We start from the raw sequence: 56,265 nt of genomic DNA, 5'->3' as shown, positions 1-56,265 counted from the left end.
TTAATGAATAAGTTTCAAAAGAATTTACATTATTTAACTAATGTGGTTATTCTACTCTTTGTTTACGCTGTCAATTTCAATATTTTCAATGAACTTTTAGAATCTCAATCTCTTGTATTTAAACAAGTAATGTGAACCCTAATTTGTAGAAATGTTAGAATCGAACTAACTGACCTTTTAATAGCCATTCCCAAAATCTCTCTGATCGTTTTTTGCTGTTTCCCTTAGCGGCTGCAAATATAAAACTTATTCTAAACCTGACAAGAAAAAAATAAACTATTTTTTTTTCTTAAACTAAAAGAAGTCTTTAACACTTTTTTGACGGGCAATTAAAGGCTCTTTAAACAACTTATCAATGAACGAAACTAACAAACCACTGTTGCTGTTAGCGGCTGCAAACTTACAACACATTTTTAATATCTCAACTATTTTTTAACCTTTATTTTAAGTTTATTTTACAATCAAACCTAAGTGCATTATTTTAAGCAGCTTAAAAGCTGTTTTTAATTTTGTTGCTTTTATCGTTGTAATTAATTCCCTTAATATTTGACTGAATAAATACTTTTTAAATAGATAAATGGAGTATTGAACGTGTACTACAATCTATTTACACTACTAGTCTCTAACTTTAATCTAATATAACCAATAGAGTACTAACGTGTCTTTCAGGTGGTAAAAAGACGTGTTAGGGATTGAAACGGCATCCTTTTATGAAGTTATGAATAAAAGATATAGTGTAAAGCCCGACTTTTTTTTGGCTAAGGCTTTTAAAAACTAGTTAAAACCCATTTAAAAAAAGGAACACCATGAAAAAAACACTCACTTATAATAAGTACACATATATATTGTGTGAAATATTGTTTTCTAATATCTTTGCACCCTCAAATAGGATACATTAAATGATTAAAATTACTTTACCAGACGGAACTATTAAGGAGTTTGCTATAAACAGTACTCCGATGGATGTTGCAAAAAGCATTAGTGAAGGATTTGCTAGAAACGTAATATCTGCAAATTTTAACGACGTGACTGTTGAAACCACGACTCCATTAACCAGAGATGGATCGTTAATTTTATACACATTTAACGATGCTGCTGGCAAGAAAGCTTTCTGGCATTCTTCTGCGCACGTTTTAGCAGAAGCTATTTTAAGTTTTCATCCGAACGCTAAATTAACGATTGGTCCTGCAATTGATACTGGGTTTTATTATGATGTAGATTTAGGTGAAGACGTTATTTCTGACAAGGATTTTCCGGCAATTGAAAAGAAATTTTTAGAAATTGCCCGTGGAAAACATGAGTTTTCGATACGTTCTGTCTCTAAAGCGGATGCTTTGTCTTTATATAAAAAAGAAAATAACGAGTATAAAGTTGAGTTGATTGAAAACTTAACGGATGGAGAGATTACTTTTTGTGATCATAGCGACTTTACTGATTTATGTAGAGGAGGTCACATTCCTAACACAGGAGTCATAAAAGCGATTAAAATAATGAGTGTTGCTGGTGCTTATTGGCGTGGTGACGAAAAGAAGAATCAGTTAACACGTGTTTACGGAATTAGTTTTCCGAAGCAAAAGTTGCTAACTGAATATTTAGAATTATTAGAAGAAGCAAAGAAGCGTGATCACAGAAAACTTGGAAAAGAGTTAGAGTTGTTTACTTTTTCTCAGAAAGTTGGTGCTGGTTTGCCTTTATGGTTGCCAAAAGGTGCTGCTCTAAGAGGCCGTTTAGAAGATTTCTTAAAGAAAGCTCAGAAAAAAGCGGGTTATGAAATGGTGATGACACCACATATTGGTCAGAAAGAACTGTATGTTACTTCTGGACATTATGAGAAATATGGTGCAGATAGTTTTCAGTCAATAAAAACACCTAAAATGGATGAGGAGTTTTTATTGAAACCGATGAACTGCCCACATCACTGTGAAGTTTATAATTTCAAACCTTATTCTTACAAAGATTTACCTAAACGTTTTGCAGAATTTGGCACTGTTTATAGATATGAACAAAGTGGAGAATTGCATGGTTTAACGCGTGTTAGAGGTTTTACACAAGATGATGCGCATATTTTCTGTACACCAGAACAATTAGACCAAGAATTTAAAGACGTAATCGATTTAGTTTTATATGTTTTTAGTTCTTTAGGTTTTGATGATTTTACAGCACAGGTTTCTGTTAGAGACAAAAATACACCGGAAAAGTATATTGGTGATACTGAGACTTGGGAAATTGCTGAAAATGCAATTATAAATGCTGCGACCGATAAAGGTTTAGATTTTGTGATTGAAGAAGGTGAAGCTGCCTTTTATGGCCCTAAATTAGATTTTATGGTAAAAGACGCTTTAGGCAGAAGTTGGCAACTTGGAACGATACAAGTGGACTATAATTTACCAAAACGATTCGATTTAACCTATAAAGGGGCAGATAATCAACTACACAGACCGGTAATGATTCATAGAGCGCCATTTGGTTCTATGGAGCGCTTTATTGCGGTATTGCTAGAGCACACGGGAGGAAACTTCCCTCTTTGGCTAACACCAGATCAGGTTATCTTATTGCCAATCAGTGATAAATATCAAAAATATTCAGAAAAAGTTTTAGAATCGTTAGAAAATTCCGAAATTCGCGCACTCGTAGACAACCGAAGTGAGAAAACTGGTCGTAAGATTAGAGATGCAGAAGTTAGCAAAACACCATTTATGGTTATTATTGGTGAAAAAGAAGAGCAAGATGGCACGGTTTCTGTAAGAAGACATGGTGAAGGAGATATCGGTACATTTACAATTGAAGAATTTATTTCTTTAATTAAAACAGAAGAAAGCAAAACATTGAAGAAATTTTAATTAATTTTGAATTTCAATAAAATAATAAAAGGTTGAAAAACAACCATAAGTTAAACTTAAAATATATAGGTCATAGCAATACGTAGAAGCAGGTCGAGAAGACCGTTAAGAGTAATCAAAGAAGATCAGCATAGGATTAATGAAAAAATAAAATATGTTGACGAAGTTCGTCTTGTGGGCGAGAATGTAGAAGTTGGAGTTTATTCTTTAGATAAAGCTAAAGAATTGTCCGTTGAACTGGAGTTAGATTTGGTAGAAATTTCACCAAAGGCAAAGCCACCAGTTTGTAAAATTATTGACTACAAGAAATTCTTGTATGAGCAGAAGAAGCGTGAAAAATCTTTAAAATCAAAAGCAACGAAAGTTACTGTTAAAGAGATACGTTTTGGACCTCAAACAGATGAGCATGATTATGAATTTAAAAAGAAGCATGCTCTTAAGTTCTTACAAGAAGGAGCTAAATTAAAAGCATTTGTATTCTTTAAAGGTCGTTCTATCATATTTAAAGAACAAGGACAAATTTTATTATTAAAATTGGCCCAAGAACTAGAAGAATATGGTAAAGTAGAACAACTACCAAAATTAGAGGGTAAACGTATGATTATGTTTATTGCTCCTAAAAAAGTGAAATAACAATCTTATAAGCAAGATAAAAACGAAGGAGAGATGCCTAAAATGAAAACCAAATCTAGTGCCAAAAAACGATTTAAAGTTACTGGTACCGGAAAAATCAAAAGAAAGCACGCGTTTAAAAGTCACATCTTAACAAAGAAGTCTAAAAAACGTAAATTAAGGTTAACTCACGATGGTTTAGTACATAAATCGGACAAGTCTAACATTATGCAACAGTTAAACTTGAAATAAGTTTAACAAGGGAATTTAATTATTAACCATGTATTAGGCAATAAAAGAGTTTTGAGTTTTTAGTGTGTACTAACCCAATAAGAACTAAGCAAACCGCCTACTACAAAACACATTAAAATTATGCCAAGATCAGTAAATTCAGTAGCCTCAAGAAAAAGAAGAAAAAAAATCTTGAAGGCAGCAAAAGGTTACTTTGGACGTAGAAAAAACGTTTACACAGTAGCAAAAAATGCGGTTGAAAAAGGAATGCTTTATGCATACCGTGACCGTAAAAACAATAAGAGAAACTTCCGTTCTTTATGGATTGTGCGTATTAACGCTGCAGCTCGTTTACACGGAATGTCTTACTCTCAGTTCATGGGGAAAGTGAAAGCTAACCAAATCGAATTAAACCGTAAGGTTTTAGCTGATTTAGCCGTAAACAACCCAGGTGCTTTTAAGGCAGTTGTAGAGAAAATTAAATAAATATAAATTACTTGCTTATAATAAAAACCCAAACGAAACGTTTGGGTTTTTTTATTACTTTTATTCTTTTAAAAACTTCTATTAAAAATTTATAAAAATGAGATTACATATATTTACTTTTGCAGCATTATTACTAGTATCAATTTCTTCTGCACAAGAGGCTGTTAACGAGGACAACTCTCTTAGTAGTCAATTTGATAAAATTTATAGAACATCTACTAGCTATCAAAAATACAAAGTAATAAGCAAAGAAAAATTCTTACAATTAAAACAAGGTGTTTTAGATTCCTTGAAGATTTCTAAAAATCTAATCATAGAAAAAAACAACCTTCTTACAACTGAAAGAGAAGGAATTAATAAAACTCAAAATTTACTTGATAAAACTAAATTAGAGCTAGAGACGGCTATTCAAAAAGAAGATTCAATTTCTTTATTTGGCTTACAGATAAGTAAAACAATATATAACTTTATTCTATGGGGTTTGATACTATTCTTATTATTGGCCTTACTTTATTTTGTTTTTAAATTTTCTAAAAATAATATACTTACAAAAAAAGCTCAAAATAATTTACAGGATGTTGAATACGAATATGAGCAACACAGGAAAAAGACAATAGAAAGAGAACAGAAATTAAGAAGAGAATTACAAGATGAAATTAACAAACAAAGAAATTCATAAATACTAGCCGTATTTTCTATGAAAAAATAAATTTAATTCAGCATTTTCACTGTTCTATTAAACTTATATCAATAATCTTTAGTATCACCTAAAATAAAAAAATATTTTGTAGATTTATGAGCTAACCATCAAATTACAAAGATTGAATATACTACATATAAGTGCAGAATGTTTTCCGGTAGCTAAAGTTGGTGGACTAGCAGATGTTGTTGGAGCACTTCCTAAATACCAAAAAGAGTTAGATACTACGAGTAATGTAGTAATGCCTTATTATAATAATAAGTTTACAGAAAATAATAGTTTTGAAGAAGTCTATGAAAACTACATAGCTCTCGGCAATGAATATTATAATTTTAAGGTACTTAAACTTAAAGATGAGCAACTAGGTTTTGATCTTTTTTGTGTTGATATACCAGATTTACTTTATAAAAACTATGTCTATTCTAATGATGATACTGCGCGCTTTTTAGCTTTTCAAATAGCAACATTAGATTGGTTTTTAACTTTTGAAAAAAAGCCTGATATTATTCATACCCATGATCATCATACAGGGTTAATTCCCTTTATGATGTCTCATAGTTATAAATATGAAGCGCTAAAAAATATCCCTACAGTTTTAACCATTCATAATGCGCAATACCAAGGATGGTTTCCGCATGAAAAGGTAAATCTAATTCCGCCTTTTAATTTTGACAAGGTAGGTTTATTAGATTGGAAAGGCACCATAAACCCTCTTGCAGCGGCTATAAAATGTGCTTGGAAAGTAACTACCGTTTCTCCTTCTTATATGGAGGAATTAAAATTAAGTGCTAATGGATTAGAGAACTTACTAAACCATGAAAATGCAAAATGTGTGGGTATTTTAAATGGAATAGATTGGAATGTTTGGAACCCAAAAACAGATGAAAGATTAATAAAAAATTATACAACATCTAATGTGGTTTCTGGTAAAAGCACCAATAAAGAATGGTTATGTAAAGAGTTTAGCCTAGACATAAAGAAGCCTCTTTTTGCTTTTATTGGAAGATTAGTTGGTGAAAAAGGAGCCGATTTATTCCCCCAAATATTTAAAGTAGCGCTTGCCGAAAAGAAAATTTCTATTCTTTTATTAGGATCTGGGCACAAAGAAACAGAAAGTGCACTTACTGCAATGCCTAAAGAAAACTTTAATACATTTATAGGTTATGATGAAAAACTAGCACACATTATATATGCTGGTGCAGATTTTTTATTAATGCCCTCTCGAGTAGAACCCTGTGGTTTAAACCAAATGTATTCTTTACGTTATGGTACGGTACCAGTTGTGAATGCCATTGGTGGTTTAAAAGACACCATTATAGATATAGATAATGAGAATGGTTTTGGTATTATACATCATGGTGTTAGCGTAGAAAAAGTGACCAAAGCAATCAAAAAAGCTACAACATTTTATAATGAAAAAGGATTTCATGAAAATCTAAAAAAAATGATGTCAATAGACAATTCTTGGGGAAATTCTGCCCAAGAATATGTAAACTTATATAAATCTCTAAAAAATTAATTATGATAAATGATAAAGTACTGGGTATTATTTTAGGTGGCGGACAGGGGTCTAGATTGTATCCATTAACAAAAGATAGATCTAAACCAGCAGTACCTATAGCAGGGAAATATAGATTGGTAGATATCCCCATTTCTAATTGTATAAATTCAGACATTAAGAGAATGTACGTATTAACGCAATTTAATTCTGCCTCACTAAATGCTCATATCAAAAACACTTATCATTTTAGTTTTTTTAGTTCTGCTTTTGTAGATGTGCTCGCTGCAGAACAAACAATGCAGAGCGATAAATGGTTTCAAGGAACCGCAGATGCTGTAAGACAAAGTATGCATCACTTCTTACAAAACGATTTTGAGTATGCTTTGATATTATCTGGAGACCAGTTATACAACATGGATTTTAAAGACATGATTGAAAAACACAAACAAAGTGGTGCAGAAATATCTATAGCAACTTATCCTGTGAACGCTAAAGATGCCACATCTTTTGGTTTATTAAAAACAGATAATACAAATACCGTTACTTCTTTTATAGAAAAACCTGCAGCCGAATTACTACCAGATTGGACTTCTGAAGTAAGTGCTGAGATGAAAAGTGAAAATAGAAACTATTTAGCTTCTATGGGAATCTATATTTTTAACAGAGATTTATTGGTAGCGTTAATGGCGAATCCTGATACCATCGATTTTGGAAAGGAAATTATTCCGCAAGCCATTGGAAAACATAAAACAGTAAGTTATCCTTATGAAGGATATTGGACAGATATTGGAAATATTGATTCTTTCTTTGAAGCGAATTTAGGCCTAACAGATGATTTACCCAAGTTTAATTTATATGATGAGAATAGGGTTTACACGAGAGCTCGTATTTTACCTACATCAAAAATTTCAAACACCATTTTAAATAAAACTATTATTGCAGACGGTTGTATTATAAATGCAGAAAAGATAGAAAGATCTGTTATTGGTATTCGTTCTAGAATTGGTAAAGAAACCATAATTACCAATACTTATATGATGGGTAACGACTCTTATGAGTCTTTAGAAAACATTAAGAAAAATAAAATAGAAAACCAAATTGGTATTGGAGACAGATGCTTTATCAATAATTGTATTATAGATAAAAACTGTAGAATTGGAGATGATACTAGAATTAATGGGGGTTTACACTTAGAAAATATTGAAACAGACACATACCTGGTAAAAGATGGTATTGTAGTTATTAAAAAAGGGGCAGTAATTCCTAAAGGAACTATAATTTAAAACTATTTAATTTTTAATTAAAAACTAACATATGTCTAAAGTTATAGTACATAGTTTATTTTCAGATTTTGATATTAGCCTATTTAAAGCTGGTAAACATTATAAGTTATATGAGAAATTTGGATCTCATATTATAAAAAAAGAGGGTATAGAAGGCACTTACTTCGCGGTTTGGGCTCCTAATGCTAAAAAAGTTTCTGTAATTGGAGACTTCAATTATTGGAATGCTCAAGAACATCAATTGAATGTAAGATGGGATTCTAGTGGAATTTGGGAAGGTTTTGTTCCTTTTGCAGGAAAAGGGAATACTTATAAGTATAAAATAGAAAGCAATAGTAATAATGCGATCACAGAAAAAGCAGACCCTTATGCACGTAGGTGTGAACACCCACCAAAAACGGCTTCTATAATTTGGGAAGATAATTACTCTTGGAAGGATAAAAAATGGATGAAAGGGCGTAAAAAGCACAATGCTTTAAATGCACCATACGCTGTTTATGAAGTTCACTTAGGCTCTTGGAAACAAAAAGTAGAAGAAAATAGGTTTATGAGTTATACAGAATTAGCTGATGAACTTGTAAACTATGTTGCCGAAATGAATTTTACACACGTAGAACTTATGCCAGTAATGGAGTTTCCGTATGACCCAAGTTGGGGCTATCAATTAACCGGTTACTTCGCTCCTACTTCTCGCTTTGGTTATCCTGATGAATTTAAGTTTTTGGTTGATAAATTTCACGAGAAAGGAATTGGTGTTATTTTAGACTGGGTTCCTTCACACTTTCCTTCGGATGCTCATGGTTTAGGTAATTTTGATGGTTCTAGTTTGTATGAACATCCAGATCCTAGAAAAGGATATCATCAAGATTGGAAAAGTCTTATTTTTAATTATGGTAGAAATGAAGTAAAATCGTTTTTAATAAGTAATGCAATTTTTTGGTTAGAACAATACCATGCAGATGGTTTACGTGTAGACGCTGTAGCATCTATGTTATTTTTAGACTACTCTAGAGAAGAAGGCGAATGGGAACCAAATGAATTTGGGGGAAGAGAAAATTTAGAAGCAATTTCATTTATAAAAGAAATGAATGAAGCCGTTTATAAAAATTTTCCAGATGTACAAACCATTGCAGAAGAATCTACTTCTTTCCCACAAGTTTCTAGTCCGGTTTTTTCTGGAGGATTAGGTTTTGGAATGAAATGGATGATGGGTTGGATGCATGACACTCTAGATTATTTCTCTAAAGAAACTATTTATAGAAAACACCATCAAAACGATTTAACATTTAGTTTAAATTACGCATTTACAGAAAATTTTATGCTGCCATTATCACATGATGAAGTAGTATATGGTAAAAAGTCAATTGTAAATAAGATGCCTGGAGATGAATGGCAGAAATTTGCTAATCTACGCTTACTTTACAGTTTTATGTACACACACCCTGGAGCAAAGTTATTGTTTCAAGGAAGCGAATTTGGGCAAACAAGCGAATGGAATTTTAATGGAAGTTTAGATTGGCACTTATTAGCGTACGACGTTCATAAAGGAGCACAAATGCTTGTAAGAGATTTAAACAAACTTTACAAAGAAGAAACAGCATTGCACCAAAAACAATTTTCAGCAGAAGGTTTCGAGTGGATCGACCATGGAGATCATGAAAACTCTGTAATGACCTACATTAGAAAAGGAGATCATGAGAAAAACAATTTAATAATTATCTTAAACTTAACCCCAGTACCTAGAGAGAACTATAGAATTGGGTTGCCTAAAAAAGGTACTTTAAGAGAAGTTATTAATAGTGATGCGTCTAAATATTATGGCAGCGGAAATTTTAAAAACAAGAAATTAACCTCAGAAGTTAAAGAATGGAACAATAGAGAAAATTCTATAGAATTAAATCTACCACCATTAGGCATGCTTGCTTATAAATACAAATAAATTAACAAGTCCTCTTTTTTACATTACTACAATTATCATAAAAAAGAGGACTATTTTTTGAAACTTCATAAAAAAGAAACATTTTTCTAAGACCATAGAAAACCTTTTAAAATAAATCATATTTATCTAATTTATAAACAAATAAGTAATATTTTAGATCCAATAAGAGACGAATACGTTCTCGTAAATAAAAAGAGTCTTAATTATAATTACAAAACAAACTTTAGCGATTTTTGCAAGTTAAAATAAACAACCAAAATTATGATTGTTAATACAGAGTTAGAACAAAAAGGAAATTTATTTCCATCAGAAATTATAAATTATAAGAAAGATGTAGATACTTTACATTTTTCTACAAAGAATGGAGTTGTATTACAAGTAACCGTAGTAAGAGATAGTGTTATTCGTTTTAGATACAGCACGACAGGTAAATTTGAAAATGATTTTTCTTATGGAGTTACCGTACACGCTAGTAGAGGCTATAGTTTTTTAGATGTAACAGAGGATGAAACTCATTATATAATTACTACTTCAAAATTAATTTGTAAAGTTGAAAAACTAAGTTTACAAGTAAGTTTATTTGATGCGATCGATTTAAAATTAATTAATGAAGATGAAATTGGTTTTCATTGGGAGGAAAGTTATGAGCATGGTGGAGACATTGTAAAGATGAGCAAAGCCTGCCAAAAATCTGAAAGCTTTTATGGTTTAGGAGATAAACCAGTAGACGTAAACTTAAAAGGAAAACGTTTCGAAAACTGGGCAACAGATTCTTACGCATTTGGTAAAAATACAGATCCTATTTATAAAGCAATACCGTTTTACACAGCCATACAAGACAATAAATCTTACGGAATTTTCTTTGACAATACTTTTAAATCACATTTCGATTTTGCACACGAAAGAAGAAATGTAACTAGTTTTTGGGCACAAGGTGGTGAAATGAATTATTATTTCATCTACGGACCACAAATGGAAGATGTGGTTAAAAACTACACAGATTTAACAGGTAAACCTCATACGCTGCCTCCATTATGGGCATTAGGATTTCACCAATGTAAATGGAGTTATTACCCAGAAAGTAACGTAAAAGAAATTACCAAAACATTTAGAGACTTAAAAATTCCTTGTGATGCGATTTATTTGGATATCGATTATATGGATGGATTTCGTTGTTTCACTTGGGACAAGAAACACTTTCCCGACCCGAAAAGAATGGTAAAAGAACTAGAAGACGATGGTTTTAAAACTGTAGTAATTATAGATCCGGGAATTAAAATTGATGTAGAGTACGATGTTTTTAAAGAAGCATTAGAAAAAGATTACTTTTGTAAACGTGCAGATGGCCCTTATATGAAAGGTAAAGTATGGCCTGGAGAATGTTATTTTCCAGATTACACCAAACCAGAAGTTAGAGAATGGTGGTCTGGTTTATTTAAGGAATTAATTGAAGATATTGGTGTAAAAGGGGTGTGGAATGATATGAATGAGCCAGCTGTAATGGACGTTCCTAACAAAACTTTTCCAAATGATGTTCGTCATGATTATGATGGAAACCCTTGTTCACATAGAAAAGCACATAATATTTACGGGACACAAATGGCACGTGCAACCTACCACGGTTTAAAGAAATACGCGTATCCGAAAAGACCTTTTGTTATTACACGATCTGCCTATTCTGGTGCACAACGTTATACATCTACTTGGATGGGAGACAATGTTGCAACTTGGGAACATTTAGCGATTGCAAATAACCAAGCGCAAAGAATGTCTATGTCTGGTTTTTCTTTTGCAGGAAGTGACATTGGTGGTTTTGCAGAACAACCACAAGGAGAATTATTTGCACGTTGGATTCAATTAGGAATCTTTCATGCATTTTGTAGAGTGCATTCTTCTGGAGATCATGGAGCCCAAGAACCTTGGGTTTTTGGTGATGAAATAACCGATATTGTAAGAAAGTTTGTTGAACTTAGATACCAACTTTTACCTTATCTATATACTGCTTTCTGGAAATATATAAATGAAGGAACTCCTATTTTAAAGTCTTTAGTTTTATACGATCAAGCAGATACAGCTACTCATTATAGAAGTGACGAGTTTGTTTACGGAGAACAAATATTAGTTTGCCCAATAATAGAGCCTAATGCTAAAGGGAGAAGAATGTATATTCCTAGAGGTAAATGGTATAATTTCTGGACAGATCAATTGGTAGAAGGAGGAAAAGAAATATGGGTAGATGCAGACTTAGACAGTTTACCAATCTTTATTAAAGAAGGTGCTGTGATTCCTAAATACCCAGTACAACAATATGTAGGTGAAAAGAAGTTTGATGAAATTACCTTAGATGTATATTACAAAGAAGGCAAAGAATCGTCTAAATTATATGATGACGCTCATGATGGTTACGATTATAAAAAGGGAAGGTTCAGTTTGCGTACCTTTAAAGTTACTGGTAAAAAGGAGGAATTAATTTTACAACAACACAAACGTGGAGACTTTAATGCAGACTACAGTAAGTTTCATATTGTCTTTCATAATTTACCGTTCGAAATCACCTCGATTCAGATTGATAATGTAGCTATTGAATTAAAAAACTCAAACACTTCTAAAACTCAAGCTATCACTATAGATAAAGAGTTTACAGAACTGCATTTATTTGGAAAATAAGTAGGGCAGTATCCCTGAATTCAGGGATAAGTGACCCTGAATTCAGGGATACTAAATTTATACTGTTTTCAGGGATTGTGAGATACTTTTATCTACTATATATTTGTAGTGTTATTAAAGCTTACTTCCCCCACATTGTATAATTACTGTGAGATTTATTAACAAAAAATTATTCAACAAAAAAAAGCGATTCAAAGTTCTCCCCTAAAACTTTAATCGCTTTTCTTTTTTTAAAAACCGTAAACACTTCAATTTCTCAATTTTAAATTCTCTTTTTCAAGGCTAGTTTTATTTTTCTTCTAATTTTTTAATTTGCTTTTCTTTACTATTGCTTTTATAAGCAATTGCTATCACAACAACTTCTAGAAGAAGCAATGCTATTTTGGCTTTTTTACTTTTAGTTAAAACAGAAGTTAGTCCAATTAATTTTGTAGCTATCATAAGTATCATTTTTCTTCCCCCAAAGATACTTTCATACCACAGTTTGCATTAATTCATTTCAATTAAAAAATAACTCAAATAAAAAAGCCTCAGAAGAAATTCTGAGGCTTTATATTTACTAAAAAATGACAACTTTTAAATTCCGTCATTTAAACTTTTTAACTTTTCTGTATTTTCTGCCAACATCAATTCATCAATAATTTTCTGAATATCTCCATTCATAATATTAGGTAAATCATATAAAGACAACCCAATTCTATGATCTGTAACTCTACCTTGCGCATAATTGTAAGTTCTAATCTTTGCACTTCTATCACCAGAAGAAACCATAGAACCACGTTTTAAAGCGTCTTCTGCATTTTTCTTTGCCAACTCCATGTCGTACAAACGAGAACGTAATACTTTAAACGCTTTCTCCTTATTTTTATGTTGTGACTTTTGATCTTGACATTGTGCAACCAAACCTGTAGGAATGTGTGTTAAACGAACAGCAGAATACGTTGTGTTTACAGATTGACCTCCAGGACCAGAAGAACAGAAAAAATCGATTCTTACTTCTTTTGGATTGATTTCTACATCAAATTCTTCGGCTTCCGGAAAAACCATACATGTTGCAGCAGAAGTATGCACACGACCTTGAGTTTCTGTTTGTGGAACTCTTTGTACACGATGCACACCAGCTTCAAACTTTAAAATTCCATACACATCATTTCCTGTAACTTCAAACTGAATTTCTTTAAAACCACCATTTGTACCTTCAGAATAATCTACGGTAGAAACTTTCCATCCTCTAGCTTCACAATATTTTGTATACATTCTAAACAAGTCTCCAGCAAAAATACTTGCTTCATCTCCACCTGTTCCTGCACGTAATTCTACCACTGCATTTTTGGTGTCTTCTGGATCTTTAGGTATTAATAAGAATCTTATTTCATCTTCTAATTGCGGAATTCTAACATTGGCTTCATCAATCTCCATCTTTGCCATTTCGTTCATCTCTGCATCAGAACCATCAGCAAGAATTTCTTTAGCTTCTTCTATATTGTTCGTTATAGCTTGGTATTCATCACCTTTTACGACAACATCTCCTAAATCTTTATATTCTTTCATCAATTGCGCATAACGCTTTTGATCCATGATAATTTCTGGCTGAATAATTAAATCAGAAACTTCATCATAACGTTGTTTAACAATTCTTAATTTATCTAACATCTTCTACTCTTTTCTTGGATTGCGAATTTACAATTTTTATCGGAAAGTTAACTATTTCGTTTTTAGTATCTTTGAAGTAATCGAACTAAAAAAAGTAAAACTTTTACTGTAGATTTACTGTTATTATTGATTGTCTCCTATAATACTTCAGCTAAAAACTAAAATAAACTTTCTTTTAAATTGGAAAATAGCTCTGTATAAATAACAAGAATAGTGTTTTATTTTATAAAGTTTTATCTAAAACTATCTGCGGAATAGGATGAACCTTAAAATAAAAAGAAACCCTTTTTTTAAACAAATGAAGATTCTTGAAAAAACAGATCCTTTATTCTTAAAGGTTTAAGATGTAAATAAAACTACTACTCTGTTTAAAAATCATTCAACAAACACATACTTCTTTTGTTTGTAAAAACCTTAAAAATGAAATTTCTCATCGTTCCACTGTCGGAATAACATTCTTATCATTAATTTAGATGATTAGAAAAATATTCAATGATTAAAGTTAATTTTTGAGAGCTTAAATTAAGCATCTCCTTTCTACTGCAAAAAAATATTAAGAATTAAAGAGCAACATAACACCCGATAAAAACAGCAAACCTAAAACTCCGTTCTTTAAAACGACTTCGTTTAATTTAGCGTACGCCTTTTTTCCTAAATAGATTGCTAGTATAAAAAACGGCATTAAATATAATGAATACTGCACTTGTTCCATATTTAAAATACCTGTAGTATAAAGTGTCGGTATTCTAATGGCAGTAATTAAACCTAGAACACCAAACATCGTAGCTCTAAAAGTTTTCATTGTTACAGATGAATTCTTAACAACAATAACATATAAAGGACCGCCTGTTGAAAATAATCCCGAAAAAAAACCACCTGCAAGTCCTAATAAAAATTCTAGTCTCGGCTTATTAAATACTTTGTCTTTTGCGTAAATTGTATACACCACATACAGTAAGATAAAAATACCTAACGCCTTTTTTAGAAAAAAAGGTTTTCCGTGTGTCAACACCCAAACACCTAGACCAACTCCTAAAATAGTGGCAATACTAAGCTTTAGAATAATTTTTCTATCGATATTTCTCCATTCTTGAGAAATTAAATAAATACTAGAAAAAAGATAAAATATAGAAATGTAAGCGATGGCATCATGCAAACCCAAAACCAACAATAAAATAGGCAACGCAATTAAAGCTCCAGCAAAACCTGTTAATGTTTGAAAAAAGAAACCAAGGAAAATACCTAAGCCAACAACCAATAGAATTGTGATACTCATTTTTAATAAAATTTATCTTATTTAAAGGGTCAAAATTATTCATATATCTACAATATGTAAAATTGATTCAACAATAAAATCTATTCATTTTGATAATAAAATGTATTTTTACATATAAAACAATCGAATCGATGATAGATAGTATTGACAACAAAATAATCAATGAATTAAAACTAAATTCTAGAACTTCTTTTGCAGATATTGGTAGGAAAATTCACCTTTCACCGTCTTCTGTAAGAGAACGTGTTCAAAAATTAGAAGATGCTCAAGTTATTAAAGCGTATTCATTGCACGTAGATTACTCTAAACTAGGTTTCGGATTAGAAGTAATCATTATTCTCAAATTATTTAGCGGAAAAATAAAATTATTTATTGCAGATGTGAATCAGTTTTCTGAAATAAAAGAAGCTTACAGAATTACTGGCTCTCAAAACATACATATTCGTGCTGTTTTAAAAGACCAACTTCACTTACAACAATTTATAGATACGTTGATTAATTACGGAGACACAATGACACATCTTATTTTATCAGAAATAAAAAAGGATAAAAGTCTTTGATGGATTTAAAATTAATTGAAAATTGAACTTTCTAAGTTTGAAAAGGCTAACTTCGTTATTGTCTGATATAATACATTAAAACACACTATATCAACAAAGTACTCTGTAATTTAAAAACCTACGATTATGAAAACAAAAAGCTACGATACCGTCACTGAAGCAATGTCTGATCTTAAAAAACTTGGTTATACTATTGATTTTTCTATCTTAACAGATAAGGAATGTCTTGTTTGCAGTTTCACAGCAACTGAATTATCGCCAGAGGATTTTGAAATAGATCATTTTTACAGATTTGAAGGAGATAGCGATCCTGGAGATGAAATGATTGTTTATGCAATTTCTTCCATCAAAAATAATTTGAAAGGAATTGTTGTAAACGCATACGGAATTTACGCAGATAGTGCATCTTCAGCAATCGTAAAAAAATTAAAAATGCATCCTAAACAATAAGTTCGTTTCAGTATAAAATGGAATATTTTGTAGAAAATGATTCATTAAATATTGATTGTTCTAATGATGATTCTTGTATTCATTTTCTTTTGATAGCGTAAATTAGTTTGGATTGTTTCTAAACCTAAAAGTAATTAACTTCGTTTTCGACTGACATAATTAGTTAAAAATCGCCATATTGTAAAAAATGTAGCATATTAAAACTGAATACAAAATGGAAATATACTTATTGATTTTATCTTCTTTATTTCCATTTTATACTTTAAATAATAAAATTAAGTCTGAACCATATTTTGTTAATTTAAAACAAAAAAAAGATTCTTTAATAATTTACGGAAAAATTAAAGATAATGTTGGTGATTCATTTAAATATGCAAAGGTTGAAATTCAGAGTTCAAAGTAGAAAATAAAAATAAGTAAAAAAGGAAGCTATGAAATAAATGTAACTGAACTTTTCAATAAAAAAAATGAATTAATCCTTAAGTTTTCTTTTTTAGGATACAAGACTGAAAAAAGAAAGGTTAACAAAGAATTATTCAAGATGAATAATATGCTTGAAATAAACATTCGACTTAAAGAAGATAGCATCGTGATTGAGTGTCCTACTGGAAAATAAACTTGCTATGGCAATGTATATAAAAAATTATTTCTTAAATGAACACCAAACTTCCCATACAAAAACACAATAATTCAATTTAAAATTTTAAAAAAAAGCCAAAAACTTTTAAAGCTTTTGGCATTTTTAATTTCCTATCAAAAGTTTATCCACATTTAGAAGAACCACAATCTTTACATGTTAAACAGCCTTCTTGATAAATTAAATTGTTAGAATTACAGCTTTCACAGCTATGTCCTTTTACTTCTGTACCATCTTCAACATACCTTTTCAATGCACGTTGCACTCCGTTTTTCCACGTACTTATAGATTCTGAATCAAATTGTAAACTTTGTATCAACTCTACAATTTTATCAATTGGCATTCCATGACGTATGGTTCCTGAAATTAATTTGGCATAATTCCAAAATTCTGGATTGAACTTATGAGACAATCCCTCTATTGTTGTTTTATACCCTCTTTTATTTTTGTATTGAAAATCGTAACGCGAAGAACCGTCTTCATTTCTGTTTTTAATAATCAATCCTTTTTCTACCCAACGCGGAATTAAAATTCCATCTTCATCATCTAATAATCCTGTAAATATTTCATAAGGCCTGTCATCAACCAAACCTACAAAAGCAATCCATTTTTCTTTCTGATTTTGAAAACGAACCACGTCTGCGGCTATTGATTGCGGACGTTTTTGTGAAAAACTAGTCTCTTTTATTTTGTCGTCTTTCTTGTCTTCCGCAGAAATTAAGACGCCAGAACGCGAACCATCTCTATATACAGTAACTCCTTTACAACCAACTTCCCAGGCTTTTAAATACAATTCTCCCACCAATTCTTCTGTGGCATCATTGGGTAAATTAACGGTAACACTAATAGAATGATCTACCCATTTCTGAATTGCACCTTGCATTCTTACTTTACTATCCCAATCAATATCATTAGAAGTTGCTTTGTAATAGGGCGATTTTTTCACTAATTCGTTGATATCTTCTTGTGTGAAATTCTTTGAAGAATCGATATTATTTACATCCATCCATTGTTTAAAACGATGGTGAAAAACTACATACTCTTCCCAAGAATCTCCTACCTCATCCACAAAATCTACACGCGTATTTTTATCATTAGGGTTTACTTTTTTCCTACGTTTGTACACCGGCATAAAAACAGGCTCAATTCCAGATGACGTTTGTGTCATTAAACTAGTTGTTCCTGTAGGCGCAATGGTTAACAAAGCAATATTTCTACGCCCATATTTTAACATTTCTGCATACAATTTACTATCTGCTTCTTTTATTCTTAAAATAAACGGATTGTCTTTTTCTCTATCTGCATCAAAAATAGCAAATGCACCTCTTTCTTTTGCCAAATTTACAGAAGCTCTATAGGTTTCTATTCCTAAAACCTTATGCACTTCCGTAGAAAAAGTATTTCCTTCTTCGCTTCCGTAACGAATTCCTAAAGCTGCCAACATATCTCCTTCCGCAGTAATTCCTATTCCTGTTCTTCTTCCTTCAAAAGCTTTTTGTTTGATGTTTAGCCAAAGATTTTTCTCTGTAGCTTTTACATCCTCTCCTTCTGGATCTGCTTCTATTTTTGCTAAAATTCCATCAATTTTTTCTAGTTCTAGATCGATGATATCATCCATCATTCTCTGCGCAATAACAATGTGTTTTTTGAACAAATCGAAATTAAATATTGCTTTGTCTGTAAACGGATTTTCTACATAAGAGAATAAGTTTATGGCTAATAAACGACAAGAATCATACGGACATAAAGGAATCTCGCCACAAGGATTTGTAGAAACTGTTTTATAGCCTAAATCTGCGTAACAATCTGGCACTGATTCGTTGATAATGGTGTCCCAGAATAAAATACCTGGTTCTGCAGATTTCCATGCGTTGTGTACAATTTTACTCCAAATTTCAGTTGCTTCTATTTCTTTGGTATACGTAGGTTTTTCACTATTAATAGGATATTTCTGCACGTACTTTCCATCGCCTTTTACGGCTTTCATAAAGTCGTCATCAATTCTCACAGAAACATTTGCTCCCGTCACTTTTCCTTGTTCTAATTTTGCATCAATAAAATCTTCTGCATCTGGGTGATTGATCGAAACAGACAACATCAATGCTCCTCTTCTTCCGTCTTGTGCAACTTCTCTAGTTGAGTTTGAATAACGTTCCATAAAAGGAACAATTCCTGTAGATGTTAATGCTGAATTTTTAACTGGAGAACCTTTTGGGCGAATGTGAGATAAATCATGACCAACACCTCCTCTACGTTTCATTAATTGCACTTGTTCTTGGTCAATTTTCATGATGCCTCCGTAAGAATCCGATTCACCATCATTACCAATTACAAAACAATTAGACAAAGACGCAATTTGAAAAGGGTTTCCAATTCCTGCCATCGGGCTTCCTTGGGGAACAATATATTTAAAATCTTTTATCGCCTCAAAAACTTCTGACTCGGTTAATGGGTTTTCATATTTCTGCTCTACTCTTGCAATTTCTAAAGCAATTCTTTGATGCATTTCATCAGGAGTACTTTCGTAAATATTATCAGCAGAATCTTTTAAAGCATATTTATTTAACCACACACTAGCGGCTAATTCATCACCTTTAAAGTAGTTAAGTGCAGCTTTTAAAGCCTCGTCTCTAGAATATATTTTACGAGGAGTGTGTACTGTTTTTGATTTCATTATATGGGGCAATTTAAAATGATTTATGAAGAAATAAATATCCTACAAAGATACAACCTAAAGAATGATAATTATCATAAAGTTTTTACCAAAACCAACTAACTAATTGATTTTTAGATAAATAAAAACTTATAAACATAGAGAAGTTAACAAATAATTTATTTATTTTGAATCACAAAGACATGAAACAAAGCTACTTATTATCAGCATTTTAAAATTGATTTTATCTTGATTACTCTCAAATTATAGGCTTTTAAAATTAAGAAAACATAGGTAAATAATACCTTATTTGTAAAAACTTCACGAAACCACATTTTAAACTACGGAAACCCGTAGTAATAATTGCTTTTGCAATTGTAGGTTTACAACAGATATGAATTGGGATCAAAAGTTTTTATTCTGGTGTCTGTAATTAGCAAATGTTAATCTAAAATATGGAAAGATTAAAACAGGAAAAAATTTATGTTCTTACTCTTTTAATAAGTGTGTTTTTACTTAATTGATGCAGTAGTAACTCTAAAAATGACAATTAAACAGAGCCTTTTTAAAATTGAGATTGCAATTTGGCAATTTAAAGATATGGAATCAGGTTTTTATTACTCTATCAAAAATGACAGAAACAACCCTATTATAAAATTTGTTAGATTAAAACTTATCACTTAAATAGCTGAAGATAATTGGAGTTATAGACTGTAAAGTAACATTTGCTAAAACCTTATAAAAAAACAGAAAACGAGACTCAAAATGAGTGATATAAATAAAATGTTTAAATTAATTTAAAAAAGTATGATTAAAAAATCAATGAAAATGATGGCAGTATTATTTGCTTCATCAATGTTATTAACTTCTTGCTACTCTTACACAAGTGTTGTCGGAGAAGGAGCAAAAGGAAATTCTCAAACGACCCAATGGAATCATTATGTTGTTTACGGTTTAGCCCCTGTTGGAGTTTCTGATTCTAAACAAATGGCAAATGGCACGAAAGATTACACAGTTCACACCAGACAAACATTTGTTAACGGACTAGTAGCTTCTTTAACTTTTGGAATTTACACTCCATCAACTACAACAGTAACTAAATAGTTCATGACTTAAATAAAGAAAGGTAATTTAATAATTACCTTTCTTTTTGAATAAATAACCTAAAATGAATAAAGCAGTATTTTATATTTCAGCTATAATTTCTATTCTATTATTAGTCAATATATTTCAAATACTTACAAATGACTTTGAACGATTGACTGAATATGGTTTTGGATATTTAATTGGAAAAGTAATTCTTTTTGTAATATTTTTGACTTTCCTACTTTTAACGAAAAAAAGTATTCTAAAAGATAAAGAAACTGAATAAAGCACAATCTACAACTCCTTGTGAAATTAATTGCTCGTTATAGCCAATTCACCAAACTCCTCACTTAACCACGCAACAAACCGTGCACAATCTCGTTGGCAGTAAGTCCATACGAAACCTAAATATTATCAATAAAAATTACAAAATGAAAAAGCTGATTATTTTACCAATTTTAATTATTACATTATTTATTAACTCTTGTTCAAGCGATGACGACAACTCTAATCCTTTAAGTTTTGAAGGTAATTGGAGCGGACAATATACTGGCGAAGGAGATAACGGAACTTGGAGTATGACAATAGATGGAAATGGAAATATTTCTGGAACTACAATATCTAATGTATTTAGTGACACTTTTGATGTCAATGGAAATGTTCAAGCTAACGGAAACTTGAGTGTAACTATCGGAACTGCAAATAGTGGAGCAACATTTATTGGAGAAATGGAGGGAACAACAGCGAGCGGAACTTGGAATAATTCAAGCCTAAACTACAATGGGAAGTGGACTGGAAATAAACAATAGTTGTGAACAAGATGATAAGTAATAGTAAATTTTTCTAAAATCGAATTAATAATTAATTATATGTTGAAATAAAACCTACTACCAACAACGTCTATAATTAATTGCTACTTTTAGCTCACTTAGGAAATCATTTCGATATGTTTTCGTTCGTGCTTTATTTAGTAAATTCACTGCTTAAAACAAAGTTGGCAATAATTTTGCCCCATCCTAAAATAACAACAAAACAATCATGAATAGAATCCTAAAGCAAACTTGTAGCCTCCTTGTATTCTCCTTTATTTTGCTCAGTTGTAATAATAATTTTGACATAAAACAAGGAGATTTACTTTTTCAAAATACAGGAACAGGCGAAATAGATAATGCAATTAAAGACGTAACGGCAACTTCATTTTCTAAAAACTATTCGCATGTTGGGATGGCAATGCAAAAAGATGGAAAATGGTTTGTCGTGGAAGCGATTCCGAAAAAAGGAATTTGTCAAACCCCTTTAATAGCGTTTCTGAACAGGAATAAGAATAAATTCAACAAATCTCAAACAACGGTTGCAAGACTAGAGAGCCAATATCAGCCTTATATTTCTAAAGCAATAGCGTATGGAATCGAAAGAATAAATACGCCTTATGATGATATTTTTTTATGGGATGACACTTCTTATTATTGCTCCGAATTAGTTTATAAAATGTTCTCTTCTCAAGATTTACCTAAAGATTCTATTCCTTTTCTTACGCACCCAATGACATTTAACGACAGCACAGGAAATCCAATGCCTAGTTGGGCAACTTATTACGAAACACGCAACCAACCAATTCCTGAGGGAACTGAAGGAACAAACCCTAACTTAATGGCCAGCAGTCCTCATATTAAATTTGTGCATGATTATGAAAATGAATAAAGGGTAAACTTATTTTATATAAACTACAAACAACCATAAAAAAAAACTCCAATTACTTTTAAAGGTAATTGGAGTTTTTTTATAATATAATTTAATAATGATTGCTGTATTTTAATATCCAAAGACACCAAACTCACTTGTAATAGTCAATTTTTTAGTTTCTGACGCTTCTACTCTACCAACTATTTTAGCATCTACATTAAAAGATTTAGAAATAGAAATTATGTCTTCTGCTATTTCTGGAGATACATAAATTTCCATTCTATGGCCACAGTTAAAAACCTGATACATTTCTTTCCAATCTGTATTCGATTGTTCTTGTATCAATTTAAATAATGGTGGTACTTCGAACATATTGTCTTTTACAATGTGCAAGTTATCTACAAAATGTAAAATTTTTGTTTGTGCGCCACCAGAACAATGAATCATTCCGTGAACGGTCTCTGAATTAAATTTCGATAAAATTTCTTTAATTATTGGTGCGTAGGTTCTTGTTGGAGATAAAACCAATTTACCAGCATCAATAGGAGAGTTTTCTACTTTGTCTGTTAATTTTGTATTCCCAGAATACACTAACTCTTCTGGAACTGCAGCGTCAAAGCTTTCTGGATATTTCTCTGCTAAATATTTATGAAAAACGTCGTGTCTTGCAGAAGTTAATCCGTTAGAGCCCATTCCTCCATTGTATTCCGTTTCATAACTTGCTTGTCCGAAAGATTCTAAACCAACAATTACATCACCTGCTTTTATGTTTGCATTATCAATAACTTCAGAACGTTTCATTCTTGCCGTAACTGTAGAATCTACAATAATTGTGCGTACTAAATCGCCAACATCTGCAGTTTCTCCTCCGGTTGAATGAATGGTTACTCCAAAACCTTTTAAGTCTTCAATTAATTCTTCTGTTCCGTTTATAATTGCTGATAAAACTTCACCAGGAATTTTACTTTTGTTTCTACCAATTGTAGAAGACAACATAATATTATCTGTTGCTCCAACACACAAAAGGTCGTCAATATTCATGATTAATGCATCTTGTGCAATACCTTTCCAAACAGAAATGTCGCCTGTTTCTTTCCAATACATATATGCTAAAGAAGACTTTGTTCCTGCACCATCTGCATGCATTATTAAACAATAATCTGCATCGTTTGTTAAATAGTCTGGCACAATTTTACAAAATGCTTTCGGAAATAAACCTTTGTCTATATTCTTAATTGCATTGTGTACATCTTCTTTTGATGCTGAAACACCTCTTTGCGCGTATCTTTTAGAAACTTCTTGACTCATATTATTGTGTTGTGAACTGCAAATTTAACTTTCTTTTATTTGACATCATAAAAAAACCAAATGATTTTTATCATTTGGTTTTTTAAAACTTTATTCTAGATAAACGCTATTCCCAATCTGGCATAATTGCATCTTGAAATAGCCCTTCACGAGCGCCACCAATAATGGGAATTCTAAATATAGTTTTCAGAGAAATACCATCATTGGAAGAGTTTACGTAAATTACCTCTGCTTCATTTGGTGAGAAGCGCGGATCTAAATCATTAGTACCTGCCTCTTTTTGAGTTTGTAGCTCTGTATTTGTCATTGTAGAAAAATCATATGTAAAGATTCTATTATCTAACCTTCTGTAATTTGAAGACTGAAAACTGGTAACATCTTTCGTATAAATTAATAAATTACCGTCTACAGATAAATTTAATCCTCCTAAAGCACCATCGTTTGCAGAAACAATTGAAGTTACCAAGTTTCCACTAGTATCTATGGTATAAATAGAACCATCATATCCGTCGGAATTGTTTGTTATTATTGCTATTTTATTTTCGTCATTACTCCAATCGCATTCTGTAATCAAATGCCCATTTGTGGTCTGATGTATTAATTGAAGACCACTTCCATCTTTATTTATCATATACAGTTTATCAAAACTTGGATATATAAATTTATCTCCTGTTGCAGACCAAGAAAAATCTACTTCATTTAAATTAAACGTGTTAATTGGTACATTTGAAGTGACTCTTTTAACGTCTGAACCATCTGGTTTCATTGTAAATATATGAACCTCATTATTAAAATTTTTTAAAAATGCAATTAAATTTACAGTATTATTTTTTCTAGGCCTCCAAGAGTTTGCTGTAGTTTCGGTTAACTGAACTGTATTAACAGGAGTTGAATTGGCAGCTAGACTTGATGAATAAATAATATTATTTCCATCTTTAACCTTCACATACACAAACCTATTACCTGTATCTTTTAATATAGTAAATGAGCTTGAAGCGCTTAGTACTTCTGGATTTATATTATCTGTTGCGGCTATTTGCCAAAAATATTTTCTTCCAAATTTTAAATTTGAAACGACGTAAGTAGTATCTAAAAGGTTGCCAACTTTAAGAATATCATTATTAAAATCGTTCTTGATTTCTAATCTATAAAATATCGAATCTTTATCAATATCTGAAGATGCCCATACTAATTCTACAGATCTTTCTAAATCTATAGTACCATCTTTGGGAGATATTAATTTTGGTGTTGTTGGTGCATTGTTTAATGCCGTAGATATTTCCATTTCAAAAACCACATTAATAGAAGCACCAGACTCTAAACTAACGGGCTCAAATGAGTTTAAAAATTTTTCTTTTGATGCTTCTACAGAGTATTCATTAATAGGAGCCTCTTCAAAAATAAAATCTCCATTCGCATCTGTAAATGTTGTATTATTTGTTGGTGATAGCGTTATTTTAGCATTTTCTATAGGTTCAAAACTATTTGCTTTTACAACCCTACCTGTAATTTCTCCAACTTCTACACTTCCAATGGTATTCTCTTCATTACAGTTTGTAAAAACAGTAAAAAGTAGTAAGACATATATTTTTTGTAATTTTCTCATAATATTAATTTAAAAATAGAAACTAAAACCTGCTTTTATATTCCAAATTTGATCATTCTGCTGACCTCTCACTAAATTGTCTAAATTATCTGTATTCAACATATTGTGCTCTCCATTAATTGTTACCCCCCAATTATTTGAAATCAGATATTCTAAACCTAAACCGTATTGAAATTTAAAGTAACTCTCACTAAGGTTGGTTTTAGATACTGAGCCAATACCTGCATAAAGGTATGGCGTGAATGTATCATAGGGTAGAAGAATAAATTCTAAATTTAAACTACTATTTATAAAGGATTCTTTAAAGATGCCTGTGTTTTTTAATTCGAAAAGACCAGAACTTGCAGAAATAGCAAATTTTGGGTTGTCTAACGTATATTTATATTTGATATCAAAACCTAAACCTAGTGCCGAGTTACTGTAATCTCCATTTATTTTACTAGCTAAAGCTGTTACATTTATAGCATTTTTACTTCTATTTAATTCTTGTTTTCTATCGAACAGTTTTGTTTCGCTTGCCTCTTTCTTTTCTTTTTGGTAATTCTCTTTAACTATTTGAACCACTTCATCACCTCCTTCAGGCTGCCATAAGCCATCTACAATTCCTTCTACAATTAACAACTCAACTGCTTTATCTATAGCCTCTTTAATTGCCAATTGTGCTGGTTCGTTTTTTGTAACTCCTGTTTCGACTTCAAGCAACCTTCTTAGCGCCACAAATCTGTAAAAGTTTGCAGAAATTCCCTGCGACAATATCGTTTTAGAAGCATATACATTTTTTAATATTTGTCCGTTTGTAGTAGAAACAACTCTAAGGTATACTGTTATTCTATCTTGTCTGTATTTATTGGAACCACCAACGCCAAAGTACCTTAAACCAGAGCCTCCTGTTATTATGTTAGAATCGTAAGACACAACGCCTCCTTCTATTATAATACCGGCAAATAAAAGTGGTGGTAATTTTACAGATGTGTTGTTGTTAGAATGTTCTTGACGTGTGTTTCTAATAATTTGTCTTTCGTTTAGTAGGTTACCTATATTCTCTCTTTCTATTGGCTTAAACCACTTTGAATCTTCTAGAGATTTTAGTAAAATAGAGGTACCGCCTTGAGTAACTGCAGTACTAAACGTAGATCCATTTTCTATAGGTTTATACTGCCCAGTTTGATCTCTAAACTTATAGACACCCACAACCATTTTATCTTTTGGTAAGAAATCTTTCACACTAGATCTAGACGAAGTATTCTCTCCTATTCTGGCATTTGTTCGGTTCAATGGCTGATTAAAGTATGCACCACAACCAACAAATAAAAAAACAGCAAATAAGCAACCTATACTCAGTGGTAATTTTCTCATAATAAACTGAATTTAATTATTTGGTATCGTTATATAAGTTTGCTCTCCGGTTGAAGTATTTAAAATACTTACGCTTAAGCCACCTACAGCAGGAGTAACCTCTACTACTAAAGAACCAAAAACATACGTTCCTGTACTTAATTCATCAATGCCAATTTGTTCTTTAAATAAACTCTGAGATAAAGAATTTAACAATTGTCTATTTAAGTTATTTGTAAAGTTTTCAATATCGGAAGGCTGTTCAAATTTATTATTAGAAGTTTCCTTAAAATCATTTTGAGCATTTGCAGATGCTAATACTTGTTGGTATGCAAAAGCCTCTCCACCAAAGAAAACACTAATTGGCTTGTATACTATTGCTTGAGAAAAAGTAGTACTTGCAAGTAAAAAAAACAAAATGCTTATTTTTATTTTTCTAAATTTCATAATACTTAATTTTATTATTTATTATTCTTGTATATGGTCTGACGCCTTTTTTCGTAGGCACTTATTCGCTCTAACACTAATTTAACGTTAGCTTTTAAGTATTCTTCATCTGGTCTTGAGAAAAATTCATGTATTTTATAGTCTTCTATTTCAACAGATAGAATACTGGATCTAGCCATACCTGGTTTTTCTTTGATTTTTATAATAAATGGATATTTTTTTCCTGACAATAAATACTGTTGATAAAAAAAGTCATGAAAATCTCTACCTATTTTAGAAAAAGCTTCATCTACTACTATGCCTTTTAATACAAAATCTTGTTCTTTTTGTATTGTTACCTTTTGCGCTGTTTTTATGTTTATAAAAATAGAATCTTTTGAGATTAACTTGTCTTTTTGTTTTACAAAGAGATATGTACGTAGTTCTTCATTGTCACTTAAATTAATCCTAATAATTGCCTGCTCGCTTTCTTCTTGCGGTTTTAAAGAAAAAGCACCCGTTTGTTTACTGTTCGAGTAATTTCCATTTTCCTCTTTTTTAACAGCAATAAAAATATAAGTTAATTGATCTTTGAATAATAAGCTTTCATTTTCTACAATAGCTCTTAAGGTTATAAATTCATCTTTTTTATCTATATTGATTTCACCAGAAATATCATTCTTAATTTGTGCACTTAGATGATAAGTTATCAAAAGGAGCAATAAGCTATGTTTATATTTCTTTTGCATTGCTATTATCTGTAATTTCTAATTACAATATTTTTAAAGTTTGACTTTTGAATAATTTCCATTCCATTAATTAATGAATTCGTTCCATAAATTTGTAAAGAATTCGCATTCCCTTGTTGCAAAACGTTAAAATTTACTGGGCTGCTATTTTCATAATCTACAAAACCATAATAATTTTCTATTCCTATTTGCACCACACTCTGTGCCGTCTGTTTAGATTGATAAATCTCTGCAACATTATTTAAACCATATTGATTTAAAACTACTTCATTAGCACCACTGCTTATATTTAGCTGTGCTATAGTAGTTAAATAATTATTATTTGGTATTAAATTGTTTTGAGAATTTATTACTTTTTTATCAGAAGAATAGGTTGCTGAACTTTGAGAAAAAACCTCATTACAAAAGAGTTGCGTTATTAAAACAATCAATAGAATTATATATCTTTTCATGTTAAAAATTTTAAATTAAAAAAAAGATAAGCAAGAGAATATTATCTTTCTCTCGCTTATCTTAAATATTACATACCCGTTTGGTTAATAACAGCTGTGTTTGTACCAAATTGTAAAACAGTACTCATGTTATCACTAGACATTGCATTTTGTGTAACTGTCGCTTTGTTACCACCAACACCCAATAAATCATCTTGCATTATAATACTAATGTTATTAGCAGCTAAAGACGTTTGATTTACAGTAGCCTTATGCCCATCAGTTGCACTATTTTGCATAACTAAAGATGCACTAAAAAACCCTGAACCTGCAACAGATGTCTGAGTTGTTTTAGACCAGTTATCTGCACCTAATTGAACAGTAGCAGCCATATTATCACTACCTCTTTGTTTTTGAACAGCTCTGTTATCTGTACCTTCTTGATAAATGTATGCCATACTACCCGCTACACCATTTGCAAGACTTTTTTGGTCTTGTTTTGCATAGTTATTACCATAACCACTTACACCTGTTCCTATTTGCATAACCTCAGCATAATTATTATCATGCATTTGATTTTGAATAGACTCATTTTGTCCTCCAAATTGAGTAGACGTAGCAACGTTATTTTCAGCAAAACCAACACCAACAGTTTGTGTAGCTTGGTTTAAATCTCCGTCTTGATAAATAGTTCCTATGTTTGAATCTCCTTGTTGATCAATAGATGCCATATTTGTAAGCCCTATTTGAGTAACAGCAGCCATATTGTTGTTTCCTCCATTACCTACTCCTGAGTTTGAACCATCTTGATTAATTGTAGAACCGTTACCAGCACCTGATTGAGTAACAGTAACACCGTTACCAAAACCATTCTGAGTAGATAAATTTGAATTTTGTGCAAAGAAAGCACCCGTAGCTAATACCATAGCTAAACTTAATAATTTTTTCATGATAATTGATTTTAATTTATATTAGTTAAAGTTTGTGCATAAAGTATTCTCATTATATTTAATAATAAAATACGATAATGCTTTAAAAAAAATAAGGGGAAAAATAATTAACAGGGGTAAAATGTGCTTTTAGGGAGGTATAAAAATATACAATTACATTTTCATCAACTCTTTTTAAAGAGCAGTAACAAATGTTATATAACACTGTAAATGTAAGTTTATTATTCATAAAAAAAAACAGCAAAATAACAGAAGTCTTTTATAATTTAACAAAAAAAAACTTAAAAACGAATGAAACAAAGGGAAAAAAGCCATTTCACAAAAAGATGTAAATATGAAAAAAGGGGGAAAACCCTCAAAAACAATATCCTTATAAATACGTATTTATACGTGCTTCTACACGTATAAATACGTGCTTCTACACGTATAAATACATGTGTGTTAATTAGCGTGTTTATAAAAGACATAAAAAAACCTTCAGGCTTTTGAAACGTGAAGGCTTTGTAAATTCTATTTATTAGTTATCAGTGCGTACTTTTTGAGATTGCGCTATGCGTTAGGGATTGAAACGGCATCCTTTTTTTGAGTTACGAAAAAAAAGATAGAGTGTAAAGCCCGTTAAAACGCCCAAATTAAAAACGAAATTATCTTGTAAATAACAATTCTCTGTACTTTGTCAATGGCCAAAGATTGTCATCTACCATGGTTTCTAACTTGTCGCAATGATACCGAATTTCCTCAAAAAATGGTTTCACCTTTTTACAATAAGCTTCCGCAGATTTTAAGCCTACAAACTTATTGGCTTTCTTACGTTCTGTTGTCATTTTAATAGTTAATGCATTTATTTCTGTAATATGATTAGAAATTATCATGATAAGCGCGATTTGTTCTTTTGCAATATTTTTATACTCTTCACCGAAAATTTCTTTTAAATTCTTGGTGTTTTCTAACAATGTATTTTGATAAGTTATCGCTGTTGGTATTACATGGTTTCTAGCAATGTCTGCCAAAACTCTACTTTCTATTTGCAAGTGTTTTGTGTATTCTTCTAAAGCTATTTCGTAACGTGCTTCTACCTCTACTTTACTCATCACGTCCATTTCTTCATACAAATCGATGACTTGTTTAGAAACCTGAACTTTTAATGCTTCTGGTGTGGTTTTATTATTACTTAATCTGCGTTTTTTCGCTTCTTTTTCCCACGCTTCTCCATAACCATCGCCTTCAAAACGAATGTCTTTACATTCTTTAATGTATTCTCTTAATACATTAAAAATAGCTTCGTCTTTCTTTAAGCTTTTACACTCTATTAAAGCATCTACTTCTATTTTAAACTCTTTTAACTGTTTAGCTACAATGGTGTTTAAAACCGTCATTGGCAAAGCACAATTAGCAGAGGAACCTACTGCTCTAAACTCGAATTTATTTCCTGTAAATGCAAAAGGTGAGGTTCTATTTCTATCTGTATTATCTAATAGTATTTCTGGAATTTTACCAATAATGTTTAGTTTTAAGTCCGTTTTTTCTTCTGGCGACAATTTCCCTTTGGTTACATTTTCTAATTCGTCTAAAACTTTAGATAACTGCCTTCCAATAAACACAGACATAATTGCAGGTGGTGCTTCATTTGCACCTAAACGATGGTCATTACTTGCAGACGCAATAGATGCTCTTAGCAATTCTTCGTTTAGGTAAACGGCTTTTATGGTATTTATAAAAAAAGTTAAGAATTGTAAATTTTTCATAGGTGTTTTCCCAGGACTTAACAAGTTTACGCCATCAAACGTTGATAAAGACCAGTTGTTATGTTTACCAGAACCATTAATTCCTGAAAAAGGTTTTTCATGAAATAGAACTTTGAAATGATGGCGACGAGAAATTTTCTCCATAACGTCCATCAATAAAGAATTATGATCTACCGCTAGGTTAGCTTCTTCAAAAATTGGTGCCAATTCAAACTGATTTGGTGCAACCTCATTATGTCTTGTTTTTAATGGAATACCCAACAACATGCATTCTTGCTCTAAGTCTTGCATAAAACTCATGGCTCTTGCAGGAATACTCCCAAAATACTGATCGTCTAGTTGTTGTCCTTTTGCAGAAGTGTGCCCTAATAAGGTTCTGCCTGTTAATAAAATGTCTGGTCTAGATAACGCTAAAGCATCATCAATTAAAAAATATTCTTGTTCCCAACCTAAAGTTGCGTTTACTTTTGATGCATTCTTATCAAAATACTTACAAACAGCAGTTGCATGGGTATCAATTGCTTGTAACGCTCTTAATAATGGTGTTTTATTATCTAAAGCTTCACCTGTATAGGCGACAAAAATTGTTGGAATACATAACGTTGTTTCATACACAAATGCTGGTGATGTTGGGTCCCAAGCTGTATAACCTCTTGCTTCAAAAGTATTTCTAATTCCGCCATTCGGAAAGCTAGAGGCATCGGGTTCTTGCTGAACTAGTTGTTCTCCATCGAATTTTTCCATGGCCAAACTACCATTAATAGATTCAAAAAAAGCATCGTGCTTTTCTGCTGTTGCACCTGTTAATGGTTGAAACCAATGTGTATAATGTGTTGCTCCTTTCGCAATTGCCCAATCTTTCATGCTCACCGCAACTTGATCTGCAATTTTCCGATCTATTTTGGTTCCTTTTTCAATCGCATTCATTACGCTCTCATAAGCAGACCTTGTTAAATACTGTTGCATTGCATGTTTATTAAAAACATTTTTACCAAACAGAACAGACCTCTTTTCGTTTTCTTCAATCTTTATGGTTCTTCTATTTAGTGTTTCTTGTAATGCATTGAATCTAACTATTGACATAATATTAATTTTAGCTACTATATTTTATTTTAAAAACAAATATACCCCATAAAAATTAGGGATAAAATTATTCTTTGCTATTATTTAAAATAACACCCCTGTTTTTTTTGATATGTAGTCAAAATATTTCATTTTTGCAATGTTAACATCACACAAACAAGAATTATGGCAAAAATTAAGTTAGAATACATTTGGTTAGACGGTTATTTTCCAACTCAGAACATGAGAAGTAAAACAAAAGTAGAAGAGCATGAGAACTTTAAAGGCACTATTGAAGAAATAGATATGTGGTCTTTTGATGGTTCTTCTACAAAACAAGCCTCTGGCGGAGCCTCTGATTGCTTATTGAAACCTGTTGCAATTTATAAAGACCCTACAAGAATTAATGGGTATTTAGTAATGACTGAAGTTTTGAATGCAGACGGAACGCCACATATTTCTAATGGAAGAGCAACAATAGATGATAATGATAACGATTTTTGGTTTGGTTTTGAGCAAGAATATTTTATTATGGACAATAAAACACAGTTGCCTTTAGGGTTTCCTATTGGTGGTTATCCTGCTCCGCAAGGAATGTATTACTGTTCTGTAGGGGGTAAGAATACGCATGGTAGACTTATTGTTGAAAAACATGCTGATTTATGTATTGATGCTGGCTTAAATTTTGAAGGAATTAATCAAGAAGTTGCTTCCGGGCAATGGGAATACCAATTATTTGCAAAAGGTGCTAAAAAAGCTGGTGATGAAATTTGGATTTCTCGTTACTTATTAGACAGATTAACTGAGCAATATGGTTATTATATTGAGTACCACCCAAAACCATTAGGTAAAGACATGGACTGGAATGGTTCTGGTATGCATGCAAATTTCTCTAACACTGTTTTAAGAACTTGTGGTTCTAAAGAAACGTATGAGAAAATCTGTGAAGCATTTAGACCTGTAGTAAAAGAACACATGGCAGTTTATGGTGAGTTTAACGACCAACGTTTAACTGGTGATCATGAAACAGCTGCTATGCATGACTTCACCTACGGTGTTTCAGATAGAGGTGCTTCTCTTAGAATTCCAATTATTGTTGTAGAGAAAGGATGGAAAGGATGGCTAGAAGACAGAAGACCTGCTTCAAACGGAGATCCATATAAAATTGCTGGTAGAATTATTAAGACCGTAAAGTCTGCTAATATTAGCTAGAACATACATACTAAAACAAAAAGCTCGCAAATTACATTTGCGAGCTTTTTTTATGTCAAAAATTTTCTATAAGCTCTAAAAAACCAAGTAAAGAAAAAGCGCATATCCTAAGAATAAAAAAACACCTTTAAATCTGCTTAAAACAAATTTCTTAGGTATAAACACCAACAGTAGTAAAACTGCTGAAAAACCTAGCATCCAAAAAATATCTCTAGATAAAATCTGAGCTTCCGTTACAGGAATTTCTTTAATTAATGCCGTAATACCTAATACAGAGGCAATGTTAAAAATATTAGAACCGATTAAGTTACCTAAAGAAATTGCTTTTTCTCCTTTCATTGCAGCAATTACAGAAGCCGCTAACTCTGGTACGCTTGTTCCAATAGCAATCATGGTTATAGAAATAACACCTTCACTAACTCCCATATTATTTGCAATGTCTTTTGCTCCGTCAACCAGAAGTTCTGAACCAAAATACAATGCAACACCACCAATTAATAACCAAACAACTATTTTTCCGTAACCGATTGAAGCCAAAGCATCATCTACCTCCTCTACAGAAACCTCTTCTTTCCTTGCACTTCTTATTAATACAAACAAAAAAACAGCCAACCCCACTAAAAGCATAATACCTTCTATTTGAGTTAAAACATTGTCATTCCATAAAAAGTAATACAACACTACCGAAAACAACATCATCACAGGCCAATTCAGTTTATAAAAATCACTACCTACTGCAATCGGGCCAATAATAGCTGTAATTCCTAGCACCAAACCAATATTCGCAATATTAGAACCAATCACATTATTTATTGCAATTGCAGGAGAACCATCTAACGCAGCTTGCAAACTAACTAATAATTCTGGTGCAGAAGTAGCAAAAGAAACTACCGTCATTCCAATAACCATTTTAGAAATATTTAGTTTAAAAGACAACCCTATAGAAGATCTCACTAAAAACTCACCACCAAGAACTAATAATAATAGTCCTATAATTACATAAAAAATACTCATAAATATTATTTTCGACGAAGATACATTTTTATCACTTTAAGATGAAAATAAAAGATGAAAAGCAAAAAAAACATGTTTCAAAAGGCCCGTTTTTCTTTGCAAAAGAAAAAACAACAATTATTATCCTTTATTTTATAATACTTTTATCCATATGCTTGAAAAAATGTTACAGTAAATAAGTAAAAACTAGCATCGAGTATTCTAATTTAAAACAAATAACTTCTTTTTAGTTCTATAAGTAAAATTAAATAATAGTTGTAAAAGCCTTGTTAACAAATACTAAACCTATATATATTGATAAGACAATTTCGAAATCACCTTCTTTTACGAACCTTTAAAACTATTCTTATGATAGTTATTATTACAAAAAACCTTAAAAGACATTGCTAACATTATTTTTTCAATTATCTCATAACCATCACATATAAAAACAGCTCTTATTATAAAGAGTTGTTTATTTTCATTAAATTTGATGTAGAACTGATACTAATGAAAAAACAAGTTTTTAAATTTATTGCAAAAATGAATAAAATAGCACTACCTTCTTATACTAAAAAAGGGCTAGATATTTCTAAAGCTTCTAAAATTCAATTAGCAATCATTGGTTGGAAATCTTTTGTAACTCAGAACTCATTAAACTAAAAAAAAAACATTATGGAAACAGAACACATAACAGTATTTTCAGGATCGTCTATTATAGTAAAAGGACTTCAAAACAGATTAGACGACCACAATATTGGCTCTATAACAAAAGACAGAGTAGAATCTGCAAGACTCGCAGGTTTTGGCTCCGATAGAAATGCCGTTGAATTACTAATCTTAAAATCTGACATAGAAAAAGCACAACCAATAGTCGATTCTTACAAAGAAGAAATTAATTCATAAAAAAGTACTTAATATTTCTTTGTTTGAAAAAACAATATTATATTTGCACCCGCTTAACGGCCATGTGGCGCAACTGAATAGCGCACTTGATTACGGCTCAAGAGGTTGCTGGTTTGAATCCAGCCATGGTCACAAAAAAAGCTTCCAAATTTTGGAAGCTTTTTTTATATATAAAACCTAAAGCAGAGAACTAAAAAGACCTCAAAACCCCACAACACTGCTTAATTCATTTTTTAAGAGGCTACAAACTTCTAAAACACTATCCTCTACTAACTGTAGTCTAAAAGACAAATCCTATTAAAGGATAAAAATATTATCATTGGTAAGTTAAAGACTCACTTTATTTTACTTAAAAGTATATTTTTTTTTCACAAAATACTTAAGTTAGAAAGACGCTAAAACTCCATTTTAGTCCCTTTAACTAACCAAACTTTATATAAAAAACTAACCATTATTATTTTTAATGATTTTTTTAGTACCGTATAGCATTCCCAAAATTAACAACAATGTTAGAAAACCGTCTATCGGCAACCCAGGAGGTGGTGGAGGTGGCGCAGGTGGAGGCACTATTTGTGCATAACCTAAAATAGGGACCAACAAAACAATTACTATCAATATTATTTTTCTCACCTTAATTTATCTTACTTATATCCTTTAAGACACCTACGAGAAAAAAAGTCACATGGTTTTATAACAAAAAAAACTTGAGATTTCTCTCAAGTTTAACCTAAATATTGTCTTAATGCAATTCTATGTTCTGGTAGACTTTTATCGTAGTCTCCGACTACTAATTCTAATATCTCTGGAGGTTTAAAACCAACATCTTTTTTCTGATAAAATTTTGAAACATATAAATTATAGACCTCACCAATTTTCTCAAAAATTAAAAAATGAGTTTCATTTAATGCTGTAAAACAAATGTCATTTCCTGAAAAAGTATCAGATTCATCTTTAAAAAAATCTGAGAACCCAAAATATTTAAATACGTTTTCCATAATTATATTAATTCTGCAGATAAACCTAATTGTAATAATTTAGAACATTTAGGTTCTAAATCTTTATACTCACCAGATTTTACCGTACACTTTCCTTTATAATGCACTAAAGTAGCACATTGCTCTGCTTGTTCTAAGGTATGCTCACAAACATCTATTAAAGAATTTATTACATGATCAAATGTATTTACATCATCATTATGTAAAACAATTTCATGCTGAAAAACTTCTTTTTCTAAAACATCTACCTCTTCTTGAATTTTCTCTTTTGTGCTCATACTATAAAAATAAAATATTTTTTCTTATTTATTATATTTTAATGCGACCCAATTATTCCTTTTAATAAAAGTCTCTAATTTTAAACCTTGCTTAGAAACTTCTGCATCTATTACAGGAATGTCTTCTTCATAAAAACCGCTTAATAATAAAACGCCATTTTCATTTAGACAATTTGCATACACCTTCACATCCATTAAAAGAATATTTCTATTGATGTTGGCAATAATAACATCGTACTTTTTACCTACCAAAAGCGCTGCATCTCCTTCATAAATGCTAATATTTTTACAATTATTCCGCGCTACATTCTCTAAAGAATTCTCATAACACCAATTGTCTATATCTATTGCATCTAATGGTTTTGCACCTTTCATTTCAGCAAAAATTGCTAAAATTCCAGTTCCACACCCCATGTCTAACACCTTTTTATTCTCTAAATCTAATTTTAATAAATGCTGCACCATCATGTGTGTTGTTTCATGATGTCCCGTACCAAAACTCATTTTTGGTTCGATTACAATATCATATTTTAAATTCGGATTCTCATGAAATGGTGCACGAATGCTTACCAAATCATCTACTTGAATTGCTTCAAAATTCTTTTCCCATTCTGCATTCCAATTTGTTTGCGGAACTTCATTATAATTGTATTCGATAGAAAACTCTTCTGAATTTAGCACAAAAATATCTTCTAATATTGTTTCGCTCCAGGCTGTTTTCTGAACGTATGCGGTTACTCCGTTTTCATTTTCCACAAAACTCTCAAAACCAACCTCCCCTAACTCTGCTATTAGTATTTCTACTGTTGGTTCTTTTGGTGAAACTGTAAAATTGTATTCTATATAAATATTGTCCATAATTATCAAATCAAAAAAAAATGCATCGAGATTAAAATATCTCGATGCAAATTTATTGGTTTTCTTTGAAAGTATGCTAATTAGATCGCATTAATAATTCCTGTAAAATCTTTTACATTTAAAGCTGCACCACCTATTAAACCTCCATCTACATCTGGCTTAGAGAAAATCTCTTCTGCATTTGCAGGTTTTACACTTCCACCGTATAAAATAGAAACATCATCTGCTACTTTTTTATCGTATTTCTTTTCTATAATACCTCTAATAAAAGCATGCATTTCTTGTGCTTGCTCTGGGCTCGCAGTTTCTCCTGTACCTATTGCCCAAACTGGTTCATAAGCCAAAATAATGCTTTTCCAATCTTTTGCTTCTAAATGAAATAAGGCATTTTTTAATTGACTTTCTACAACCGCAAAATGATTGTCAGATTTTCTATCTTCTAATAATTCACCAAAACAGAAAATTGTCTCCATTCCTTTTTCTAAAACAGTGTTTACCTTTTCTGCTAAAGCTGCATCTGTTTCATTAAAATAAGTTCTTCTTTCTGAGTGTCCTAAAATTACAGTTTCTACACCAATTGCTTTTAACATATCTGCAGAAACCTCACCTGTAAAAGCACCGTTAGAAGCTTGGTGCATGTTTTGTGCAACTACTTCTATCTTCGATTTTTTTGCTGCTTTTACAGAAGATGATAAATTAACAAATGTTGGTGCAACAATTACACGTGTATTTTTAAGTTTCTTTCTTTTAAGTGCTTTTTTTAAATCTTTTATTAACTTTTTGCTTTCCTCTTTATCGTTATTTAACTTCCAGTTACCTGCAACAATCTTAGTTCTCATAATTATAATTTTAGTGCTTTTAACAGCTATGTTTTTCAATATTAAATTCTGATGTAAATTTAAGAAATCGAATGGTCATTTGTAGTTGGAAATAAAAATAGTTACTAAAACGATTTATATAACCGTTTTTAAAGCTTCTTCAATCGAAGAATCGGAAGCACTCGTGGCTTTAAAAAGAGTGATTTTTCCTTGCTCATCAATGACCATATATCTCGGAATCCACCCTAAATTTACAAAGTCTACAAAGTCGCCGTTTTTCATTCCTCTTGGTAAATTGTAATGTTCCCCTTCAATTTGAAATCGATTAATTCCCCTTCTCCAGGCATATTTGCTTTTATCAACAGATAAAAACAGAAACACCACTGCTGGGTATTCTTTTTGTAGTTTTCGAACGTTTGGCAAACCTTTGATACAATCTCCGCACCAAGAAGCCCAAAAATCTATTAAAACTTTCTTTCCTTTATAGTTATTTAAAACGTTTTTTATAGAAAAAGACGTGCCATCTGCACTGTAAATAGTATCATTTAAAGCCAATTCAGAAAATTCTGTAGGCTTTTCTAAATTACAACTAACACACGCAAGTATAAAAACTAGGAATATTTTTTTCATAACAGGTTTCAAATAGTTTCAAATTTAGGGCTTCTTTACCTCTTAAAACTTATAAAAGAAGGTCTAAATTAAGTATTTTTGTTCAACTTTATAAAAATTATGACAACACAAGAATTAGTAGCGCAAATTAGAAAGAAAAAATCCTTTTTATGTATAGGGTTAGATGTCGATTTAGACAAGATTCCTTCACATTTATTAAAGGAAGAAGATCCTATTTTTGCTTTTAATAAAGCGATTATAGATGCAACGCACCATCTTTGTGTTGCTTACAAACCAAACACCGCTTTTTACGAAGCATATGGTATAAAAGGATGGAAGTCTTTAGAAAGAACGATTACCTACCTGAATAAAAATTATCCTGAAATTTTTACCATTGCAGATGCAAAGCGTGGCGATATTGGCAATACTTCTACCATGTACGCCAAAGCCTTTTTTGAAGATTTAGCGTTCGATTCTGTTACGGTTGCGCCTTATATGGGGAAAGATTCTGTGGAACCTTTTTTAGCTTTTAAGAATAAACATACCATTATGTTAGCTTTAACTTCTAATGAAGGTGCTTTTGATTTTCAGACAAAAAAAATCGACCAGAAAGAAGTCTACAAACATGTTTTAGAGACTTCTAAAAACTGGAAAAACTCAGAAAACTTAATGTATGTTGTTGGGGCTACTAAGGCTGAATATTTTAAAGAAATTAGAAAAATAGTTCCTAATTCTTTCTTATTAGTTCCTGGTGTTGGCGCGCAAGGCGGAAGCTTAGAGGATGTATGTAAATATGGTTTGTCTGAAAATATCGGACTTTTAATTAATTCTTCTAGAGGAATTATTTATGCTTCCAAGGATGAAAATTTCGCAGAAAAAGCAAAGGAACAAGCAAAAGAATTGCAATTAAAAATGGAGAAATTTATATAAAGTTTGATAAAAGACCTGAAAATTGTATCGTTAGTACCTAGTTTAACCGAGTTGTTGGTAGATTTAGGCTTGGAGAAAAATATTGTAGGTGTTACTAAGTTTTGCGTTCATCCGAAGAACTTAATAAAAGAGAAGGTTGTTGTTGGCGGAACGAAAACCATTCACCTAGAAAAAATCAAAATCTTAGAACCTGATTTTATTCTTTGCAATAAAGAGGAAAACACCAAAGAAATTGTAGAAAACTGTAGAGAAATAGCAACAACACATGTTTCAGACCTTTTCACAATAGAAGACCTTATTTCACTGATAAAAGAATATGCCACCCTTTTTTCTTGTGAAGAAAAGGCTGCGCTAATCATTCATGAATTAAACGCAAAATTAGCAGACTTTAAATTGTTTATTAAAGACAAACCTACGTTAAAAGTAGTTTACTTTATATGGAAAAATCCTTGGATGATTGCTGCCAACAACACATTTATAAATCATTTGTTAGCACTCAATAAATTTGAAAATTGTTATAAGAACTTAAATCGATATCCAGAAATAACTTTAGAAGATTTAAAAGAGAAAGAAATTGACGCTGTTTTTTTATCATCTGAACCCTACCCTTTTAAAGAGAAAAATAGTTTAGATTTTAATAATTATACAGAAAAAGCAAACATCGTGTTGGTTGATGGAGAATATTTTTCTTGGTACGGAACCAGAATGTTAAAAGCTTTCGATTATTTTAAAGAACTAAGAAATAGACTGTAATTCTTCTCTATCTAAATAACTAATTCTACTAATTTTCGCTAAAATTTTCATTGCTTTAAATGCAGCCGAATCACTTTTATTTTCATCTATAAAACGATAATTGTTCGATTTTTCTAATAAACAAGAATATCTATCTTCTAAATGTTTCCTATAAGTTTGTAGTTGATTTACTTGTAACATAGTATCATAAATTAGTCCTTAAATATAATAAATATTTAAAGACTAATTCACTATAATTCAATTATTTATTATCTTGTAAAGCAAAAACTTGCTTCAATAAAGCTGTATTTCTTAAACCTACCTTTTCACGAATTCCTTTTTCTTCAACAGCAATCATTGTAAAAACACCTCTTAAAGCTTCTGTTGTTACATAATTTGTTAAATCTGGATTCACTTTTTTCACAAAAGGAATCGAATTGTATCTAGAGATTAAGTTATTCCAAACTTTATCTGCACCTACTTTAGCAAAAGATTCAGCTATTACTGGTGTAAAACTTTCATATAAATTTTGTTCAGTTTTTGTTTGAAGAAAACTTGTTGCAGCATTCTTATCACCTAAAAGAATATTTTTTGCATCATTAAATGTAATTTCTTTCACCGCGTTTACAAAAATGGGCGTTGCCGTTTTTACAGCATCTTCTGCGGCTCTGTTTAAAACCTTAATCCCTTCATCTGCTAAATTAGCTAAACCAATACTTCGCAAACCTTTATCTACAGCTTGCAATTCTTCTGGTAATATAATTTTTACCAATTCATTTCTATAAAAACCATCTTTGGAAGTTAGTTTAGAAACCTGATTCTTAATTCCGTTATCTAAAGCTTGTCTTAAACCATTACCTATTTGAGCTTGAGACAAACCTACATCAGTTGGAAAATTATTTACAACTTTTTGCAATTCTGCACAACCTAAAAACTGAATTGCAATTACTAAAACTAAAATTCTTTTTATCATTTTTCTAAATTTACCTACTCTTATGAAACTTTATATCTAAGAAAGTCACTTATTATTTAAACGTATCTGTTTTTTTATCATACCCGTATGGGCAATGTTTACAACCACTTTTACAACAAGACCCTCTTTTTAAATGGAATTGAGCTGTAAAAACCTTATAACCTTGTTCGTTTATATAATAGTCTCCTTCTTCTAAAGGTATTCTTTTGTTATACATCTTGCAAAAATAAGAAATTAGCGCATAAAAAAAGCGTTCGAAAGAACGCTAATTTTTAGTTTATTTATTTTTCCCAGGAGGGAATCTAGAAACAATTTCTTTTACAAATTCTTTAATTCTAGCTTCTTTCTTTTCTCTATTTTGAGTTTTTAAAGCACCAGTACCAACACCTTGCCAAACCAATTCTTTTTTATCTTTGTCTATAAAGTCTATAAACAAAGTTCCTTCTGTGTATTGAGAAACATGTACATTACTATTCATTCCTGCGTTCATCCAAGGATTCCAACCCCAACCAAATCCATAACCAAAATTATTCTGATTCTGATTGACGTTTACTTTTTCTCTAGATTTTGTAAAAATGCTCACTAACATATCTGGGTTACTAGATTTCTTCATTCCTAAAACAGCAAGTTCCGTTTCAATAGCTCTTAATATTCTTTTTTTATCTAGATCAGAAATTTCAGCTTTATCAATACCCGTTTTATAAAAAGCGTATGTTTTGTACTTACTGAAGTCCACTTTAGTGTCATAATCTGTAGCCACTTTAACAGAACTACAAGAAGACAGTGCAATCGCCAAAAAGAACATAAAAGGTTTTAATAGTTTCATAAGTTTATATTTTTTAATTACTGAATTTAATAGTATTTTTCAATTAAATTGGTATCGTTTTTAATTGATGCATTACCATACCTAATAATCAAAAAACATGCCAAAACGCAAAATATAATATTGTTACAGCATCGAAAGCTACTCATTCAAAAGGTTTTACAACAGCAACTCTTATTCTATTTGTGTTTCAAAAAAAATCATAAAAGAAAAACTAAACGTCGTGCTATCTTAAAAATTCAACTACAATAACAATGTATTATATATTTTACAAGTTGGAATGATTCAGTATACTTTTAAAAAACAAAAAAAGGTATCTTGCTTATTCTAAAAGAAAGATACGCCTAAATACAACAACAACTCTATTATAAAAATAAAATTTTGAGCATCATTAAAATATTTATAGGATTCTTTTTTAGTGTACTATTTTTAGGAAGTCTTACTACTTGCAAACTGCAACATAAGAATAGAACGTCCGAAGTAATTGTTATTTCTAAAAAAGAAAAAGATTCGGTTGTAAAATACCCAAATTATCTTACAAAAGAATATGTTTTAGGAAAGTTTGAGTATACAGAAAATTTAGATTTTAAAGTAGTGCCTAGACAAAATTCAATCAAAAAAACACATCTAAGAAAAGAAGTTTTAGCCAATTTCCTATTGATGAATGCTGCTGCTGCGAAAGATGAAATTATCTTGAAAATAATTTCTGGAACTCGAAACTTCAAACATCAAAAAAGAATTTGGAATTATAAATGGAATGAAAAATACAATTATCTTACACCATTAAACCGAGTTATAAAAATGCTAGAATACAGCGCTATGCCATCAACCTCTAGACATCATTGGGGAACCGATATAGATTTAAACAACTTAAATAATGCCTATTTTTTAAACGGAAAAGGTAAGGCAACCTATAATTGGCTTCAAGAAAATGCCTCAAAGTTTGGCTTCTATCAAGTTTACACCTCTAAAAACACAGGCAGAAGTGGGTATAATGAAGAAAAATGGCATTGGTCTTACCTTCCACTCTCTTCTATCTATTTAAACTATTATAATACACACATTACACAAAAAGATATTACTAATTTTAAAGGACAAGAGTTCTTCACAGAACTACAGATAGTAAAAAATTACGTGAATGGAATTAATGAAGAAGTCTTAAAACTAAAACCTTAAGACTTTCATAAAATTATTCTTTCTTTTTTGAAAATTCCGTAAATTGCAAGTCTAAAATCAAACATTTATTACGAATGGAACAAATTACAACTTATAAACCTATCTATAAAGTACGAATTGTAACTGCTGCGGCACTTTTTGATGGCCATGACGCTGCCATAAATATTATGCGTAGAATTATTCAGTCTACAGGCGTTGAAGTGATTCACTTGGGCCACGACAGGTCTGTGGAAGAAGTAGTCAATTGTGCCATACAAGAAGATGTAAATGCAATTGCAATAACCTCTTACCAAGGAGGACACAATGAGTATTTTAAATACATGTACGATTTGTTGCAAGAAAGAGGTGCAGGACACATTAAAATATTTGGCGGCGGTGGCGGCGTAATTCTTCCTGAAGAGATTAAAGAATTGATGGAGTATGGAATTACCAGAATCTATTCGCCAGATGACGGACGAGCATTAGGTTTACAAGGAATGATTAATGATTTGGTTAAAACCTCGGATTTTGCAATTGGTGATCATTTAGATGTTGCTGTAGATGATTTACCAAATAAAGAAGCAAGAAAAATTGCAAGAGTCATTTCTTCTGCAGAAAACTTCCCTGAAGTAGCAAAAGAAACTTTAGATAAAATTCATATAAAAAATAAAGACTCTAAAACTCCGGTTTTAGGAATTACAGGTACTGGTGGCTCTGGAAAATCTTCTTTAGTAGACGAATTGGTTCGAAGATTCTTAATTGATTTTCCAGAAAAAACAGTGGGTTTAATCTCTGTAGATCCATCAAAAAGAAAAACAGGTGGCGCACTTTTAGGAGATCGAATTCGTATGAATTCTATTAATAATTCTCGTGTGTACATGCGTTCTTTAGCAACAAGACAATCTAACTTGGCATTGTCTAAATATGTAAATGAAGCGGTACAAGTTTTAAAGGCTGCTGAATTTGATTTAATTATTTTAGAAACCTCTGGTATTGGACAATCGGATACTGAAATTATAGAACATTCTGATACTTCCTTATATGTAATGACACCAGAATTTGGTGCTGCAACACAATTAGAAAAAATTGACATGCTAGATTTTGCAGATTTAGTTGCCATTAATAAGTTTGATAAACGCGGTGCTTTAGATGCTGTTAGAGACGTGAAGAAGCAATATATGCGCAACAATAATTTGTGGCATATTCACCAAGATGATTTACCTGTTTATGGTACTATAGCCTCACAATTTAATGACCCAGGAATGAATACTTTATACAAAAGTATTATGGACAAGTTGGTGGAGAAAACAGGCGTAGATTTAAAATCGAAAATGGAAATTACCAAAGAAATGTCTGAAAAAATCTTTGTAATTCCGCCAGCAAGAGTTCGTTATTTGTCTGAAATTGCAGAAAGCAATAGATCTTATGACAAGAAAGTTGACGACCAAGTTATGGTTGCTCAAAAATTATACGGAATTCATCAAACCATTGAGTCTATCACAAATTCATCCATAGAAATTATTAAAACGGGTTTAAATGAAGATGAAATTCTTTCTCTTGAAATTTCTGAAGACGATAAAGCCTTTTTGAAATTATTAATCGCGCAATTCGAAAAAGTAAAACTAAACTTCGATCCACTAAATTGGGAAATCATTTTAAACTGGCAAGAAAAGGTTCAGAAATATAAAGACCCAATCTACACGTTTAAAGTTCGTGATAAAGAAATTAACATAGAAACACATTCAGAGTCGCTTTCTCATACACAGATACCAAAAATAGCCTTACCAAAATACCAAGCTTGGGGAGATTTATTACGTTGGAACTTGCAAGAAAATGTTCCTGGAGAATTTCCTTACACAGCAGGTTTGTATCCGTTTAAAAGAACTGGTGAAGACCCAACAAGAATGTTTGCTGGTGAAGGTGGACCAGAAAGAACCAACAGACGTTTTCATTATGTGAGTTTAGGAATGGATGCAAAACGCCTTTCTACTGCTTTCGATTCTGTTACTTTATATGGTAATGATCCTGGTAAAAGACCAGATGTGTATGGGAAAATTGGAAATGCAGGAGTTTCAATTTGTTGTTTAGACGATGCTAAGAAATTATATTCTGGTTTCGATTTAAGTCACCACATGACTTCTGTTTCTATGACCATAAATGGCCCCGCACCCATGTTGTTAGGTTTCTTTATGAATGCTGCCATTGATCAGAATTGTGAGAAATACATTGTAGAAAATAAATTAGAAAAACAAGTTGATGCAAAATTTAACGAAGTTTATGAGTCTAAAGGTTTAGAAAGACCAACCTATCAAGGAAAATTACCTCAAGGAAACAATGGTTTAGGTTTAATGTTGTTAGGTTTAACGGGGGATTTAATTTTACCTTCGGAAGTGTATCAACAAATAAAAAAAGACACATTAGCACAAGTTAGAGGAACAGTACAAGCAGATATTTTAAAAGAAGATCAGGCACAAAACACCTGTATTTTTTCTACAGAATTTGCACTTCGTTTAATGGGAGATGTGCAAGAATATTTCATTGAAAAGCAAGTGAGAAACTTTTATTCTGTTTCTATTTCTGGGTATCATATAGCAGAAGCTGGTGCAAATCCTATTACACAATTGGCTTTGACCTTGTCTAACGGATTTACATACGTTGAGTATTATTTAAGTCGCGGAATGGACATTAATAAATTCGGACCCAACTTGTCTTTCTTTTTCTCAAACGGAATTGACCCTGAATATTCAGTAATTGGTAGAGTTGCTCGTAAAATTTGGGCAAAAGCGATGAAAATTAAATACGGTGCAAACCCGAGAGCACAAATGTTAAAATATCATATTCAGACTTCTGGTCGTTCCTTACACGCACAGGAAATCGATTTCAATGATATTAGAACAACATTGCAAGCGTTGTATGCAATTAACGATAACTGTAATTCTTTACATACAAATGCCTATGATGAAGCAATTACAACACCAACGGAAGAATCTGTAAGAAGAGCAATGGCGATTCAGTTAATCATCAACAAAGAATTAGGGTTAACTAAAAATGAAAACCCGATTCAAGGTGCTTTTATTATTGAAGAATTAACTGATTTGGTAGAAGAAGCTGTCTTATTAGAATTCGATAGAATTACAGAACGTGGTGGCGTTTTAGGTGCTATGGAAACCATGTATCAGCGCTCTAAGATACAAGAAGAAAGTATGTATTATGAAACATTAAAACATAATGGAGAGTTTCCTATTATTGGTGTCAATACCTTTTTGAGTTCTAAAGGATCGCCTACAGTTGTGCCCGAAGAAGTGATTCGTGCAACCGAAGAAGAGAAGCAATTCCAAATTCAAACGAAAGATTTATTAAACACTGCAAACCTTGAAAAGGTGAAAGAACAAGTTGCAATTTTACAAGAAGCTGCTGTTCAAAATGAAAATTTATTTGACAAATTAATGGAAGCAACCAAAGTTTGTTCTTTAGGACAAATTACAGAAGCGTTGTTTAAAGTTGGTGGACAATATCGTAGGAACATGTAAGCAGAGAACCAAATTTTATTGAAAATTTTGAATGCATCGCTTATGCCGATTTTTAGCGGTATCTCAAAATATTAGAAGGCAATCGCCTCAATTTCAACTCAAAAAAATCCGCACAAATTGTGCGGATTTTTTTGTTGTATATTTCTCTAAAAGGTTTCTATAAATTTAAAGTACGCTCTAAATCTGCTAACAAATCATCTTCATCTTCGATACCAACACTTAAACGAATTATGGCATCTGTAATTCCTGTTTTTAAACGTTCTTCTTCTGGCATTGATGCATGAGACATGGTTGCAGAATGATTTACCATACTCTCTACACCACCCAAAGATTCTGCTAGTGTAAAAAACTCGATGTTCTCTAAAAACTTAAAAGTAGCTTCTTTACTTTCATCCTTTAAACTGAAAGAAACTACGCCACCAAAATCCTTCATTTGTTTTTTGGCAATTTCATGATTAGGGTGTTCCTCTAAACCAGGATAATAAACCGCACCAACTTTCGGGTGCTTCTTTAAAAAACTGGCTACTGCTCGTCCGTTTTCGCAATGACGTTGCATTCTTATATGCAATGTTTTTATACCTCTTAATGCTAAAAAAGAATCCATTGGGCCTGCAACTGCGCCAGCAGCAAACTGAATAAAATGGATTTCTTCAGCTAAATTTGCATCTTTTACAATTAAAGCACCCATTAGTACGTCTGAATGACCTGCTAAGTATTTTGTTACAGAATGCATTACTATGTCTGCACCTAAATCTAAAGGTTGTTGTAAATATGGTGTTGCAAATGTATTGTCTACCCCAATTAAAATTTCTGAATTCAGTTCTTTTACTGCAGTACAAATTGCTTTAATATCTGCAATTTTCATTAACGGATTTGTTGGCGTTTCTAACCAAACTAATTTTGTTTTTGCTGTAATTGCTTTCGCTACATTTTCTGCAAAATTAATATCTACGTATATAAATTCCAATCCGTATTTCTCGAACAATCTAGTAAACATTCTATATGTTCCTCCGTACAAATCGTTTCCTGCAATAATTTCATCACCAGGTTTTAGCGTTCTTAAAACACAATCTATTGCAGCCAAACCAGAAGAAAAGGCAAAACCATGTGTTCCGTTTTCTATGGAAGCTAAACTGTTTTCTAATGCAGTTCTGGTTGGGTTAGCTCCTCTTGAATAATTATATTCTTGGTCTGCCCCTACACTAGCTTGTGCATAGGTAGAAGTTTGAAAAATTGGTGGCACAATTGCGCTAGTTGATTTCTCTACTTTTTGACCTCCGTGAATTGTTTTGGTATTGAATTTCATTTTTTCTTCAGGAATTATTTCAAATACTACAACAGTCTGTAGCTTATTTAGTGAATTTTTTTATCATTTTTCCGACAGTTAATCCTTGCACAAGAATAGAGAAAACAACAACGATATAAGTTATTACTAGAAACAAATCGCGCTCCATGTTCTGAGTTAAACTCAAAGCCAAAGCAATAGAAATTCCACCACGCAGACCACCCCAAGTCATAATTAGGTTTGTTTTTGGCACAAACTCTAACTTTTTCGCATAGATTTTTATAGGTAATAACAGCGAAATGTATCTTGCGACTAATAGTAACGGAATTATTATAAACCCGGCTAAAACATAAGTCGCTTCAAAAGTTAAAACTAAAATCTCCATTCCAATCATAACAAAAAGAATGGTATTTAAAAGCACATCTATTAGTTCCCAAAACTTATCTACATAAACCTCTGTAACTTCCCCCATAGAAGACCTCCTAACAGTGTCTGTACCTACAATTAAACCCGCGGTAACCATTGCTAAAGGTGCAGATAAATGAAAATGTTGCGCAAACAAAGTTCCCCCCATAACTGCGGCAAGCGTAATAATTACCTCCGTTTCATAATCATCAATACTTTTTAATAATCGGTAGGTTACCCAACCTATAATCAATCCAAGAATAATTCCACCAACAACCTCTACCAAAAATAATTCAGCAATATTGCCAAAAGATATTTCAGCACCACCACTAGCAATTTGATATATTGTTAGAAAAATAACAACACCTACTCCATCATTAAATAAAGATTCTCCAACAATCTTTGTTTCTAAGTTTTTTGGAGCTCCTACTTTTTTCATAATTCCCAAAACAGCAATAGGATCTGTCGGAGAAATTAATGCTCCAAAAAGCAAACAATAGGTAAAATCTACATCGAGGTTTAACACCTTAAGCGCATAAAAAACGAGTACTCCAACCAAAAATGTTGAAATTAGCGTTCCAAGAGTTGCAAAAATTAATACTGGTTTTCGTTGAATTTTTAATTGCTGAAAATTCGTATGCAATGCCCCTGCAAATAATAAAAAACTTAACATTACATCTAAAAGTACCGTTTTGAAATCGATGCTTGTAATGAGTTCTCTTTCTTTAAGAAGCAAGGTATCATCAAAATAACTTAGTACAAAAACAGCCAGCGTAAACAGTATGGTTATCAACATTAAACCAATTGAGTTTGGCAATTTTAAGAACCTTGTGTTTATATAACCAAACCCAGCTGAAAGTACTATTAGAACGGTTGCAATTAAAAAATAATCCATCTTAATTTATAAAAATTTCTTTATAGATCGTATCACTCCATAATGAATACCTTCATGAAAATTGTTAAATGCAATCGCACTCTCTATAGAGTCTAAAACAAAACCTGTACTTGTTGGGTATTCTGTATAGTTCTCAAAAATCCCTGCTTCAAAATCTTCTTGCAACGTATCTGGCAACCCTAACAAAAGCTCTTTTACCTCTTCAAACTCTTCTTCTGTAAAATTCTTTGTTGGAAAAGTTCCTTTTTTACATTCTTCGATTAACTCCTCTGGACATAGACAATTTAAGCCAGAAAATTTGTATTGTAATACTTGTTGTGTAACTACTAAATGCGCTACATTCCAAGCAATATTATTCTTAAAACCTGCTGGAATTGTATGAATTTGGTCTAAAGTTAAACCTTCTAATTCTTTTATAACTAAATCGCGAGATTTTCTTAAAACATCGAATTGTGTCTTCATTTTTATGTTTATTTTTGAATGAACAAATATAATTGATTAATATGAAGAAAGTCTATTTTTTGCAAACATGTGATACTTGCAAACGCATCTTAAAAGAAGTAAATACAGCTGGTTTTGAGCGACAAGAAATAAAAGGTAATCCTGTAAATGTTACTCAATTAGAAGAAATGCACCAACTGTCTGGTAGTTATGAAGCGTTATTTAACAAACGAGCAAAACTGTATAAAACGATGGATTTGAAAAACCAAGATATTTCTGAGGCAGATTACAGACAATACCTATTAGATGCATATACTTTTTTAAAACGTCCGGTTTTCATTGTTGATAAAGAAATATTTATTGGAAATAGTAAAAAAGTTGTCGCAGAATTGAAAGAGAAGATTGGTTAAACCTTCTCTTTTTAAATTTTTATTTTGATGAAATTTTAATATCTGAAGAAGCAATCATCGCTGCTAATTCGTCTTTTGTGATTTTGGTTTTTAAACCAAACAAAACAAATTTATCGGTATTACTATTTGCTCTTATAATAATTTCTCTGATGTAATTATTCTTTTCAATAAAAAACAGTTCAGCTTTACTACCATTTTCTTTTACGCGAGCAAGTGTTTTCAAATTGTTTTTTCTGCTAAATTTTCTAAAGTTTTTTGAAATACTGTTGTCTTCATTATTAAAAATCATAAGTTTAAAATCACTCGATTTTTTAATAACGTTCATTAAATCGCCATCATTTTCATCATCTAAAAAAGAACCCGCCAATGATGCTGATAAATTGATTGAAAATGTAGATTGCTCTTTATGTACTTTATAGAATTTTTCAAATACTACTTCTTGTGCAGAAATTGTTGTCATAAAAAAGGCGAAAAAAATTATAGCGAACTGTTTCATAATAGTCGGTTTTAATTTAAGACGACTAAAAACAACGTTTGTTACAAATCTTATTTCAAACAATTAATTTGATTGATATACTTCTATTAAGTTTTCTGCTTCTTTTTGTGCACTCCAGTTTTTTAGAATTTCTTCTCTTGCTTGGTTTCCTAAAAGTGGAATTTTTTTAGTTATCGATTTTTCAATCAAGATTTCTAAATCCGTACTATTTCCTGCTTCAAATAAATAACCATTTTTAGCATGTGTTATTAATGAATCATGAACACCAACGTTTTTTGTAGCAATTACAGAACAACCGCAAGACATTGCTTCTGCAGCCACAAGAGAAAAACCCTCTGAAAAACTAGGCACAATTGCTATTTTAGATGCTTGGTAATAAGAAACAATCTCTGTTGTTTCATCTATAAAATAAACTTGATTTTCTATGGAATATTTTCTTGAAATCGCTTTCAATTCTTCTAAAAAAGCGGGTTTATCAACTTTGCCAACAATTACCAGCGCCCAATCTTTATAATCTTTTAAAACTTTTGCAGCTTCTAATAAAACAAGATGTCCTTTTGCTTTACGAACCCTTCCTGCACATAAAATTATATTATCTTGGTCTATGTTTTTTAACGAAATGTTTTCTTTCGGTTTAAAGACACCAGCAGCAACTCCGTGACCAACAATGGTATTTTCTATTCCTAGGTTCTCACCCATCGTTTTAATAAGCGTCACAACTTTATCTGCTTTTTTAAGCAATTTCATTGTTAAACCAGAAGGAACCGTTTCTGCATGACGTGTTGCAATCAACTTAAATTTAGCACCCAAAAAACGAAAAAAAAGCATGCGCATTATTTCATTGTTTCGATGACAATGTACTACAACCTCTCTATCAGAAAATAAGAGTTTCCTTAACTTAGAAGTAGTAATATGTTTCCCTTTTGCTCCATAACCATACAAATAGGTTTCAAATGTCTCGTTAAAAAAAGGCAACACATTTTCTATACTTCTAGTAACGCCAGTTCTACGTTTGTGAAAATGTGTCTGAATTAAAATTGGTTTTAAAAGCATTTTCTAAGAAAATCTACGTGCTACAATAGCCATTAAACGCTCCTCTAATTCTTCTTGTTCAGACCAATTATAATCTGGTTTCACCATTTTAGTAATGAATTTCTTAGCCTCTTTTTCTGTCTTAATGGTATTTAATTGAGAAATTACTCTATTAAAATCTTCTTGACTGCCTTCAAATAAATTCTTCACAAAAGCAATTCTATCATTTAAACCAATCTGAATATTTTTTTGCAATCTATTGTTTAGAGAACTTGGTATTACAGGCTCAAATAAATTAGCCATTACGTCTACAGGGATTGTATCTTGTAACTCCTCCTCTAACGTTAACGCTTTAAAACCACCAACATCTTTAGGGTCGTCTTTAAAATTAGTTGGTTTTGTGTCTCCAAAGATAAGCCCTTCTAAATCATCAAAAGGTTGTTCTACTTCTGCTACTTTTTCTACCTCTAAATATTCGCTGATTACTTCTTCCTTTTCATCTGTATTCTCTGAACTTAAAACTTTATCAGGAAAATTTTCATCAGGAAAACCGTCTCCAATTTCAGAGGCTAACTTTTCGTTTTCAACCCCTAAATATTCGTCTACAATGTTATTAGGCACAGCTTTTGTTATCTTAACTTCTTTTTTTACTTCTGCTACCTCGTCAGTAATTAAGTCTTTCTTTTCATATCCTTTTTCAACAATAGAAGTAAGCTCTTCTTTTGTCTTTTTTAAATTCGGAGTAGCATTTACATATTCTTCAACAAATGCTAAAACAGATAATTTCTCATAAACTTCCTTCGATTTTTGCTTTAATAAGAACACATTTTCTTTATTTTTCATTTGTAAGATGCTGTGCGCTAAACTTATTAAATCGGCTTCTAATTTTTTGTGCATAAGTTGTAAGTTGAAGTTTATTTTTACTCGTAAATATTCCTAAATTTGTTAAAAATCAAAGTAACAAATAATTTAAATTTCTAAAGCCTAAAATTACAAAATGTTTCTTGAAAATACAGTAAATCATACAGAACAATTTGGTTGGATTGAAGTAATTTGCGGCTCAATGTTTTCTGGAAAAACAGAAGAACTTATTAGACGTTTAAAACGTGCACAATTTGCAAAACAAAGTGTAGAGATTTTTAAACCTGCTGTAGACACACGTTACGATGAAGAGGAAGTTGTTTCTCATAACGACAATAGAATTCGTTCTACACCTGTGCCTGCTTCTTCCAATATAAGGTTGTTAGCAAATAACGTAGATGTTGTTGGTATTGATGAAGCGCAGTTTTTTGACGATGAAATTGTTGCCGTTTGTAATGATTTGGCAAATAGAGGCGTTCGCGTAATTGTTGCTGGTTTAGATATGGATTTTAAAGGAAATCCTTTTGGGCCAATGCCCGCTTTAATGGCAACGGCAGAATATGTTACCAAAGTACACGCGGTTTGCACGCATACAGGTAATTTGGCACATTATAGTTTTAGAAAAGCCCAAAATGAAAATATTGTAATGTTGGGCGAAATGCAAGAATATGAACCTTTAAGTAGAGCTGCATATTACAAAGCGCTGCAAAAGCAAAAAGCTTTAGCTACAAAAAATACTGATTCTAATTTAAAAGATACTGAATAACACTTCATATAACAATGAACAATCACGTTACTGTTTTAGAAATTGATGGAAATGCGTTAGTACACAATCTAAATTATTTCAAACAAAAATTACAACCAGAAACAAAAATTTTAGCAGTTGTAAAAGCTTTTGGTTACGGAAGTGATGCCGTACAAATCGCAAAATTTTTAGAAGATAAAGTAGCTTATTTTGCTGTTGCATATACGCATGAAGGAATTGCTTTACGGGAAGCTGGTGTAAAAACCCCTATTTTGGTTCTACACCCTCATCAACAAAACTTACAAGCTATAATAGACTTTAGATTAGAACCTGCATTATACAATTTTAATATTTTTAATGCTTTTTTAAAATTGGCAGATGAAGTGCCTTTAATGAATTACCCCATTCATCTAAAATTTAACACAGGTTTAAATAGGTTGGGTTTTTGGCACACAGATGTTCCCAAGATTTTATCTGAATTAAAAGAGACCAACCATATAAAAGTGCAATCGCTATTTTCTCATTTGGCTGCAAGTGAAGATTTAGAAGAGAACGATTTTACGATTAATCAAATAAATAATTTCGCATACATTGTTCAGCAATTCTATAAACACTTAGGTTATGAACCAATGTTACATATTTTAAATACGTCTGGTGTTGTAAATTACCCCAATGCGCAATTCGACATGGTTAGAATTGGTATTGGTTTGTATGGTTTTGGGAATGATGAAAAAGAAACTGCACAATTAAAAAATACCCACAATTTAAAATCAATTATTTCTCAAATACATGTAATTGAACCAGGTGAAACAGTTGGTTACAACAGAGCATTTATAGCTAAAAGAGCCACCAAAACAGCTACAATTCCTATTGGTCATGCAGATGGTTTGTCTCGAAAATTAGGAAACAAAAAAGGTTTTGTTCTTATCAACAATCAAAAAGCACCAATTATTGGTAATGTTTGTATGGATATGGTTATGGTAAATGTAACCAATATTGCTTGTGAAGAAGGTGATGAAGTAATTATTTTTAACAATCAAAAAATGATACAAAACATTGCTAATATTTCTGAGACAATTGTTTACGAGACCTTAACGGCAATCTCCCCACGTGTTAACAAAACCTTAAAATAATAATTTTTTATTACTTTAGCATCTAATTAACTAATTAAAAACACATAAAAATGGGAATGCTTAAAGAGTTTAAAGACTTTGCAATGAAGGGAAACCTTGTTGATATTGCAGTTGGTTTTGTTATGGGTGCAGCTTTTAAACAAGTTGTGACTTCTTTTACAGGAGGAATTGTTTCTCCGTTAATTGGCTTATTATTTAATGCTGATCTTAAAGATTTAAAGTACATTGCTAAAGAAGGTGTTGTAGATGATGCGGGTAAAGTTGTTGGTGAAGTTGCCCTTTTATATGGAGACTTCTTAACAAACGTAATTGACTTTATTATTGTAGCTTTTGTAATGTTTATGATTGTAAAAGGATTAAACAATTTGAAGAAAAAAGAAGAACCAGCTCCAGCAGCAGCTCCTAAAGGACCAACTCAAGAAGAATTGTTAGCACAAATTAGAGATTTGTTAGCTAAAAAATAATAAACCTTTTTTTTTTAAAATATTAAAAATCCTAAGTATTTGCTCAGGATTTTTTTTTCAATATTTAAAACAAAATAGAAAAAAAGCTTAATCTGTGTAAATTTCAGAAAAAAGTGCTTTGTATTTTTCTTTGATAATCTTTCGTTTTAGTTTTAATGTAGTTGTTAAATGCCCAGCTTCAATAGTCCATTCATCTGGTGTGATTTCAAATTTCTTGATTCTTTCCCACTTTCCTAAGCCTTCATTATATAAATCGATGTCTTGTTGGATGGTAACAATTAGTTTTTCATCTGAAGTTACATCTGTAATTATATGCTTATTTTTTAATGCCCAATCTTTAACAAACTCATAGTTGATTTGTATTAGTGCAGCAGGCATTTTATAACCTTCTCCAATGACCGTATTCTGTTCTATAAAACTAGACTGTTTCATTTTATTCTCAATAATGGAAGGCGCAATATATTTACCTCCAGAACTCTTAAATATTTCTTTTTTACGATCTGTAATCGTTAAAAAACAGTCTTTACAAATTTCACCAATATCTCCTGTGTGAAAAAACCCATCTTTTATAGCTTCCGTAGTTTTTACATCATTTTTGTAATACCCTTTTAAAATATTTTTCCCTTTTATTAGGTTTTCACCATCAGAAGCTATTTTGACTTCTAAACCTGGTATTGGCTTTCCTGCAGTTTTTAAACGCGTCTCTCCTTTTTTATACCCGTTTAAAGAGATAACTCCAGAAGATTCGGTCATTCCGTAACCTTCATAAATTGGTAATCCTGCAGCTGAAAATATCTTTATCAATCGATCTTGTAATGGTGCAGATCCTGAAACTAAGAATTTTATGTTTCCGCCAAAAACTGCACGCCATTTTTTAAAGATGAATGTATCGGTTATTTTATGTTTCAGACCTCTTTTTTGATCTATTTCTGTATTTTCCGCTAGACGAACATCCCAAAAGAACAATCCTTTTTTTATACCTGAAAATTCGTTTCCTTTCGCTATAATTTTATCAAATATTTTTTCTAATAACCCTGGTATAATTGGTGAAAAACTGGTTTTACTTCTTGTAAGTTATCGACTAATTTATCTAGGGATTCCGCAAAATAAACTTGAAATCCCATATAGTGATAGTAATACTTCCATTCAATAACTTAACGCAACAAACCTAAAATTATAGATTTGTAAAATGGAACTAAATAAACATTTACTACAATCTCAAATTAAATCAACAGGAACTGCCTATTTATTGTTCCTATTTCTTTTTGATACTCATTATGCTTACCTCGGAAAATGGGGCGTTCAATTTTTCTTTTTGATTACCTTAGGTGCTCTTGGGTTTTGGGCACCCATAGATATTTTTACAATTTCAGGTAAATTAGAAAGACACAATGCGAATATATATATATATATGTGA

At 31.4% G+C, this 56,265-nt stretch carries 57 protein-coding genes and 1 tRNA gene; 28 read left to right on the top strand and 30 right to left on the bottom strand.

From position 1 onward, the window contains the following. Positions 1-899: 899 nt before the first annotated feature. From thrS to ES045_RS15485, 9 genes are all read left to right on the top strand, one after another. Positions 900-2,840, top strand: coding sequence for a threonine--tRNA ligase (gene thrS / locus ES045_RS15525; protein ID WP_147117189.1), 1,941 nt, complete (start codon positions 900-902; stop codon positions 2,838-2,840). A gap of 114 nt (positions 2,841-2,954) precedes the next feature. Beyond that, the gene (gene infC / locus ES045_RS15520; protein ID WP_262712872.1) at positions 2,955-3,473 is read left to right on the top strand and encodes a translation initiation factor IF-3; all 519 of its coding nucleotides are present in this window, start codon (positions 2,955-2,957) and stop codon (positions 3,471-3,473) included. A gap of 33 nt (positions 3,474-3,506) precedes the next feature. Further along, entirely contained in the window at positions 3,507-3,704 is a 198-nt protein-coding gene (rpmI, locus tag ES045_RS15515) for a 50S ribosomal protein L35 (protein WP_100946252.1), read from the top strand. 120 nt (positions 3,705-3,824) lie between these two features. Then, positions 3,825-4,169, top strand: coding sequence for a 50S ribosomal protein L20 (gene rplT / locus ES045_RS15510; protein ID WP_147117187.1), 345 nt, complete (start codon positions 3,825-3,827; stop codon positions 4,167-4,169). Between the two features lie 97 nt (positions 4,170-4,266). Then, a complete protein-coding gene (locus ES045_RS15505) occupies positions 4,267-4,848 on the top strand; it encodes a hypothetical protein (protein WP_147117186.1) in 582 nt (193 codons plus the stop codon). A gap of 142 nt (positions 4,849-4,990) precedes the next feature. Next, entirely contained in the window at positions 4,991-6,388 is a 1,398-nt protein-coding gene (locus ES045_RS15500) for a glycogen synthase (RefSeq protein ID WP_147117185.1), read from the top strand. Positions 6,389-6,390: 2 nt separating this feature from the next. Beyond that, positions 6,391-7,653 (top strand): glucose-1-phosphate adenylyltransferase, encoded by a 1,263-nt coding sequence (locus ES045_RS15495; protein ID WP_147117184.1) that lies wholly within the window; start codon positions 6,391-6,393, stop codon positions 7,651-7,653. A 31-nt stretch (positions 7,654-7,684) separates the two neighbouring features. Next, on the top strand, positions 7,685-9,592 hold the full coding sequence (gene glgB, locus ES045_RS15490) for a 1,4-alpha-glucan branching protein GlgB (protein WP_147117183.1): 1,908 nt from the start codon (positions 7,685-7,687) through the stop codon (positions 9,590-9,592). A 261-nt stretch (positions 9,593-9,853) separates the two neighbouring features. Further along, a complete protein-coding gene (locus ES045_RS15485; protein ID WP_147117182.1) occupies positions 9,854-12,259 on the top strand; it encodes a glycoside hydrolase family 31 protein in 2,406 nt (801 codons plus the stop codon). 288 nt (positions 12,260-12,547) lie between these two features. Here the strand turns inward: ES045_RS15485 and ES045_RS16480 are convergent, their stop codons facing one another. The 3 genes from ES045_RS16480 to ES045_RS15475 form a co-directional block, all read right to left on the bottom strand. After that, positions 12,548-12,700 carry a hypothetical protein gene (locus ES045_RS16480; protein ID WP_189663125.1) on the bottom strand — a complete coding sequence of 51 codons (153 nt, stop codon included), beginning with the start codon at positions 12,698-12,700 and terminating at the stop codon, positions 12,548-12,550. 135 nt (positions 12,701-12,835) lie between these two features. Then, positions 12,836-13,912, bottom strand: coding sequence for a peptide chain release factor 1 (prfA, locus tag ES045_RS15480; protein WP_147117181.1), 1,077 nt, complete (start codon positions 13,910-13,912; stop codon positions 12,836-12,838). 553 nt (positions 13,913-14,465) lie between these two features. After that, positions 14,466-15,188: a sulfite exporter TauE/SafE family protein gene (locus ES045_RS15475; RefSeq protein ID WP_147117180.1), complete on the bottom strand. Its 723-nt coding sequence runs from the start codon at positions 15,186-15,188 to the stop codon at positions 14,466-14,468. Positions 15,189-15,319: 131 nt separating this feature from the next. Between ES045_RS15475 and ES045_RS15470 the strand changes: the two genes are divergently transcribed. Beyond that, positions 15,320-15,748 carry an Lrp/AsnC family transcriptional regulator gene (locus ES045_RS15470; protein WP_100946261.1) on the top strand — a complete coding sequence of 143 codons (429 nt, stop codon included), beginning with the start codon at positions 15,320-15,322 and terminating at the stop codon, positions 15,746-15,748. Positions 15,749-15,874: 126 nt separating this feature from the next. Beyond that, positions 15,875-16,198 (top strand): phosphoribosylpyrophosphate synthetase, encoded by a 324-nt coding sequence (locus ES045_RS15465; protein WP_147117179.1) that lies wholly within the window; start codon positions 15,875-15,877, stop codon positions 16,196-16,198. A 761-nt stretch (positions 16,199-16,959) separates the two neighbouring features. On the opposite strand, the gene ES045_RS15455 is transcribed toward ES045_RS15465, so the two are convergent. Next, positions 16,960-19,509, bottom strand: coding sequence for an adenosylcobalamin-dependent ribonucleoside-diphosphate reductase (locus ES045_RS15455; RefSeq protein WP_147117177.1), 2,550 nt, complete (start codon positions 19,507-19,509; stop codon positions 16,960-16,962). A 786-nt stretch (positions 19,510-20,295) separates the two neighbouring features. Between ES045_RS15455 and ES045_RS15450 the strand changes: the two genes are divergently transcribed. From ES045_RS15450 to ES045_RS15435, 4 genes are all read left to right on the top strand, one after another. Beyond that, entirely contained in the window at positions 20,296-20,592 is a 297-nt protein-coding gene (locus tag ES045_RS15450) for a Bor family protein (RefSeq protein ID WP_223267277.1), read from the top strand. A 64-nt stretch (positions 20,593-20,656) separates the two neighbouring features. Next, positions 20,657-20,860: a hypothetical protein gene (locus ES045_RS15445; RefSeq protein ID WP_147117176.1), complete on the top strand. Its 204-nt coding sequence runs from the start codon at positions 20,657-20,659 to the stop codon at positions 20,858-20,860. Positions 20,861-21,005: 145 nt separating this feature from the next. Beyond that, positions 21,006-21,383 carry a hypothetical protein gene (locus ES045_RS15440; RefSeq protein ID WP_147117175.1) on the top strand — a complete coding sequence of 126 codons (378 nt, stop codon included), beginning with the start codon at positions 21,006-21,008 and terminating at the stop codon, positions 21,381-21,383. 229 nt (positions 21,384-21,612) lie between these two features. Next, positions 21,613-22,275, top strand: a complete 663-nt coding sequence (locus ES045_RS15435) for a YiiX/YebB-like N1pC/P60 family cysteine hydrolase (RefSeq protein WP_147117174.1) — start codon at positions 21,613-21,615, stop codon at positions 22,273-22,275. A gap of 111 nt (positions 22,276-22,386) precedes the next feature. On the opposite strand, the gene ES045_RS15430 is transcribed toward ES045_RS15435, so the two are convergent. The 8 genes from ES045_RS15430 to ES045_RS15395 all read right to left on the bottom strand — a co-directional run bounded on the left by ES045_RS15430 (position 22,387) and on the right by ES045_RS15395 (position 31,890). Next, positions 22,387-23,565 carry an AIR synthase related protein gene (locus tag ES045_RS15430; RefSeq protein ID WP_147117173.1) on the bottom strand — a complete coding sequence of 393 codons (1,179 nt, stop codon included), beginning with the start codon at positions 23,563-23,565 and terminating at the stop codon, positions 22,387-22,389. Between the two features lie 106 nt (positions 23,566-23,671). Then, positions 23,672-25,171, bottom strand: a complete 1,500-nt coding sequence (locus ES045_RS15425) for a carboxypeptidase regulatory-like domain-containing protein (protein ID WP_147117172.1) — start codon at positions 25,169-25,171, stop codon at positions 23,672-23,674. Positions 25,172-25,180: 9 nt separating this feature from the next. After that, on the bottom strand, positions 25,181-26,527 hold the full coding sequence (locus tag ES045_RS15420; protein ID WP_147117171.1) for a CsgG/HfaB family protein: 1,347 nt from the start codon (positions 26,525-26,527) through the stop codon (positions 25,181-25,183). A gap of 12 nt (positions 26,528-26,539) precedes the next feature. Beyond that, on the bottom strand, positions 26,540-26,953 hold the full coding sequence (locus ES045_RS15415) for a curli assembly protein CsgF (RefSeq protein ID WP_147117170.1): 414 nt from the start codon (positions 26,951-26,953) through the stop codon (positions 26,540-26,542). Positions 26,954-26,967: 14 nt separating this feature from the next. Beyond that, positions 26,968-27,681, bottom strand: coding sequence for a CsgE family curli-type amyloid fiber assembly protein (locus ES045_RS15410; protein WP_147117169.1), 714 nt, complete (start codon positions 27,679-27,681; stop codon positions 26,968-26,970). 5 nt (positions 27,682-27,686) lie between these two features. Then, on the bottom strand, positions 27,687-28,133 hold the full coding sequence (locus ES045_RS15405) for a hypothetical protein (RefSeq protein WP_147117168.1): 447 nt from the start codon (positions 28,131-28,133) through the stop codon (positions 27,687-27,689). 68 nt (positions 28,134-28,201) lie between these two features. Then, positions 28,202-29,062 (bottom strand): hypothetical protein, encoded by an 861-nt coding sequence (locus ES045_RS15400; protein WP_147117167.1) that lies wholly within the window; start codon positions 29,060-29,062, stop codon positions 28,202-28,204. Between the two features lie 644 nt (positions 29,063-29,706). Continuing rightward, positions 29,707-31,890 (bottom strand): glutamine synthetase III, encoded by a 2,184-nt coding sequence (locus ES045_RS15395; RefSeq protein WP_147117166.1) that lies wholly within the window; start codon positions 31,888-31,890, stop codon positions 29,707-29,709. A gap of 165 nt (positions 31,891-32,055) precedes the next feature. On the opposite strand from ES045_RS15395, the gene ES045_RS15390 reads away from it, so the two are divergent. Continuing rightward, positions 32,056-33,081: a glutamine synthetase beta-grasp domain-containing protein gene (locus ES045_RS15390; RefSeq protein ID WP_147117165.1), complete on the top strand. Its 1,026-nt coding sequence runs from the start codon at positions 32,056-32,058 to the stop codon at positions 33,079-33,081. Between the two features lie 75 nt (positions 33,082-33,156). On the opposite strand, the gene ES045_RS15385 is transcribed toward ES045_RS15390, so the two are convergent. Beyond that, complete coding sequence (locus tag ES045_RS15385) at positions 33,157-34,095, bottom strand: calcium/sodium antiporter (protein ID WP_147117164.1); 939 nt, start codon at positions 34,093-34,095, stop codon at positions 33,157-33,159. Positions 34,096-34,584: 489 nt separating this feature from the next. Here ES045_RS15385 and ES045_RS15380 point away from each other — a divergent pair, with 489 nt between their 5' ends. From ES045_RS15380 to ES045_RS15370, 3 genes are all read left to right on the top strand, one after another. Continuing rightward, positions 34,585-34,737: an SsrA-binding protein gene (locus ES045_RS15380; RefSeq protein ID WP_189663124.1), complete on the top strand. Its 153-nt coding sequence runs from the start codon at positions 34,585-34,587 to the stop codon at positions 34,735-34,737. A 12-nt stretch (positions 34,738-34,749) separates the two neighbouring features. Next, a complete protein-coding gene (locus ES045_RS15375; protein ID WP_147117163.1) occupies positions 34,750-34,980 on the top strand; it encodes a DUF2007 domain-containing protein in 231 nt (76 codons plus the stop codon). Positions 34,981-35,038: 58 nt separating this feature from the next. After that, positions 35,039-35,112 (top strand) — tRNA-Arg (locus ES045_RS15370). A gap of 312 nt (positions 35,113-35,424) precedes the next feature. On the opposite strand, the gene ES045_RS16875 is transcribed toward ES045_RS15370, so the two are convergent. From ES045_RS16875 to ES045_RS15340, 6 genes are all read right to left on the bottom strand, one after another. Further along, complete coding sequence (locus tag ES045_RS16875) at positions 35,425-35,547, bottom strand: PID-CTERM protein-sorting domain-containing protein (RefSeq protein ID WP_410524649.1); 123 nt, start codon at positions 35,545-35,547, stop codon at positions 35,425-35,427. 155 nt (positions 35,548-35,702) lie between these two features. Then, positions 35,703-35,975, bottom strand: coding sequence for a hypothetical protein (locus ES045_RS15360; protein ID WP_147117161.1), 273 nt, complete (start codon positions 35,973-35,975; stop codon positions 35,703-35,705). Positions 35,976-35,977: 2 nt separating this feature from the next. Continuing rightward, entirely contained in the window at positions 35,978-36,253 is a 276-nt protein-coding gene (locus tag ES045_RS15355) for an ATP-dependent Clp protease adaptor ClpS (RefSeq protein ID WP_147117160.1), read from the bottom strand. A 24-nt stretch (positions 36,254-36,277) separates the two neighbouring features. Beyond that, positions 36,278-37,111 (bottom strand): 50S ribosomal protein L11 methyltransferase, encoded by an 834-nt coding sequence (prmA, locus tag ES045_RS15350; RefSeq protein ID WP_147117159.1) that lies wholly within the window; start codon positions 37,109-37,111, stop codon positions 36,278-36,280. An 80-nt stretch (positions 37,112-37,191) separates the two neighbouring features. Then, positions 37,192-37,950 (bottom strand): triose-phosphate isomerase, encoded by a 759-nt coding sequence (gene tpiA, locus ES045_RS15345; RefSeq protein ID WP_147117158.1) that lies wholly within the window; start codon positions 37,948-37,950, stop codon positions 37,192-37,194. Positions 37,951-38,064: 114 nt separating this feature from the next. Beyond that, a complete protein-coding gene (locus tag ES045_RS15340) occupies positions 38,065-38,559 on the bottom strand; it encodes a TlpA family protein disulfide reductase (protein WP_147117157.1) in 495 nt (164 codons plus the stop codon). A gap of 99 nt (positions 38,560-38,658) precedes the next feature. Here ES045_RS15340 and pyrF point away from each other — a divergent pair, with 99 nt between their 5' ends. Beyond that, entirely contained in the window at positions 38,659-39,468 is an 810-nt protein-coding gene (gene pyrF, locus ES045_RS15335) for an orotidine-5'-phosphate decarboxylase (RefSeq protein ID WP_147117156.1), read from the top strand. Between the two features lie 3 nt (positions 39,469-39,471). Continuing rightward, entirely contained in the window at positions 39,472-40,221 is a 750-nt protein-coding gene (locus ES045_RS15330; protein WP_223267276.1) for an ABC transporter substrate-binding protein, read from the top strand. Here the strand turns inward: ES045_RS15330 and ES045_RS15325 are convergent. The 4 genes from ES045_RS15325 to ES045_RS15315 form a co-directional block, all read right to left on the bottom strand. After that, complete coding sequence (locus ES045_RS15325) at positions 40,204-40,401, bottom strand: hypothetical protein (RefSeq protein WP_147117155.1); 198 nt, start codon at positions 40,399-40,401, stop codon at positions 40,204-40,206. The genes ES045_RS15330 and ES045_RS15325 overlap by 18 nt on opposite strands. Positions 40,402-40,462: 61 nt before the next feature. Beyond that, the gene (locus ES045_RS15320; RefSeq protein WP_147117154.1) at positions 40,463-41,173 is read right to left on the bottom strand and encodes a DUF4197 domain-containing protein; all 711 of its coding nucleotides are present in this window, start codon (positions 41,171-41,173) and stop codon (positions 40,463-40,465) included. Positions 41,174-41,225: 52 nt separating this feature from the next. After that, on the bottom strand, positions 41,226-41,390 hold the full coding sequence (locus ES045_RS16475; protein ID WP_189663123.1) for a DUF5522 domain-containing protein: 165 nt from the start codon (positions 41,388-41,390) through the stop codon (positions 41,226-41,228). A 60-nt stretch (positions 41,391-41,450) separates the two neighbouring features. Continuing rightward, complete coding sequence (locus tag ES045_RS15315; RefSeq protein WP_147117153.1) at positions 41,451-41,999, bottom strand: DUF4136 domain-containing protein; 549 nt, start codon at positions 41,997-41,999, stop codon at positions 41,451-41,453. A gap of 378 nt (positions 42,000-42,377) precedes the next feature. Here ES045_RS15315 and ES045_RS15310 point away from each other — a divergent pair, with 378 nt between their 5' ends. Together ES045_RS15310 and ES045_RS15305 are read left to right on the top strand one after the other, a co-directional pair. Further along, positions 42,378-43,172, top strand: a complete 795-nt coding sequence (locus ES045_RS15310) for a M15 family metallopeptidase (protein WP_223267275.1) — start codon at positions 42,378-42,380, stop codon at positions 43,170-43,172. Between the two features lie 74 nt (positions 43,173-43,246). Next, entirely contained in the window at positions 43,247-46,681 is a 3,435-nt protein-coding gene (locus ES045_RS15305; RefSeq protein ID WP_147117152.1) for a methylmalonyl-CoA mutase family protein, read from the top strand. A 157-nt stretch (positions 46,682-46,838) separates the two neighbouring features. Here the strand turns inward: ES045_RS15305 and ES045_RS15300 are convergent, their stop codons facing one another. The 3 genes from ES045_RS15300 to ES045_RS15290 are packed head-to-tail and all read right to left on the bottom strand — an operon-like array spanning position 46,839 to position 49,728. Beyond that, positions 46,839-47,987 carry a cystathionine gamma-synthase gene (locus tag ES045_RS15300; protein ID WP_147117151.1) on the bottom strand — a complete coding sequence of 383 codons (1,149 nt, stop codon included), beginning with the start codon at positions 47,985-47,987 and terminating at the stop codon, positions 46,839-46,841. A gap of 43 nt (positions 47,988-48,030) precedes the next feature. Beyond that, complete coding sequence (locus ES045_RS15295; RefSeq protein ID WP_147117150.1) at positions 48,031-49,266, bottom strand: cation:proton antiporter; 1,236 nt, start codon at positions 49,264-49,266, stop codon at positions 48,031-48,033. Between the two features lie 6 nt (positions 49,267-49,272). Next, positions 49,273-49,728, bottom strand: a complete 456-nt coding sequence (locus ES045_RS15290) for a DinB family protein (protein ID WP_147117149.1) — start codon at positions 49,726-49,728, stop codon at positions 49,273-49,275. 41 nt (positions 49,729-49,769) lie between these two features. Here ES045_RS15290 and ES045_RS15285 point away from each other — a divergent pair, with 41 nt between their 5' ends. Next, entirely contained in the window at positions 49,770-50,117 is a 348-nt protein-coding gene (locus ES045_RS15285) for an arsenate reductase family protein (RefSeq protein ID WP_147117148.1), read from the top strand. Positions 50,118-50,136: 19 nt separating this feature from the next. Here ES045_RS15285 and ES045_RS15280 read toward each other — a convergent pair whose 3' ends face one another. From ES045_RS15280 to ES045_RS15270, 3 genes are all read right to left on the bottom strand, one after another. Next, the gene (locus tag ES045_RS15280) at positions 50,137-50,613 is read right to left on the bottom strand and encodes a DUF4252 domain-containing protein (RefSeq protein WP_147117147.1); all 477 of its coding nucleotides are present in this window, start codon (positions 50,611-50,613) and stop codon (positions 50,137-50,139) included. Between the two features lie 63 nt (positions 50,614-50,676). Further along, on the bottom strand, positions 50,677-51,666 hold the full coding sequence (locus tag ES045_RS15275) for a glycosyltransferase family 4 protein (protein WP_147117146.1): 990 nt from the start codon (positions 51,664-51,666) through the stop codon (positions 50,677-50,679). A 3-nt stretch (positions 51,667-51,669) separates the two neighbouring features. Further along, positions 51,670-52,542 (bottom strand): hypothetical protein, encoded by an 873-nt coding sequence (locus tag ES045_RS15270; protein WP_147117145.1) that lies wholly within the window; start codon positions 52,540-52,542, stop codon positions 51,670-51,672. Between the two features lie 100 nt (positions 52,543-52,642). Between ES045_RS15270 and ES045_RS15265 the strand changes: the two genes are divergently transcribed. From ES045_RS15265 to mscL, 3 genes are read left to right on the top strand one after another with little or no spacing between them, the layout of a single operon-like run. Next, positions 52,643-53,272: a thymidine kinase gene (locus ES045_RS15265; protein WP_147117144.1), complete on the top strand. Its 630-nt coding sequence runs from the start codon at positions 52,643-52,645 to the stop codon at positions 53,270-53,272. A 14-nt stretch (positions 53,273-53,286) separates the two neighbouring features. Then, positions 53,287-54,384 (top strand): alanine racemase, encoded by a 1,098-nt coding sequence (alr, locus tag ES045_RS15260; protein ID WP_147117143.1) that lies wholly within the window; start codon positions 53,287-53,289, stop codon positions 54,382-54,384. A gap of 50 nt (positions 54,385-54,434) precedes the next feature. Further along, entirely contained in the window at positions 54,435-54,848 is a 414-nt protein-coding gene (mscL, locus tag ES045_RS15255; RefSeq protein WP_147117142.1) for a large-conductance mechanosensitive channel protein MscL, read from the top strand. Positions 54,849-54,935: 87 nt separating this feature from the next. Here the strand turns inward: mscL and ES045_RS15250 are convergent, their stop codons facing one another. Beyond that, a complete protein-coding gene (locus ES045_RS15250; protein WP_189663122.1) occupies positions 54,936-55,814 on the bottom strand; it encodes an AMP-binding protein in 879 nt (292 codons plus the stop codon). 223 nt (positions 55,815-56,037) lie between these two features. Here ES045_RS15250 and ES045_RS15245 point away from each other — a divergent pair, with 223 nt between their 5' ends. Further along, positions 56,038-56,265: a TM2 domain-containing protein gene (locus tag ES045_RS15245; RefSeq protein ID WP_147117140.1), complete on the top strand. Its 228-nt coding sequence runs from the start codon at positions 56,038-56,040 to the stop codon at positions 56,263-56,265.

This window comes from Polaribacter sp. IC073 (assembly GCF_007997075.1).
In the GTDB taxonomy this organism is placed as follows: Bacteria; Bacteroidota; Bacteroidia; order Flavobacteriales; family Flavobacteriaceae; genus Polaribacter.
The sequence above is the reverse complement of the archived record's forward strand: the minus strand, read 5'-3'. Positions and strand labels throughout refer to the sequence as shown.

What these genes read in the sequence shown, in the direction of transcription:
- ES045_RS15320 (WP_147117154.1), bottom strand. Translation starts at nt 41,173, where the DNA reads ATGATAAAAAGAATTTTAGTTTTAGTAATTGCAATTCAGTTTTTAGGT.
- ES045_RS15485 (WP_147117182.1), top strand. Translation starts at nt 9,854, where the DNA reads ATGATTGTTAATACAGAGTTAGAACAAAAAGGAAATTTATTTCCATCA.
- tpiA (WP_147117158.1), bottom strand. Translation starts at nt 37,950, where the DNA reads ATGAGAACTAAGATTGTTGCAGGTAACTGGAAGTTAAATAACGATAAA.
- ES045_RS15290 (WP_147117149.1), bottom strand. Translation starts at nt 49,728, where the DNA reads ATGAAGACACAATTCGATGTTTTAAGAAAATCTCGCGATTTAGTTATA.
- ES045_RS15270 (WP_147117145.1), bottom strand. Translation starts at nt 52,542, where the DNA reads ATGCACAAAAAATTAGAAGCCGATTTAATAAGTTTAGCGCACAGCATC.
- ES045_RS15280 (WP_147117147.1), bottom strand. Translation starts at nt 50,613, where the DNA reads ATGAAACAGTTCGCTATAATTTTTTTCGCCTTTTTTATGACAACAATT.
- ES045_RS15315 (WP_147117153.1), bottom strand. Translation starts at nt 41,999, where the DNA reads ATGAAACTATTAAAACCTTTTATGTTCTTTTTGGCGATTGCACTGTCT.
- ES045_RS15245 (WP_147117140.1), top strand. Translation starts at nt 56,038, where the DNA reads ATGGAACTAAATAAACATTTACTACAATCTCAAATTAAATCAACAGGA.
- prfA (WP_147117181.1), bottom strand. Translation starts at nt 13,912, where the DNA reads ATGTTAGATAAATTAAGAATTGTTAAACAACGTTATGATGAAGTTTCT.
- ES045_RS15455 (WP_147117177.1), bottom strand. Translation starts at nt 19,509, where the DNA reads ATGAAATCAAAAACAGTACACACTCCTCGTAAAATATATTCTAGAGAC.
- ES045_RS16480 (WP_189663125.1), bottom strand. Translation starts at nt 12,700, where the DNA reads ATGATAGCTACAAAATTAATTGGACTAACTTCTGTTTTAACTAAAAGT.
- ES045_RS15415 (WP_147117170.1), bottom strand. Translation starts at nt 26,953, where the DNA reads ATGAAATTTAGAAAAATAAAAATAAGCATTTTGTTTTTTTTACTTGCA.
- prmA (WP_147117159.1), bottom strand. Translation starts at nt 37,111, where the DNA reads ATGGACAATATTTATATAGAATACAATTTTACAGTTTCACCAAAAGAA.
- rplT (WP_147117187.1), top strand. Translation starts at nt 3,825, where the DNA reads ATGCCAAGATCAGTAAATTCAGTAGCCTCAAGAAAAAGAAGAAAAAAA.
- mscL (WP_147117142.1), top strand. Translation starts at nt 54,435, where the DNA reads ATGGGAATGCTTAAAGAGTTTAAAGACTTTGCAATGAAGGGAAACCTT.
- ES045_RS15495 (WP_147117184.1), top strand. Translation starts at nt 6,391, where the DNA reads ATGATAAATGATAAAGTACTGGGTATTATTTTAGGTGGCGGACAGGGG.
- alr (WP_147117143.1), top strand. Translation starts at nt 53,287, where the DNA reads ATGAACAATCACGTTACTGTTTTAGAAATTGATGGAAATGCGTTAGTA.
- ES045_RS15265 (WP_147117144.1), top strand. Translation starts at nt 52,643, where the DNA reads ATGTTTCTTGAAAATACAGTAAATCATACAGAACAATTTGGTTGGATT.
- ES045_RS15385 (WP_147117164.1), bottom strand. Translation starts at nt 34,095, where the DNA reads ATGAGTATTTTTTATGTAATTATAGGACTATTATTATTAGTTCTTGGT.
- ES045_RS15505 (WP_147117186.1), top strand. Translation starts at nt 4,267, where the DNA reads ATGAGATTACATATATTTACTTTTGCAGCATTATTACTAGTATCAATT.
- ES045_RS15380 (WP_189663124.1), top strand. Translation starts at nt 34,585, where the DNA reads ATGAAAAAACAAGTTTTTAAATTTATTGCAAAAATGAATAAAATAGCA.
- ES045_RS15475 (WP_147117180.1), bottom strand. Translation starts at nt 15,188, where the DNA reads ATGAGTATCACAATTCTATTGGTTGTTGGCTTAGGTATTTTCCTTGGT.
- ES045_RS15285 (WP_147117148.1), top strand. Translation starts at nt 49,770, where the DNA reads ATGAAGAAAGTCTATTTTTTGCAAACATGTGATACTTGCAAACGCATC.
- ES045_RS15305 (WP_147117152.1), top strand. Translation starts at nt 43,247, where the DNA reads ATGGAACAAATTACAACTTATAAACCTATCTATAAAGTACGAATTGTA.
- ES045_RS15295 (WP_147117150.1), bottom strand. Translation starts at nt 49,266, where the DNA reads ATGGATTATTTTTTAATTGCAACCGTTCTAATAGTACTTTCAGCTGGG.
- ES045_RS15445 (WP_147117176.1), top strand. Translation starts at nt 20,657, where the DNA reads ATGAATAAAGCAGTATTTTATATTTCAGCTATAATTTCTATTCTATTA.
- pyrF (WP_147117156.1), top strand. Translation starts at nt 38,659, where the DNA reads ATGACAACACAAGAATTAGTAGCGCAAATTAGAAAGAAAAAATCCTTT.
- ES045_RS15405 (WP_147117168.1), bottom strand. Translation starts at nt 28,133, where the DNA reads ATGAAAAGATATATAATTCTATTGATTGTTTTAATAACGCAACTCTTT.
- ES045_RS16475 (WP_189663123.1), bottom strand. Translation starts at nt 41,390, where the DNA reads ATGTATAACAAAAGAATACCTTTAGAAGAAGGAGACTATTATATAAAC.
- ES045_RS15465 (WP_147117179.1), top strand. Translation starts at nt 15,875, where the DNA reads ATGAAAACAAAAAGCTACGATACCGTCACTGAAGCAATGTCTGATCTT.
- ES045_RS15435 (WP_147117174.1), top strand. Translation starts at nt 21,613, where the DNA reads ATGAATAGAATCCTAAAGCAAACTTGTAGCCTCCTTGTATTCTCCTTT.
- glgB (WP_147117183.1), top strand. Translation starts at nt 7,685, where the DNA reads ATGTCTAAAGTTATAGTACATAGTTTATTTTCAGATTTTGATATTAGC.
- ES045_RS15360 (WP_147117161.1), bottom strand. Translation starts at nt 35,975, where the DNA reads ATGGAAAACGTATTTAAATATTTTGGGTTCTCAGATTTTTTTAAAGAT.
- ES045_RS15375 (WP_147117163.1), top strand. Translation starts at nt 34,750, where the DNA reads ATGGAAACAGAACACATAACAGTATTTTCAGGATCGTCTATTATAGTA.
- ES045_RS15275 (WP_147117146.1), bottom strand. Translation starts at nt 51,666, where the DNA reads ATGCTTTTAAAACCAATTTTAATTCAGACACATTTTCACAAACGTAGA.
- ES045_RS15450 (WP_223267277.1), top strand. Translation starts at nt 20,296, where the DNA reads ATGATTAAAAAATCAATGAAAATGATGGCAGTATTATTTGCTTCATCA.
- ES045_RS15470 (WP_100946261.1), top strand. Translation starts at nt 15,320, where the DNA reads ATGATAGATAGTATTGACAACAAAATAATCAATGAATTAAAACTAAAT.
- ES045_RS15420 (WP_147117171.1), bottom strand. Translation starts at nt 26,527, where the DNA reads ATGAGAAAATTACCACTGAGTATAGGTTGCTTATTTGCTGTTTTTTTA.
- ES045_RS15440 (WP_147117175.1), top strand. Translation starts at nt 21,006, where the DNA reads ATGAAAAAGCTGATTATTTTACCAATTTTAATTATTACATTATTTATT.
- ES045_RS15325 (WP_147117155.1), bottom strand. Translation starts at nt 40,401, where the DNA reads ATGTTACAAGTAAATCAACTACAAACTTATAGGAAACATTTAGAAGAT.
- ES045_RS15425 (WP_147117172.1), bottom strand. Translation starts at nt 25,171, where the DNA reads ATGAGAAAATTACAAAAAATATATGTCTTACTACTTTTTACTGTTTTT.
- ES045_RS15410 (WP_147117169.1), bottom strand. Translation starts at nt 27,681, where the DNA reads ATGCAAAAGAAATATAAACATAGCTTATTGCTCCTTTTGATAACTTAT.
- ES045_RS15400 (WP_147117167.1), bottom strand. Translation starts at nt 29,062, where the DNA reads ATGAAAAAATTATTAAGTTTAGCTATGGTATTAGCTACGGGTGCTTTC.
- ES045_RS15430 (WP_147117173.1), bottom strand. Translation starts at nt 23,565, where the DNA reads ATGAGTCAAGAAGTTTCTAAAAGATACGCGCAAAGAGGTGTTTCAGCA.
- ES045_RS15355 (WP_147117160.1), bottom strand. Translation starts at nt 36,253, where the DNA reads ATGAGCACAAAAGAGAAAATTCAAGAAGAGGTAGATGTTTTAGAAAAA.
- ES045_RS15395 (WP_147117166.1), bottom strand. Translation starts at nt 31,890, where the DNA reads ATGTCAATAGTTAGATTCAATGCATTACAAGAAACACTAAATAGAAGA.
- thrS (WP_147117189.1), top strand. Translation starts at nt 900, where the DNA reads ATGATTAAAATTACTTTACCAGACGGAACTATTAAGGAGTTTGCTATA.
- ES045_RS15390 (WP_147117165.1), top strand. Translation starts at nt 32,056, where the DNA reads ATGGCAAAAATTAAGTTAGAATACATTTGGTTAGACGGTTATTTTCCA.
- rpmI (WP_100946252.1), top strand. Translation starts at nt 3,507, where the DNA reads ATGCCTAAAATGAAAACCAAATCTAGTGCCAAAAAACGATTTAAAGTT.
- ES045_RS15300 (WP_147117151.1), bottom strand. Translation starts at nt 47,987, where the DNA reads ATGAAATTCAATACCAAAACAATTCACGGAGGTCAAAAAGTAGAGAAA.
- ES045_RS15340 (WP_147117157.1), bottom strand. Translation starts at nt 38,559, where the DNA reads ATGAAAAAAATATTCCTAGTTTTTATACTTGCGTGTGTTAGTTGTAAT.